The sequence below is a fragment of the Pseudomonas sp. TR47 genome (genome assembly GCF_044143025.1).
Lineage (GTDB): Bacteria > Pseudomonadota > Gammaproteobacteria > Pseudomonadales > Pseudomonadaceae > Aquipseudomonas > Aquipseudomonas putida_E.
Window position 1 is genome coordinate 1 of the sequence record NZ_JBHFCS010000022.1, and the last position, 54,636, is coordinate 54,636.

A 54,636-nucleotide genomic window follows, 5' to 3' on the forward strand; every position below is an offset into this window, starting at 1 on the left:
GGTTGATTTCCTCCACTGCCTCGTCGGCACTGTGTACCAGGCGCACCAGCTTGAGGTCACTGGGCAGGATGTAGCGGTTTTCTTCCAGTTGCCTGCTGATGAAGTCCAGGCAGTCACGCCAGAAGCTGCCACCTGGTGAGTCCAGCAGGACCACCGGCACCAGTGGGCTCTTGCCAGTCTGAATCAGCGTCAGTACTTCCAGTGCCTCATCGAGCGTGCCGAAACCTCCCGGGCAAAGGACCAGGGCGTCGGCTTCCTTGACGAAGAACAGCTTGCGAATGAAGAAAAAGTGGAAGGGCAGCAGCTTGTCAGTGCCATCCACCGTCGGGTTGGCGTGCTGTTCAAAAGGGAGGGTGATGTTGAAGCCCAAGCTATGATCGCTGCCCGCGCCTTCGTGCGCTGCGGCCATGATGCCGCCGCCTGCGCCGGTAATGACCATGAGGTCGGAGCGGGCCAGTGTGGCACCCAGCTCGCGAGCCAAGGCATACATCGGGTGTTCCAGCGGTGTGCGCGCCGAGCCGAAAACAGTGACCTTGCGCCGGTCCTTGTAGCGTTGCAGGCTGCGGAAGGAGTGGTCCAGCTCGCGAAGGGCCTGCAAGGTGATCTTGGCACTCCAGCGATCGGTGTCGTCGTGGGCCATGCGCAAGATGGTCAGCATCATGTCACGGTACAGTGGCAGGTTGGGGCTGTCCGGTGCGACCAGTTGCAGTTGTTCATCGAGTTTACTCAGGTCGATACCACTGTCCCTGAAGTGATTGAACAGATACTCATTGGGTTGGTAAGGCATTCAACGTCTCCTTCTGCAGCAAAACCTCTGACCGAGCTGATGGCTGGGCTCGGCCGCGACACTACGTGCGTCGCTGGCTGCTCTGGCTCGAGTGTGCGTCCCGAGCATTGCAGTAGGCCTTCAAGGCCCTGATGCAGGTGCGTAATTCATCTTGTCGTTTTTGTGCGCTTCGCTATCAATCTAGACCCTCGCGCCACTTCATGCAGGCACTATCACCAAGGCCACTCGTCGGCACGCGGCCATTGATGGCAAGGGTTTGGTTAACTGGAGAAGCGAAACGTGTCGATGCAGGAGGTGGCGGTATGCATCGCTTGGTCATCGAGGTAGACCGGCAGCTCTATCAGCAGCTGGAACATGCGGCACAGGTTCATCATGTGAGCCTGGAGGCGGAGTGCCTGCGGCGGTTGGCTGCGTTGGAATGCCAGTCACCTTACCTGCAGGCGCTTCTGGCAGAGATGCGCGCCGAGGAAGAGCCGCGGCGCGCGGAGGATGAGCGGGTCAGTTGATTACTTCTTCTTGTTTCCGGCAGTGCAGCTGGCAGCGTCAAAGGCCTGGTCCATGACCGGTTGATTGGTCTTGTAGACGGTGAAGCGATAGACCATCACGGCGCCTTTTGACATCAGGTTGCGGTAACCGCTGTTCCGGCAGACGCTGTCACCTAGCTGGCTGCGCACCTGCTCTGCGTTTTGCTGCATGCGTGCGGCGTGCTCGGCGCGCACGCTCAGGTGGTTCACCAGTGCCTTGCCTTCAACGGTATAACCCTGGTCGAGGATATCTTCGTTGATGGCTCGCGGGGTGCCGACGCTGCTTTCCTTGGCGACCTTTTCCAGCATCTTGTTCAGCTCGAACTCCTGCTTGGAGGCCGCCTGGGCTGCCAGTGGCAGGGTGAGCAACAGGCTCAGGGTCGGGACGATAAGACGCAGCATGAATCTCTCCTGGTTCGGTGACTGGCGCTTCGACATGCGCAGACGGCTGGTGTTCCATGAAACCCGCAGAATCGCGGGCAGGCTCGCGGCCACCAAAACGCTGATTATAAAGGACCAGCCGGTCCAGCTGCACGGCAAATGACGCCCGCTCTGGTAGACTGGCGCTTTGTTTTCATCGAGTTATCGCAGTGTCCAGTCACAACCTGTCCCGAGGCTTGCCAGCATGAGCCATGCGGTAGCGCGCCTGCGCGCCGAACGGCTGGCCCGCAGCATCAAGCCGTTCATTGCTCGTGGTTCACGTGCCGAACGCTGCCCTGACTGTCGGGTTATCGCCACCCATTGCCTGTGTGCCTGGAAGCCCAAGGTGCACGCCGACTCTGGCGTATGCCTGTTGATGCATGATACCGAGCCATTGAAACCGACCAACACCGGCTGGTTGATCGCCGACCTCATCGAAGATACCTCTGCCTTCGGCTGGTTGCGAACGTCGGTGGACGAACGCTTGTTGACCTTGCTGGCAGACCCACAGTGGCAGCCCTACATCGTCTTCCCTGGCGAATTCGTCGCCCAGGAGCGGGTGGTCAGCGAGGTCGTGCGTGAGCCGGACAAACGCCCGCTGTTCATCCTGCTGGATGCCACCTGGACCGAAGCCCGCAAGATGTTCCGCAAGAGCCCTTATCTTGACCGTTTCCCAGTGCTGAGCCTGCAAGCTGAGCAGATGTCGCGCTATCGCCTGCGCCGCTCCAAGCGCGATGATCATTTCTGCACTGCGGAAGTTGCTGCCATGTGCCTGGACCTTGCGGGTGACGACCAAGCCTCCCAAGCCCTGGATGCGTATCTGGATGTGTTCAGCCTGCACTACCTCAGTGGCAAGCGTCGCCTGCCTCTGGACGAGCAGGACGCTACCCACCAACGTTTGCATACCTTCCTATAGTCCAAGGGGCACAAGCCCCACTTTGGTTCATAATGACGGGGCTGGCGGCCAGGATGAAGCGAGGCGGCAGGGCGAGTGGTTTGACCTGCCCGGCCGTGCTCGGCACCTTGGCGCCGATTCCCCGCCGGGCGCTATTCCTCCGCCGCTGCGCCTGGCACAGAACAGGATCCTTAGATCGATGGCCATGTACGAAATCCTGATTGCCGATGACCACCCGCTGTTTCGTAGCGCTCTGCGCCAGGCCGTCACCCTCGGCCTGGGCGCGGATGTGCGCCTGGTCGAGGTGGCGAGCATCGCCGAGCTGGAAAGCCGGCTGAGCGAAAAAGCCGACTGGGACCTGGTCCTGCTGGACCTGAACATGCCGGGCGCCTATGGTTTCTCCGGGCTGGTCCTGCTGCGTGGCCAGTACCCTCAGATCCCGGTGGTGATGGTCTCGGCCCAGGAAGAGGCTGCCGTTGTAGTCAAGTCCCGCGAGTTTGGGGCCAGTGGTTTCATTCCAAAGTCCAGTGGGCTGGAAGTGATTCAGGATGCAGTGAGGAAGGTGCTCGATGGCGACGTCTGGTGGCCGCCTCAGGCATTTGAAAGGGTCGATGTCTCGGCCGAGGCCAAAGCCGCCAGCGAAGGCCTGGCCAGCCTCACGCCACAGCAGTTTCGCGTGTTGACCATGGTCTGTGAAGGCTTGCTGAACAAACAGATCGCCTATGAGCTGAATGTGTCGGAAGCGACCATCAAGGCCCATGTGACGGCCATTTTCCGCAAGCTGGGTGTGCGCACTCGGACCCAGGCGGCCTTGTTGCTGCAACAACTTGAATCCGTTGCGAGCAGCTAAATGCTTGCCGCTTCACGCTTTTTTGACTCATTTTGAACTAGTCTGCTGGCCTTTCATCGGTGAAGTGACGCACATGTCGCCATTCAAAGGCCAGACCGGCCTCAAACGTATCTTCAACGCCGCCGGCTATTCGCTGGACGGCCTGCGCGCCGCCTTCAAGGGCGAGGCTGCTTTCCGTCAACTGGTACTGCTCAATGTGCTGCTCATCCCGATTGCCTTTTGGCTGCCGGTAAGCCGCGCCGAGCGGGCCATCATGATCGCCGTGTGCCTGCTCGGGCTGATCGTCGAACTGTTCAACTCGGCGGTGGAGGCGGCCATCGACCGCATTTCGCTGGAGCGTCATCCGCTTTCGAAAAACGCCAAAGACATGGGCAGTGCTGCGCAATTCGTAGCACTGACCATGGTGGCGTTGGTCTGGGGCGTTATCCTGCTCTAAGCGATCGGTGGCAAGACGATCTCGTCACTGCGCGTAAACCCTGCGGTGAAGTTGCGGCACAACTCGAGAAACTCGCGCATGGCCGAGGTCTGGTATTTTTGTTTGTGCCAGATGAAGTAGAACTGGCGCATCAGGTCCAGCTCCGGGGTTTCGACCGGCACCAGGCTGCCACGCCGGAAGGCATCGCGCAGGGCCAGGCGCGATATGCAGCCAATACCCAGGCCTGATTCCACGGCACGCTTGATCGCTTCGGTATGCTCCAGCTCCAGGCGTATGTTCAGGTTGGCGCGATGATGCCGCATGGCCTGATCGAATGTCAGGCGGGTGCCGGAGCCTTGCTCGCGAAGAATCCAGGCTTCCTGGGACAGGCTTTCGATATCTGCGCGGCCCACCTTGGCCAGCGGGTGTTGCGGCGCGCAGAACACTACCAGCTCGTCCTCAACCCAAGGCTGTACCTCCAGGTCCGGATGGTTGCAGTCGCCTTCGATCAGACCCAGATCAATTTCGTATTGTGCAACCTGGTGCACGATATGGGCTGTGTTCTGCACGTGCAGCTTGACCTGGCTTTCCGGGTGTACCTGCATGAAGCTACCGATCAGCAAGGTGGCCAGGTAGTTGCCAATGGTCAGTGTGGCGCCGACTGCCAGTGAGCCAAAACCGGACTTGCCGTTGAGCAGGTCTTCGATCTCCTTGGCCTGGTCGAGCAGCGCAACCGCTTGCGGCAGCAGCTGATGCCCCAAGGCGTTGAGGGCCAGGCGTTTACCTGCACGGTCGAACAACTGGCAGCTCGATTGCCGCTCCAGTTCAGTGATGGACGTGCTGGCAGCCGACTGCGACAGGGCCAGCACACTGGCGGCTCGAGAGACGCTCTGATGCTGGGCCACGGCGACGAATACCTGTAGCTGACGAAGTGTGAATCGCATATCTATATAACCGATAACACATATCTTGATAATTCAGTTAACAGATATTGTCGCTGCCCCTAAACTATCGCGCAACTGTGCGCTGTGCGCGCTGCGTTTTCTTCAGGAGCCCCATCGATGAGCAACATGAACCACGAACGTGTCCTCAGTGTGCATCACTGGAACGACACCCTGTTCAGCTTCAAGTGCACCCGCGACCCGGGCCTGCGCTTCGAGAACGGTCAGTTCGTGATGATCGGCCTGCAGCAGGACAGCGGCCGTCCGCTCATGCGCGCCTACTCCATCGCTTCGCCCAACTGGGAAGAGCACCTGGAATTCTTCAGCATCAAGGTGCCTGACGGCCCGCTGACCTCCCAGCTGCAGCACCTGAAGGAAGGCGACGAGATCATCATCAGCAAGAAGCCTACCGGCACGCTGGTCCTCGACGACCTGAACCCGGGCAAGCACCTGTACCTGCTGAGCACCGGCACTGGCCTGGCGCCGTTCATGAGCGTCATTCAGGACCCGGAAACCTACGAGCGCTTCGAGAAAGTGATCCTGGTGCACGGTGTGCGCTACGTGAACGAAGTGGCCTATCGCGAGTTCATCACCGAGCACCTGCCACAGAACGAGTTCTTCGGTGAGGCGGTGCGTGACAAGCTGATCTACTACCCGACCGTTACCCGCGAGCCGTTCGAAAACCAGGGCCGCCTGACTGACCTGATGCGCAGCGGCAAGCTGTTCAGCGACATCGGCCTGCCACCGATCAACCCGCAGGACGACCGCGCCATGATCTGTGGTAGCCCGAGCATGCTCGACGAGACCAGCGAAGTTCTCGACAGCTTCGGCCTGAAGATCTCCCCGCGCATGCGTGAGCCGGGTGACTACCTGATCGAGCGTGCCTTCGTCGAGAAGTAATCGACCGGGCAATGAAAGCGCAGGCTTGGCCTGATGCCAGTCAGTTAAGCGTTTTGGGGCCGCTTTGCGGCCCATCGCCGGCAAGCCGGCTCCCACAGGTACAGCGCAGACCTCAAGAACTGTGCGGTCCCGGTAGGAGCCGGCTTGCCGGCGATGGGCTGCGTAGCAGCCCTGACAACGCTAACTGACTGGCATTAAGGTAAGGCCTGCGTTTTTTATGCCTGTGCGACTGAGGTTGCCAGTGCTTTCAGTTTTCCGGCACGACCTCAAGCACGCGAATTACATCCGGCTGCGGGTAGTGCCACCTGACCTGCACATCCCAGAACTTCACCCCATACACCCGCTCCGGCGGCGGCACCTGATAGGCCGGTCGTGGGTCCTGTGCCAGGCACTGTTCGATAAGCTCCACCAGTGGTTCGCCCAGGCGCAGGGCGTGTTCGCGGGCCTGGGGCAGGGCGCTATCGCCCCAGTGCACGGCAATCGCGGCAGGCGCGTCGCTGGCCATCAGGTTGCTCGCCCCGGCGATGCTGTCGGCATAGGGAACATACGGCTTGATATCCAGCACCGGCGTGCCATCGAGCAGATCGATGCCGGACAGCAGCAGCCGACCCGGCTCCACAGCCTCCAGGCGTACCACCGACTGGCCGATGCCATTGGGCCGATGGGTCGCTCGCGTAGCGAACACGCCCATGCTTTTGTTGCCGCCCAAGCGTGGTGGGCGCACTTTAAGGCGTGGCTTGTCTTCCAGGGCCTGATGGAACAGGAACAACAGCCACACATGGCTGACCTGCTCCAGGCCCGCCACGGCCTCGCCTTGGTCGAACGGCGGCAGCAACTCAAGTACTCCGCGTGCAGCCGGCGCCAGCTGTGGCTGCCGCGGGATTGCGAACTTCTCCTTGAAACAGGAGCGCACGATGCCGACAGGCGAAACCGTATGTTGCATGGCGAGTCAGCCGCGCACGCGCAGGGTCAGGCCCTTGAGGAAGTTGCGCAGCAACTGGTCGCCGCAAGGCCGATAGTTCTCATGGCCCACCTTGCGGAACAGCGCGCTGAGTTCGGGCTTGGAAACCGGGAAGTTGACCGACTTGAGGATCACATGCAGGTCGTCTTCCTTGAGCTCAAAGGCTACGCGCAGCTTCTTGAGGATGGTGTTGTTGGTCACCGGCAGCTCTACAGGCTGTGGCGGACGGCTATCGTCCTTGCCGCGGCGGTGGAAGACCAGACCGTCGAGAAAGTGCGCCATGACCCGCTCGGGGCAGCGCACAAAACCGGGCTCGTCCTCTTTCTTCAGGTAGGTGGCGAGCACCACCGGACTAACCTCCAGGCCCGAGAGTGCGATGATCTCGGCCATCTTGGCGTCGTTCACCTTGAGCATGTAGCGCAGGCTGCGCAGTACATCGTTGTGGTTCATTGCTGCAAAATCCTGTTCAGATGCCACGCCTGGGCGTGGCGCATCGCTTAGAAACGTTCAGTGCCGGCCAGGTAACGCCAGTTGCCCACAGGCAGCTTGCCCATGGATACACCGCCCAGGCGAATACGGCGCATGCTGAGTATTTCCAGGCGCAGGTAGGCGCAGATCTCGGAGATCTGCCCGGGTTGTGGGTTCTTCAGGGCCAGGCGCAGGTGGGTCTCGTTTTGCCAGCTGGCCTTGGCCTTGGGCAGTTCCCGATCATTGCGCGTCGCGCCGCGCGCCAGGCGCTCCAGCGCCTGTGGCGTGGTCTCGCCGCGCACTTCAATGATGTATTCCTGTTCCAGGCGACGCAGGTCGGCCTCGATCTTGCGGGTAACCTTCCAATCCTGGGTGAACACCTGCAGGCCACTGGCACCGCGCTCCAGGGGCGCCGAACAGGTCAGCCGGGTGAAGTGCCCGTGCAGCGGCCGCACGCCTTCGCGATGTGCTTCGCTGAGGCTGGCCATGTTCATGCTGGCGCGGGCCGTATCGATATCGACACCCGCAGGCTGGTTGAGCAGCAGGGTAACCGGGTCAAGCGCCTCGGCATTGGCGCCCGGCAACAGCTCGACAGCCTGGTGTTCGACCTTGAACTGAGGCTGCTCGACTACAACGCCATCGACCGTGACCCAGCCTCCTTCGATATACAGCTCTGCCTCTCGGCGTGAGCAGCCGAGCTGCTCGATGAGGCGTTTGGACAGGCGGACGGGTTCGGACATGGCAGGCAATTCGCAAGGCAGGGAAAGTCTTACATTGTACCTGCCCATTCGCGGTTGATGACGGGAATCTGTGCCGAATGCACCATTTCGGAAGTATTGCACGGCATCCTGCGACAAAGTCCTAGGACGCTGTACGAATCAGCTTCATATGAAGCAATGGATAGGGCTGCCCCAGGCCATCTGTTTCGGAGCGCCCGATCACTTCGAAGCCCTCGTGCAGGTAGAAGCCCAAGGCTTGGGGGTTCTGTTCGTTGACATCCAGGCATTGCGCGTTCAGTTCGCTGATGGCATAGCGCAGCAAGCGCCTGCCCACGCCTCGGCCACGGTATTGGGGTGCGACGAACAGCATGTCCACACGCCCATTGGCGACACCGGCAAAGCCGCAGATGCGCTGACGGTCCTTGCAGCAGACCAGCATGACGGCGTCCAGGTACTTGCGTAGCACATGGTCGCGCAGTAGCAGGATATAAGCGTCAGGCAGAAAGTCGTGGGTTGCGCGCACCGAGTTCTCCCAGACCTGAACCAGTTCCGGGTAATCACACAGGTGGGGTGTTTGCAGCGTCAATGCCAAATGCATGCCGGTGTTCCTCGGTGGTCATTGAGGAAACCATAGATGCAAAAAGCCCCGCCAGTGGGCGGGGCTCCTTCTACGTGCGCAGCCTCAAACAGGCTCGGCCCACATGTCGTACTCGTCGGCATCGACCACCCGGCAACGGACCTTGTCGCCCGGCTTGAAGCCATGGTCGCCATCGATGAACACGCTGCCATCGATCTCAGGTGCATCGAAGAAGCTGCGGCCGACCGAGCCTTGCTCTTCGACTTCGTCGATCAGCACTTCGATTTCCTTGCCGATGCGCAATTGCAGGCGTGCGCTGCTGATGGCCTGCTGGTGGGCCATGAAGCGATCCCAGCGCTCTTGCTTGACGTCATCCGGCACTTCTTCCAGGCCCAGGTCGTTGGCAGGCGCACCTTCGACCGGCGAGTACTGGAAGCAGCCGACGCGGTCGAGCTGGGCTTCGGTCAGCCAATCCAGCAGGTACTGGAAGTCTTCTTCGGTCTCGCCCGGGAAGCCGACGATGAAGGTCGAGCGGATCACCAGTTCCGGGCACTGCTCGCGCCAGTTCTTGATGCGCGCCAGGGTGCGGTCTTCGAAGGCAGGGCGCTTCATCGACTTGAGCACTTTCGGGCTGGCGTGCTGGAACGGGATGTCCAGGTACGGCAGGATCTTGCCGGCGGCCATCAGCGGGATCACGTCGTCGACGTTCGGGTACGGGTAGACGTAGTGCAGCCGCACCCAGGCGCCCAGGCTGCTCAGCGCTTCGCACAGCTCGAGCATGCGGGTCTTGACCGGGCGGCCGTTCCAGAAATCGGTCTTGTACTTGACGTCCACGCCGTAGGCGCTGGTGTCCTGGGAAATCACCAGGATCTCCTTGACGCCGGCCTTGACCAGGCGTTCGGCTTCGCTCAGCACTTCGCCGACCGGGCGGCTGACCAGCTTGCCGCGCATCGACGGGATAATGCAGAAGCTGCAGCTATGGTTGCAGCCTTCGGAGATCTTCAGGTATGCGTAGTGGCGCGGGGTCAGCTTGACGCCCTGCGGCGGTACCAGGTCGATCAGCGGGTTGTGGTCCTGGCGTGGCGGTACCACTTCGTGCACGGCATTGACTACCTGCTCGTACTGCTGCGGGCCAGTGACCGACAGCACGCTGGGGTGCACGTCACGGATGCTGCCTTCCTCGACACCCATGCAGCCGGTGACGATGACCTTGCCGTTTTCCTTGATCGCTTCGCCGATCACTTCCAGCGACTCGGCCTTGGCGCTGTCGATGAAGCCGCAGGTGTTGACCACCACTACGTCGGCATCCTCGTAGGTGGGCACGACTTCATAACCTTCCATACGCAGCTGGGTCAGAATGCGCTCGGAATCTACCAGGGCTTTTGGGCAACCCAGGCTGACGAACCCTACCTTGGGGGTGGCGGGAGTGGTGGACATGACTAACCTCGGTATTGAATACAGGTCGCCCGGCCGGAAACGGCGGCGATCCTGACGGGCGCTTCTGGGCGCCTCTGATCAAAAAGTGCGCAATTCTAGCGAGCGCAAGGTCGCTTGACCAGCACAAATGCGACGAACGCTGCGCTATGCTTCGCGCCGTTGCGTCGGGGCATGTGCAATCCCCTGGCGCGAGGCAGAATTCTACCGGTCTAGATGGCCGTTTGCGGGAGTGGTCGATGGTTCAGGCAAGCAGTCACGCCGAGGGCGGGCAGGGGGCGACGCGGTCGCTGAGCCTGTTGGTGGCAGCTGTTGGGGTGGTCTACGGCGATATCGGTACCAGCCCGTTGTATACCCTCAAGGAAGTCTTCACCGGCGGTTACGGGGTGCCGGTCAATCATGATGGTGTGCTGGGGATCCTGTCGCTGATCCTCTGGTCGCTGCTGTGGGTGGTGTCGTTCAAGTACGTGATGTTCATCCTGCGCGCCGACAACCAGGGTGAGGGCGGTACCATGGCCCTGACCGCGCTGGCGCGGCGGGCCACGGCGGCCTACCCGCGCCTGCGCACGCTGATGGTCATCTGTGGCCTGATCGGCGCCTCGCTGTTCTACGGCGACAGCATGATCACCCCGGCGGTGTCGGTGCTGTCGGCAGTAGAGGGCATGGGCCTGGCATTCGACGGTATCGACCATTGGGTGGTGCCGATTTCGCTGGTGGTGCTGGTGGCGCTGTTCCTGGTGCAAAAGCATGGCACCGAGAAGATCGGCAAGCTGTTCGGCCCGATCATGGTCACCTGGTTCGTGGTGCTGGCGGCGCTGGGGGTGCATGGCATCTCGCAGAGCCCCGAGGTGCTCAAGGCGTTCAACCCGGGCTGGGCGGTGAACTTCTTCATCGTGCACCCGGGCATGGGCGTGGCCATTCTCGGTGCTGTGGTGCTGGCCCTGACCGGTGCCGAGGCGCTGTACGCCGACATGGGCCATTTCGGTCGCAAGCCGATTGCCCGTGCCTGGTTCGCCCTGGTGCTGCCAGCATTGGTGCTCAACTATTTCGGCCAGGGCGCGATGCTGCTGCAAAACCCTGACGCTGCGCGCAACCCGTTCTACCTGCTGGCGCCGGCGTGGGCGTTGCTGCCGCTGGTGGGGCTGGCGACCATGGCCACGGTAATTGCTTCGCAGGCGGTGATTTCGGGTGCTTTCTCACTGACCCGCCAGGCTATCCAGCTGGGTTATATCCCGCGTATGCATATCCAGCACACCTCCAGCGACGAGCAGGGGCAGATCTACATCGCAGCGGTGAACTGGACGCTGATGGCAGGCGTTGTGCTGCTGGTGATCGGCTTCGAATCATCCGGTGCGCTGGCGGCCGCTTACGGCGTGGCGGTGACCGGTACGATGCTGATGACCACCATCCTGGTGTCGGCGGTGATGCTGTTGTTGTGGAAGTGGCCGCCGGTGCTGGCGGTACCGATTCTGATTGGTTTCCTGCTGGTCGACGGGCTGTTCTTCGCCGCCAACGTGCCGAAGATTGTCCAGGGCGGCGCCTTCCCGTTACTGGCCGGGGGTGTGCTGTTCCTGCTGATGAGCACCTGGAAGCGCGGCAAGCAGATTCTGGTCGAGCGAATTGATGAGGGTGGGCTGCCGTTGCCGGTGTTCATCAGCAGCATTCGCGTACAGCCACCGCACCGCGTCGAAGGTACTGCCGTGTTCCTCACTGCGCGGCCCGATGCCGTCCCGCATGCGCTGTTGCACAACATGTTGCATAACCAGGTGCTGCACAGCCAGGTGGTACTGCTGACGGTTGTGAGTGAAGACCGGCCACGGGTGCCCGAGCAGGAGCGCTTTGAAGTGGAGGCCTATGGTGATGGCTTCTTCCGGGTGCTGTTGCACTTCGGTTTCATGGATGAGCCGGATGTGCCGGCGGCACTGAAGCTATGCCACCTGGACGGCCTGGACTTCAGCCCCATGCGTACGACTTATTTCCTAAGCCGCGAAACGGTGATCGCGTCGCGTCTTGAGGGGATGTCGCGCTGGCGGGGCAACCTGTTTGCGTTTCTGCTCAAGAACGCCAACGGTAACCTGCGTTTCTTCAACCTGCCGCTCAACCGGGTGATCGAGTTGGGTACACAGGTCGAGATCTGATCAAGGCGAGGGGCCGCAACGCGGCCCCTCGCTACGCCTCAGTTCTGTTCTGCCACGCTGGACTTGCCCTGGCGTATTTCAATTTCATCGATCAAGCGCTTGGCCAACGCCGGATAGTTCTCGTCGAAGTGATGCCCACCGGGCAGCTTAATGCGCTCGCCCACTGCAGTCTTGTCGGTGCAACCGCTTTCATCGGCCTCTTCCACACCGTATATGCATACCACTTTGGGCGCCGGCAGTTTGGCCATCTCCGGCCCGGTAGGCGCCTCCTGACCTTCCTTGCCCAACCAGCCCTCGACCTCGATCTCAAAGCTGCCACTGCGGGCGAACGCCAGCAGCATCACCGCATCGATACGTTGCTGGTCCTCGGCAGGCAGGCGGTTGTAGATCGCCGGCAGCACATCGGCACCGAACGAATAGCCGGTCAGCACAAAACGCTTGGTACCCCATTTCTGACGATAGTGCTGCATCAGTTCCGACAGGTCGGCAGCGCTTTGCTCGGGTGTCTTGTGCTGCCAGTAGTAACGCAGGGTGTCTATGCCGACCACCGGGTAACCAAGCTTGGCCATTTCACCGGCCACATCGCGGTCCAGGTCGCGCCAGCCACCATCGCCTGAGAGGAACAGGGTAACGGTGTCGGTGGTTTGCCCGGCAGGCACTTCCACGACCGGGATTGCCAGCGCGTTGCCATCGTGGCCGACCAAGGCCTGGGTCAGTTGCGCCTTGAGTAGTTGTGGCAGGTGGATGTCGTAGTCGCTGATGCTGGTGTCGGCATTGCGCTGGTCGCGCACGAAAGCGGCGCTGGCGTCATCCGGGTTGTCGTTCCAGGCGACGCTCCAGTGACCATGAGGGGCGGACTTGGGCAAGGCTGCAGCGCAGCTGGGCTGTTCCATGTTGAAATTCACGGAGATGGCGCGGGCCTTGTCGTCATTCTGTGTGGCCAGCCAACGCCAGGCCTGGGTTGCACCAGGGCCGATACCGGCTACCAGGGTCGGTTTTTCGGCCAGTAGGGTCATGGCCTTATCCATCGATTGCTGCTGGTTACTGCAGGCCCCTGGCGGCAGGATGACTTGCACCAGCTGAGCCTCACCGGCCTGGCTCAAGTCAAGCAACTGTTTATCGGTCAGCGCCTGGTCCTGGGGCACGCCGATGGCCACCCAGGCTTTGGCATGCACGCCCGGGATGACGCGGGTGATGCGGGTGTCATTGACGGTCAGCTGCTCAAGGCGTGCTTCTGGGGCCGGTCGGGCCCCCAACCAGAAGGCAGTGGCCCCAGCCAATGCGGCCAAGAGCAGGGGTATCAGTAGGTACAGCCAGTAGCGTCGGATCATCAACGTTTCACCAATCCAGTCAGGCCGCCCGCAATCAGGGCGGCAGTGTCGGCCAGTGCCACCAGCGGGTCGAGCCCGGCCGGCACGGCCATGTAGCGGGGTTCCCAGTCCGGTTGGAACTTGTCCTTGAAGCGGCGTAGCCCCTGGAAGTTGTAAAGCTGTTCGCCGCGACGGAACACCATCGAGCCCAGGCGCTGGGCCAACGGGGCGCCGCGCCGTGGCTGCAAGCCGGAAAGCGGTACCATGCCCAGGCTGAAACGGCCGTAACCATGGCTTTTGTAGTGCAGGATCAGGCCGATCATCATGAATTCCATGGTCAGCTTCGGCGCCTGGGGGTGGGCGCGCATCAGATCGAGGCTGGCCAGTTCGTTGCTGTGAGTTTCAAGCAGGTTGGCAAACGCCACTGGCCGGCCCTGGTAGCGAATCAGGGCGATGCGAAAATGCTGCAGGTACTCAGGGCTGAAGCGCCCGAGCGAGAAGCCTTTTTCGCGCACGTTCTTGCCGCCGAGCCAGGCATCCGAGATCTCTTTGAGTTCAACCATGGGGGCCTGGCCCGGTTCATGGATCTCCAGGCTCAGGCCATCGCGGCCGCCGCGGTTCCAGGTGTAGCGCAGGTCTTTCATTTCCTTGCCTTTGGCTTCGATGTCGAAGCGGCGCAAGTCGACTCGGGCTTCTTCGCCGAGCTTGAGCGCGGTCAGGCCGATGTCCATGTAGAACGGCAGATTCTCCGCACGCACCTGGTAGAACACCGGGCGGGCGTGGTGCAGGTCGCACAGATCACGGAATTGCCAGATCATCTCGGCACGTTCCTGGGCCGGGCCGATCGGGTCGTACAGGGCCACCAGGCTGCGGCCCCGGCGCGCGTACATCAAGAAAGCGTTGCCATTGGGGTGGAACAGCAGGGCTTTGTCACCGGTCAGCGCCAGGCCACCGTCAGGTTGGTCGGAAACCTGCAGGATACGGTTGGCGCGCTGTATCTCCTCGTCGTCTGGCAGGTGGATGACTGGCCGGGCAGTGCGCAGCAGCCAGGTCAGGGCCACGACCAGCAACAGTACTGCGCTGCCCATGGCGGCGCGCAGGCCGCGTGGGGCATCGGCGTCAAGGGTGAATTGCCACCACAGCTGATGGCTGTAGGGCACGTCTTGGTAGGCAAACAGCAGTAACCACACTGAAGCACCGACCACGCAGGCACTCGCTGCCAGGTACACCGGGGAAAACGGCAGCTCCAGCAGCCTGCTTGGGCGGTAGAACGAACGGCGGAACAACGCGAGCAGGGCAGCGGTGAAGGTCAGCAGGCAGGCCTCTTCCCAGTCGAAGCCTTTGAGCAGCGACAGCAGCGCGCCAACCAGGAGCAGTACGGTAGTCAGTAGCCAGGCTGCAGACAGGCGTCGGCGCAAGCCCTGGGCCAGCAACAGGCACAGCACGCCAATCAGGCTGGCACCGAAATGCGAGGCATCGATGAGGCGGTGCGGTACCAGAAAGCCCATGTGTTCCAGGCGGGTGTCGATTTCCGGTGTTGCGCCGGAGAACAACAGCACCACACCGGAGAGAAACACGAGTATCGCCAGCACCGGTGCAGCCAGCCCGGAGGCGGCCTTGAGCGCCTGCTGCGCAAACAGCAGGCGCCTGGCTTCATTGGCCAGCAGCAGCACACAGGCCAGCAGCAATGGCAGTACCACATAGATCAAACGGTACAGCAGCAGTGCGGCGGCCAGTGGCGCGGCGCCGAGCTGATTGGCGAAGGCTGCGAGCAGAATCGCCTCGAACACCCCGACGCCGCCAGGCACATGGCTAAGTACACCGGCTGCAAGTGCCAGCAGGTAGACCAGGACGAACGTGCCAAACGGAGGGGCTTGCGGGAGCAGCAGGTAAAGGACGGTCGCGGCGGCGGCTATATCCAGCGCGGTGATTGCCAGTTGCAGTGCAGCCAGCCGTGCACCGGGCAGGCGCAGCGTCCGGCGCCCCAGTTGCACCAGCAGGCTGTCTGGTAGCGGCTGCTCTGCCAGGCGTCGGCGATACAGGCCAGTCACCAGGACGGCGGTCAGCGCAAGCACGCCGATAGCGACTGTGGCCAGTACAGGGGTGGGCAGGTGCAGGGCGGTAGCCGCAGCTGGCAAGTTGCTCAACGTGGCCAGTGCCGCCAGAGGGGGCAGGGCGCAGCCCAAAGAAAGGCTGGCGAACACTGTCATGCGCGCGACTTCGGCAGCGCCCAGGCCTTCTCGAGCATACAGGCGATAGCGCACCGAACCGCCCGAGAGCATCGACAAACCAATGGCGTTACCAATGGCAAATGCGCTGAAACCGCCTAACAGAAGCGTACGCCCAGGCAACTTCACGGCGGCATAACGGCAGGCCGACCATTCATATCCCAGCAGGATCAAGAACCCGATAACCGCAGCGAGTAGCGCGCCGGCCAACGAGCGGGTGGGCACGCTGAGCATCGCATCGTGCAGAGCATGGATATCTAGTTCACTGAGCAAGTGGCGGCAGGCTATCAGTGCCATTGCGAACAGTGCCAAGGTAACTGCCAGGGTGATGGGCTGGCGATAGCGGCTCACCCGCTCCAGCCACGGCAAGCGCTGGGCAGCTGTGGGCAGGGTTGAGGCTATGGGTGCCTGGTGTTCTGGGTTACGGTCGGTCATGAGTTACCCCGGGCAAGCAGCGCGAGGTAGGGGGAGGGGGCGGCCAAGTGAAAGTCCCTATGGAAACGTATCCAGATATTACTCCGGGCAACGTGACTTTCAGTCCTTTGGCAGGGTTAAAGATAGTTCATCCAGAAAGCGGCCTCACAAGGCCGGGGCTTGGCTGAATGAATCCAGGTTTTCAGGCGGGGAAAAACAACAAACCCCGCGCTGCTGTTACACAGGCGGGGTTTGTTCTGACGAATATGGTTGCGGGAGCCGGATTTGAACCGACGACCTTCGGGTTATGAGCCCGACGAGCTACCAGACTGCTCCATCCCGCGTCAGAGGTGCGCATTCTACAGCTTTGAAGAGGGTGGTCAAGCATTACTTTTGATTGACCAGTAATTAACGCGTTGCCCGCTTTTCGAGGGCAAAAGAAAAAGGCCACTGCGTTAACAGTGGCCTTTTCTCGAATCTGGTTGCGGGAGCCGGATTTGAACCGACGACCTTCGGGTTATGAGCCCGACGAGCTACCAGGCTGCTCCATCCCGCGCCTGTGGAAACGAATTCTACAGTGAAAGCGCGGAGTGTCAAGCGTTACTTATTGATTTTCTTGAGTTTTCAATCGCCGACTATTTTTCAGGCAAAAGAAAAAGGCCACTGCGTTAACAGTGGCCTTTTCTCGAATCTGGTTGCGGGAGCCGGATTTGAACCGACGACCTTCGGGTTATGAGCCCGACGAGCTACCAGGCTGCTCCATCCCGCGCCTGTGAGATCGAATTCTACGGATTTAACCGCCCCTGTCAAGCATTTAGTTAAAAAAACCGTTTTCGTTCAAACCCTTAGCCTTTCAATAAGGCAGGCAGCTCAGGAGCACCGGGGCTTTCAGGCCAATTGTCGCGCGCGCTCCTGCGCTGGCTGTCTCGCTGACAGAGCATGCGGTACTATCTGTATGAATTTACAGTACTGACGGTCATCCATGTCTTTGCGCAAGATCATTCACATCGACTGCGATTGTTTCTACGCCGCGATCGAGATGCGTGATGACCCGCGCCTGGTCGGCCGCCCCATGGCTGTGGGTGGTTCGCCGGATCATCGAGGGGTGATTGCCACCTGCAATTATGAAGCGCGTGCCTATGGGGTGCGCTCGGCCATGTCCTCCCGCCATGCACTGAAGCTTTGCCCTGACTTGCTGATCGTCAAACCGCGTTTCGAGGCCTACCGCGAAGCATCGCGCGAGATCCACGGCATCTTCCGCGACTACACCGAACTGATCGAGCCATTGTCACTGGATGAGGCCTATCTGGATGTGAGCGACAGCCAATGGTTCGCCGGCAGCGCCACGCGCATCGCCGAAGATATTCGCAGGCGTGTTGCGCGCACCCTGCACATTACTGTCTCGGCTGGGGTGGCGCCCAACAAGTTCCTGGCCAAGATCGCCAGTGACTGGCGCAAGCCCAACGGTCTTTTCGTGATTACGCCTGATCAGGTGGAGGCCTTTGTCGCCGCATTGCCTGTCGCCAGGCTGCATGGTGTCGGAAAGGTTACCGCAGACAAGCTTGCCCGGCTGGGTATCGACACCTGCCTGGACATGCGTGACTGGTCGCGACTGGCGCTGATGCGTGAATTCGGCAGTTTCGGTGAACGCCTCTGGGGGTTGGCGCGGGGTATCGATGATCGCGCCGTGCACAACGATAGCCGTAGGCAGTCTGTAAGCGTGGAGAATACGTACGATACGGATCTGCCGGATCTGGCCAGTTGTCTGGAGCGCTTGCCTGAACTGCTGAACAGCCTGAATGAGCGGATCGCTCGTATGGACAGTAGCTATCGGCCGGACAAACCTTTCGTCAAGGTCAAATTCCATGACTTCAGCCAGACCACCCTGGAGCAGGCAGGGGCGGGTAGGGATCTGGACAGCTACCGGCAGTTGCTACGGCAAGCATTCGCCCGGGGTGGCAAGCCGGTGAGATTGCTAGGGGTAGGGGTGAGGTTGCGCGACTTGCGTGGGGCTCACGAGCAATTGGAATTGTTCGCGGACAAATGAAAGAGGGGCTGCATTGCAGCCCCTCTTTCATTAATGTGCGCCTGGGTCAGCCACCAACCGGCCGGTAGCCTTGGTCAGTGCCTGCAGAAACTCCTGCTGCAGCTCCGGATCGTTGCGGGTCAGCTCGATCAGGCTCTGCTCCATCTCGCTGGCTTCCTCTTCCAGGCCTAGCTCCGATAGGCGCTTGACCCGGTGAACCCACTGGCCGACATCGTCGTCTTCCAGGTCATCGAAAATCAACTCATGGGCTTCACGCAGCTTGTTGCGCAGGGTGGCGCTGACCAGCAGGCTGGCGTCGCCCCGCACTGCGTTGTCTTCATCGACCACTTGCAGGTGCAGGGTGCCGACGTGGTTCAGGTGCTGCTCCGAGAATGGGCTGTCCAGCAGGTTCAGGCGTAGCACGCCGTTTCTGTCGGTGGTCAGCGCGTGGGTCATCTTGCCGGCCTTTACCTCGACCAGGCGTTCGCTCCAGGGCAGGCTGGTGAACTCCTCGCGCTTGTCCTTTTGCAGCTCACTGATCCCTGCCAGGTTCTGCTGGGCGCGACCGTTGGACTGCACGTTCATGAACGGGTTGAGCCCGGCCACGCCATAACTGAGCCAGTCGTGCGTGATGCTCTGCGGCAGGTTGCCCAATGCAAACACGTTGACCACGTTGGCGCCTACGCCGGCCACCACCGCCACCGCGCCCAGCGGGATTTCGTAGACCTCCCGCCAGGGTTGGTAGGGCGTATACCGGTCATAGCGGCGGGTAACTTCGAACTCGGTGACCTCGAAGCGCCTCTGTTCATTGACGCGTACACGTCGCTGCGGAAGCTCCATCACCTTGGGCTCGCCGACATCAATCTGCAGTGTGTGTTCGAGCAGCTTGCGCTCGACGCGCTCTTCGTGCTCGCTGCGCTGGGACATCTGGTTGGCGCAGCCGCTGAGGAGCAGGGCGCCGCACAGTGCGGCGCCCCCCAGGGTAAAGGTACTTCGCTTGGACATGATCACTCGTGCATTGATTATCAGCGGCGAACGCGGGCCTGCAGGAAGGTCAGCACTTCATTGAGTGGCAGCGCTTGAGCATCCTGTTCGGTGCGGTGCTTGTATTCCAGGTTGCCGTCAGCCAGGCCACGGTCGCTGACGACGATGCGGTGCGGAATACCGATCAGCTCCATATCGGCGAACTTGATGCCTGGGCTGGTCTTCTTGTCACGGTCGTCCAGCAGCACTTCGAAGCCTGCGGCCGTCAGTTCGGCGTACAGCTTGTCGGTGGCCTCGCGAACCACGTCGGTTTCGTAGCGCAGCGGTACCAGGGCGATCTGGAACGGGGCCAGGGCGTCATTCCAGATGATGCCTTTGTCGTCGTAGCTCTGCTCGATGGCGGCGGCGACCACGCGGGATACGCCGATGCCGTAGCAACCCATGGACAGCACCACTGGCTTGCCGTTCTCGCCCAGTACCTGGCACTTGAGTGCCTCGCTGTACTTGGTGCCGAGCTGGAAGATGTGGCCGACTTCGATGCCGCGCTTGATCACCAGGGTACCTTGGCCATCCGGGCTCGGGTCGCCCTCGACGACGTTACGCAGGTCGGCAACCTGTGGGACCGGCAGGTCGCGCTCCCAGTTGACGCCGAAGTAGTGCTTGTCATCGATGTTCGCACCGATGCCGAAGTCGCTCATCAGGGCAACCGAGCGGTCGATGATGCATTCCAGTGGCAGGTTCAGCGGGCCGAGGGAGCCGGCGCCGGCACCAATGGCCTCGCGCAGCTCCGCGTCGGTGGCCATGACCAGCGGGTCGGCGACCTGTTCCAGCTTGGCGGCCTTGATCTCGTTGAGTTCGTGGTCGCCACGGACGATCAGGGCGACCAGCTTGCCTTCCTCGGCACCGCGCACGATCAGGGTCTTGACGGTCTTTTCGATCGGCAGGCCGAAGTTCTCGACCAGTTGGGCGATGGTCTTGGCGTCCGGGGTATCGACCAGGCGCAGTTCTTCGGTTGGGGCCGGGCGCGCGGTTTCGCGCGGGATGGCTTCGGCCTTCTCGATGTTGGCGGCATAATCGGAGCTGTCGCTGAAGATCACGTCGTCTTCGCCAGACTCGGCCAGTACGTGGAATTCGTGCGAGTAGCTGCCGCCGATGGAGCCGGTATCGGCCTGCACTGGGCGGAAGTCCAGGCCCAGGCGGGTGAAGATGTTGCTGTATGCCTGGTGCATGCGGTCGTAGGTTTCCTGCAGGGAAGCCTGGTCGGCATGGAAGGAATAGGCGTCCTTCATGATGAATTCGCGGCCGCGCATCAGGCCGAAACGTGGGCGGATCTCATCACGGAATTTGGTCTGGATCTGGTACATGTTGAGCGGCAGCTGTTTATAGCTGGACAGCTCATTGCGGGCCAGGTCGGTGATGACCTCTTCGTGGGTCGGGCCGACGCAGAAGTCGCGCTGGTGGCGGTCTTTCAGGCGCAGCAGCTCAGGGCCGTACTGTTCCCAGCGGCCGGACTCCTGCCACAGCTCGGCGGGCTGGATGCTGGGCATCAGCACTTCCAGGGCGCCGGCGGCGTTCATTTCCTCGCGCACCACGGCTTCGACCTTGCGCATTACCCGCAAGCCCATCGGCAGCCAGGTGTACAGGCCGGAAGCCAGCTTGCGGATCATGCCGGCACGCAGCATGAGCTGATGGCTGATGACCACTGCGTCGGCAGGGGTTTCTTTCTGGGTGGCGAGCAAATATTGACTGGTGCGCATGGTTAGCCGTGTCGATTGCCTAAGACATTGAAATGACCCCGCATTGTACGGGGGCGAAACGAAGGCGTACAGGATGCCCCAGGGCGTGGCAAATGTCAGCCAAGAAAAAGCCCGGCGAGCGTGCCGGGCTTTTTCAGGTGCGGGGCACTATAAGCGTGGCTTACAGAATGCTCAGCGGGTACTCGACGATCAGGCGCAGTTCGTCCAGCGACGGGGAGCCGTAGTAGACGCCGTCGGAGGAGCGGTAGGTGGCCTGACGGACGCGGAAGCTGAGGTCCTTGGCGGGGCCTTCCTGCATCACGTACTTGATGTCGATGTCGCGTTCCCATTCCTTGCCGTTGGTGGTGCCGGCGACATTGGCGTCGGTACCGCGCACGTAACGGGTCATGAAGGTCAGGCCGGGTACGCCGAACTCAGCGAAGTTCAGGTCGTAGCGAGCTTGCCAGGATTTCTCGTCTTCGGCGTTGAAGTCGGAACGGGCCACGGAGTTGCCGAGGAAGACGGTGCCGCCGCCGTCGACGCCGTAAGCGTAGTCACCGTCACCGTGTACGCGCTGGTGCACGATGGTGAAGGTGTGGGCGCCGATGTTCCAGGCTGCCGACAGGCTGAATGCGGTGTTGTCCAGGGATTCGCCATCGTAAGCTGTAACCAGCTCGGCGCCGTCGCCCTTGGTGTCATAGATGTTGAAGTCGAACACCAGGCCTTGCTTGTCCGAAATCGGCACTGCCCAGTTGATGTTGCCGTAGTACTTGCGCCAGTAGTCTTCGACCTTGGAGTAGTAAAGGCTGGTGCTGAGGCTGTCGGTCAGGGCATAGGTGCCGCCAACGATGTTGGCTTCGGTCAGGTGCAGGCTGTCGCGGAACGTCTGGGCCTGGGCATTCATCCCGGTGAAGTGGCCGGCGTGCAGGGTCAGGCCTTCGATCTCGTCGCTGGTGATCAAGGTACCTTCGGCAACTTCCGGCAGCAGTCGGCTGTCGTCAGTGGCGAATACCGGCAGCGCGGTGAACTGGTTACCGTACTTCAGCACAGTGTTGGAGAAGCGCATTTTTACAGCGCCGCCGCCTTCGGAGTAGTCATCCTGCGAGCGGCCGTCGGAGCCTTCCGGGAACAGGCCGGTGCCGGCACGGCCGCGGCCGCTGTCCAGTTTCAGGCCGAGCATGCCGATGGCATCGACGCCGAAGCCTACGGCGCCTTGGGTGAAGCCCGATTCAAAGGTGCCGAGGAAGCCAAGGCCGGTTTCTTCCACGCGGCTCTGGCTGCCAGGCGCGTTGTTGCGGAAGTCACGGCTGAAGTACAGCATGCGAGTCTTGACGTTCAGCTGGCTGTCTTCGATGAAACCCTTGGATTCGTCCTGTGCAGAGGCAAAGGCCAGCTGCGAGGTCCCTGCCGAAACGGCCAGGGCGATCATGCTCCACTTCATCACGCGCATCGTGATTTGCTCCTTTGGTTTTTAGGAAGAGTACCGCTGCGCCCAAGTCTTTTAGTTATATGGGGCAGCTCTTTCTTGTTATGTCGGCGGAAATGTATAGCACGCAGACTGTTGTTGGCGATATGGGCATATACAACGTTTCGAGAAGTTTACGGCCATGTCGCTTTCAGGTAGTTCCATGTCGCAAATCACGCCCCGATTAATCGGTTCGTACAACGCCAGCGCTGTTCCTGTCACCGTAACGATTCTGTAACTATCGATTTCGGGTGGGGAAACTCCCTGGTGGATCCAAAGCGGCTGTTGTTATTTGTTGCGTCCATCGCTTTATGCAGATGTCGTGCCGACTTGGTGTGGGGAGAATGCAACAAGCGTGCTCAAAATTAACAACGGTTCATGAAATTTTCACAAATTCCGCCGGCGCAGCTCGAAAGTGCCCGTAAATACAGGCCGGCCCCCGTCTGGCGGTGTGCCGGGCCGCAGTCCGGTTGCAAACTAAAAAGCTGCCTTGCAAGTCAAGGTGTTACCGCCCACTGTTCAAGTTGAGTCATTTATGTGTGTCGAAGCGTAGTGGTGTACTCGTTTGCGGCCTCATTTTGGTGCGAAAAGTAGCGATGTGTTACCGCGCCTGTGCAGCCTGGATCAATTACTGAGCTATAAGGGTGCAGCCAGAGGGCGTGCAGCATGCTTGCGCAGACGAAGCAGGGTATCCTTGCGGCATTGACCCGCACGCCGGGGCCCTTTCGTTGGTGGAGGTTTTCAGTGTTTGAGATGGATTCGCGTTTGCAGCAGGACTCTTTGATTCTTGGGGATTTTCCGCTGTGCCGTCTGCTGCTTAGCAAGGATGCCAATTACCCTTGGTTCATCCTGGTGCCCAAGCGTGCCGGCGTGAGCGAACTGTTCGACCTGAGCCAGGACGATCAGGCGCAGCTGTGGAAAGAAACAACCTGCCTGGCCGAAGCGCTCAAGGGCGAGTTCGCGGCGGATAAGATGAACGTTGCTACGCTGGGGAATGTGGTCGGCCAGCTGCACATGCACGTGATTGTCCGTCGCCATGGGGATGCCGCCTGGCCGGCGCCGGTCTGGGGCAAGGTGCCCCCTGTCGAATACGGGCCGGGGCAGGTCGATGCCATTCGCCAGCGCCTGCGCGCCCTGCTCAATGATGCATATGAGGAGGCCTGACATGTCGCCGGAATCGCGCATTGTCGAACTGGAAACCCGTCAGGCGTTTCAGGACGATACTATTCAAGAGTTGAACGACGTGGTGGTCGAGCAGGGGCGGGTGATTCAGCGTCTGCAGTTGCAGATGGCCGAGTTGATCAAGCGTTACGAGGAAATGGTCGGCCAGTATGGCAGTGAGGGTGAGGAAGCGCCGCCACCTCATTACTGATTGGTGCCAGCCCTGGGCTTGCCCCAGGGCTGCAAAGGGTCAGCGGCGGGTTACCGCGACCACATCTTCGGCCTGCAGGCCCTTGTCGCGGTGCATTACCGAAAACTCCACGCGCTGGCCTTCGACCAGGATGCGATGGCCTTCGCCGCGAATGGCGCGAAAGTGGACGAAGATATCGTCACCCGAATCGCGGGAAATGAATCCAAAGCCTTTAGAGGTGTTGAACCACTTCACAGTGCCGGTATCGCGCATGCCGGTCTCCAGCGGCGCGCCCTGGCTTGGCCGGTTTTTTCTGGGGCTGCGGGCCAAGCCTGCGGCCAGGTGCAGAATGACGGCGAGGCCTGCGCAGACCAATGCCGCCAGGTTGCCCATTTCGGGGCGGGCCAGCAAGGTCAGGGTTTGCAGGACCACGGCCACCACCAGCAAGGCGCAGGCCAGGTGCTGCAATTGCTGGCGGGCGCCGCGGTAGTACAGCGGCACGACAGGTGCCAGCAGCAGGTTGAGCAGGCCGAGCAGGGCCAGGTAGACCGCCTCCGGTTGCTGCAGGAAGGGTGTTGCGTCGTATTTCAGGCTGGGTATGAGCGATAGCAGCAAAGCTGCAGCGCCCGTCAACAGATGGACGATCTTGAACATGGGTTGGCTCGCAATTGATAAGGCCGATCACAGGAAGAGCTGGCGACACGGTGCGCATGAGGTGTAGGGCGCGAACACATGTTGGGCCAGCCTATGCACCCGGCAATGACAGCACGCACGGGTGGCACGGTGCCTATTTAACAGCAAACGCGGGGCCTTCTCAAACCGCAGGTGGCTGTCGGCGATGAGTTGCCCTGCGTCATGGTCGCGTGGCGCCAAGTATTGATACAGTGTGTGGGGCCCGCTTGATCATCATCAAGCCATATGAAAAAGGGGAGCTTCATGGCAATCGATATCGGTATCAGTGAAGAAGATCGCAAGTCCATCGTCGAAGGGCTGTCCCGCCTGTTGTCGGATACCTACGTGCTGTATCTGAAAACCCACAACTTTCACTGGAACGTCACCGGTCCTTCGTTCCGTACCCTGCACCTGATGTTCGAAGAGCAATACAATGAACTGGCGCTGGCGGTCGATTCCATCGCCGAGCGGATTCGCGCCCTGGGCTTCCCCGCGCCGGGTTCCTATGCTTTTTATGCGCGGCATTCGTCCATCAAGGAAGAGGAAGGGGTGCCCGCAGCGGACGAGATGATCCATCAGCTTGTCCAGGGGCAGGAGGCGGTCGTGCGTACCGCCCGCAGTATTTTTCCGGTAGTGGACAAGGTCAGTGACGAGCCGACTGCAGACCTGCTGACCCAGCGTATGCAGGTACACGAGAAGACTGCCTGGATGCTGCGAGTGCTGCTTGACGGTAAATGATCGGTCGCTTGTATAAATAGCGGCCTGCCAAGCCCGGTCGAGTGACGCTCACCGGGCTTTTCCGTTTGTGCGGGAAGGCTTTGCCGCTGCTTTGCGTCCGGCTGTACGCGCTTCATTGAGCCTCTGGTTCCTGCGCCCGTGCCTGTCTTGCGGTGCAGGGAAAAATACCTGTGGCGAGGATGTGGGCGCATGATGCAAGCGAGCAAGCGTGTAGTAGGCAAAGGGCGCTGCCTGGGCAAGCAGTGCATTGACCCGTTCAAGGCGGATTTCGACATGATGCAGATTCAGCCGGTATCGCGCTCGGTCCGGCTCAACGGTTTTTCCACCTGTTTGCGCCTGGAAGCGGTCTATTGGCGCATCCTCGAGCGCATCGCCGAGGCCAATGAGTGCTCCGTCAGTGCCGTGCTTTCCTATGTGGATCGCGAGGTGCACCTGCGCCAGGGTGGGGTGCGCAACTTCAGCGGCCTGATCCGGGTGATCTGTGTTGCCTGGCTGCAGGAGCCGCCCAGTGTGCGCTGATCGCCAGGCGGGCTGCGCAGTGCCTGTTAACCATATATAATCCCGCTTTTTGCTGCCCCGGGCAGCCTGCGTAATGGTTGACGAGAGACACCCATGCCCCTTTATGACTATCAATGTGCATCCTGCGATCACCGGATGGAAGCGTTGCAGAAGATCAGCGCAGCGCCGCTGACCGACTGTCCGGCCTGCCAGGCGCCGGCATTGAAGAAGCTGTTGTCGGTCCCTGGCTTTCGCCTGAGCGGTAGCGGCTGGTACGAAACCGACTTCAAGACCGAGGCGAAAAAGAATCTGGCAGGCGGCGACAAGGCCGACTGAGTTGAATTGCAGTAGCCGGGTCTTGCAGTATTAGCCCCCTGGGGCGGCCAAGGCCTCCATCGAATACACGAATCACGAGAAGCGAAACCACCATCATGATGCGCAGCCATTATTGCGGCCAACTGAACGAGAGCCTGGACGGCCAGGAAGTCACCCTTTGCGGCTGGGTCCATCGTCGCCGCGACCACGGCGGGGTGATCTTCCTCGACATCCGTGACCGCGAGGGCATGGCCCAGGTCGTCTTCGATCCCGATCGCGCCGAAACCTTCGCAGCGGCCGACCGCGTGCGCAGCGAGTACGTGGTGCAGATCACCGGCAAGGTGCGCAAGCGCCCAGACGGTGCGGTGAACGCCAACATGGCTTCCGGTGCCATCGAAATTCTCGGTTACCAGCTGAACGTGCTCAACGAAGCGGAAACCCCGCCGTTCCCGCTGAACGAATACTCTGACGTCGGCGAGGAAACCCGCCTGCGCTACCGCTTCATCGACCTGCGTCGCCCGGAAATGGCCGACAAGCTGCGCCTGCGTTCGCGCATCACCAGCAGCATCCGTCGCTTCCTGGACGAGAACGGCTTCCTCGACGTCGAAACGCCGATCCTTACCCGTGCCACGCCAGAAGGCGCGCGCGACTACCTGGTGCCCAGCCGTACCCACGCCGGTAGCTTCTTCGCCCTGCCGCAGTCGCCTCAGCTGTTCAAGCAGCTGCTGATGGTCGCCGGCTTCGACCGCTACTACCAGATCGCCAAATGCTTCCGTGACGAAGACCTGCGTGCTGACCGTCAGCCGGAGTTCACCCAGATCGACATCGAGACCAGTTTCCTCGATGAGTCCGAGATCATGGGCCTGACCGAAAGCATGATCCGCAAGCTGTTCAAGGAAGTCCTGGACCTGGAATTCGGCGAATTCCCGCACATGACCTTCGAAGAAGCCATGCGCCGCTACGGTTCCGACAAGCCAGACCTGCGTAACCCGCTGGAACTGATAGACGTTGCCGACCAGCTCAAAGATGTCGACTTCAAGGTCTTCGCAGGCCCGGCCAACGATCCGAAGTGCCGCGTCACCGCGCTGCGCCTGCCAGGTGGCGCCAGCATGCCGCGCAGCAAGATCGACGAGTACACCAAGTTCGTCGGCATCTATGGCGCCCGCGGCCTGGCGTACATCAAGGTCAACGAGCGCGCCAAGGGCGTTGAAGGCCTGCAGTCGCCGATCGTCAAGAACATCCCTGAAGCCAACCTCAACGTGATTCTCGATCGCGTAGGTGCGGTAGACGGCGACATCGTGTTCTTCGGCGCTGACAAGTTCAAAGTCGTCAGCGAGGCCCTGGGCGCGCTGCGTATCCGTCTGGGCCACGACTTCGAGCTGCTGACCTGCGAGTGGGCGCCGATGTGGGTCGTCGACTTCCCGATGTTCGAAGAGAACGAAGACGGCAGCTTCACTGCCCTGCACCACCCGTTCACCGCGCCCAAGTGCACCCCCGAAGAGCTCGAGGCCAACCCGGCCACCGCGCTGTCGCGTGCCTACGACATGGTCCTGAACGGCACCGAGCTGGGTGGCGGTTCGATCCGTATCCACCGCAAAGAGATGCAACAGGCGGTGTTCCGCCTGCTGGGTATCGAAGCGGCAGAACAGGAAGAGAAGTTCGGCTTCCTGCTCGACGCCCTGAAGTTCGGCGCACCGCCTCACGGTGGCCTGGCCTTCGGTCTGGACCGCCTGGTCATGCTGATGACCGGCGCCCAGTCGATCCGTGAAGTGATTGCCTTCCCGAAAACCCAGAGCGCCGCGTGCGTCATGACTCAGGCTCCGGGCTTGGTCGATGCCAAGGCCCTGCGCGAGCTGCATATCCGCCTGCGCGAACAGACCAAGGTCGAGTAAGCGGGCCCCGGGCGCATCCAGATGGATGCGCCTTTGCGTTTCGGCGCAGGAATTTGTCGTTGCGCCCCTCTCGGGGCGCAATTGTTTGTGTTTCAAGAGTTTGGAGTCGTTATGGCTGGTCATTCCAAGTGGGCGAACATCAAGCACCGCAAAGAGCGCCAGGATGCCAAGAGAGGCAAGATCTTCACCAAGTGGATCCGTGAGCTGACCGTCGCTGCCAAGCAGGGTGGTGGCGATCCGGCCTCCAATCCGCGCTTGCGCCTGGCGCTGGACAAGGCCCTGGGTGCCAACATGAGCCGCGATATCATCGATCGCGCCGTGGCCCGTGGTGCCGGCACCAACGAAAGCGATAACGTTGAAGAGCTGAGTTACGAGGGCTACGGCCCGGGCGGCGTGGCGATCATGGTCGAGGCCATGACCGACAACCGCAACCGTACCGCAGCCGCCGTGCGGCATGCCTTCACCAAGTGTGGCGGCAACCTCGGTACCGATGGCTCGGTGGCCTACCTGTTCGAGCGCAAGGGGCAGATCAGCTTCGCCCCGGGTGTGGACGAAGATGCCCTGATGGAAGCCGCCATGGAAGCCGACGCCGACGATGTCGTGGCCAACGAAGACGGTTCGTTCGAGGTGTTCACCTCGTTCAACAGCTTCTATGCCGTGCGTAATGCCCTGGAGGAGGCCGGCTTCAAGGCTGCGGATGCGGAAATCGTCATGCAGCCGACCACCAGTGCCGAGCTGGATCAGGAGGGGGCGGAGAAAGTGCTCAAGCTGATCGACATGCTCGAAGACCTGGATGACGTGCAGAACGTCTATTCCAATGCGCAGATTTCCGACGAGATCATGGAAAAACTCGGCTAAGGTGTCGCCAGCAAGGTTGTAATTGGGGCCGCTGCGCGGCCCATCGCCGGCAAGCCGGCTCCCACAGGTAAGCGCACCCGCCGAGAGTTGCGCTGTGCCTGCGGGAGCCGGCTTGCCGGCGATGGGTTGCGCAGCGGCCCCAATAGCCTTGAATTGAGCTCAGGCTTTCAAGCATCCCCCCTACACGACAGGCGTTATGACTCTGATTCTTGGTATCGACCCCGGCTCGCGCATCACCGGTTATGGCGTTGTGCGCCAGACTGCCCGTGGTTGCGAGTACGTGGCGTCGGGTTGTATCCGTACCGGCAGCGGCGAGCTGCACGAGCGCTTGCAGATCGTTTTTCGCGGTGTCAGTGAAATCATTGCCCAGCATGGCCCTGTGACCATGGGCATCGAGCGCGTGTTCATGGCGCGCAACCCCGACTCGGCGCTCAAGCTCGGCCAGGCTCGCGGCGCGGCCATCGTCGCCGCCGCCGAGGCCGGCCTGGAAATCGCCGAATACAGTGCGACTCAGGTCAAGCAGGCCGTGGCCGGCACCGGTGGGGCTAACAAGGAGCAGGTGATGCTGATGGTCATGCACCTGCTCAAGCTGACCCAGAAGCCACAGATCGATGCCTCTGATGCCCTGGCGATTGCCTTGTGCCATGCCCATACCCGTTCCAGCCTGGTGCCGCACGGCCTGGCCACGGCGCGGCGGCGCGGTGGGCGCTTGCGTCTGTAGCTGCTTCATGAGCTGATACACATTTTGTCCGGGTGGCACGTTCACCCGACGTATTTGCTGATAGGGTTGAGCGGTCTTTGATCGGCTCCCCGAGAGGAAGGATCGAAACGTGATTGGACGTTTGCGCGGCACCCTGGCGGAAAAGCAACCGCCGCATCTGATTATCGACGTCAACGGCGTGGGCTATGAGCTTGAAGTGCCCATGACCACCCTGTACCGCCTGCCGAAAGTTGGCGAAACGGTAATCGTGCATACCCATCTGGTGGTTCGCGAAGATGCCCACCTGCTGTATGGCTTCCATGAGAAGCGCGAGCGCGAGCTGTTCCGCGAGCTTATCCGCCTCAATGGCGTGGGCCCGAAGCTGGCGCTGGCCTTGATGTCGAGCCTTGAGGCCGACGAATTGGTGCGTTGCGTACAGGCGCAGGACACATCGGCGCTGGTGCGTGTGCCTGGCGTCGGCAAGAAGACTGCCGAGCGCCTGCTGGTCGAGCTCAAGGACCGCTTCAAGGCCTGGGAAACCTCGCCCGCCATGTTCACGCTTGTATCGGATGGTCCGGTACCGGTCAGCAGCGCCTCCACAGCCGAGGCCGATGCCGTCAGTGCCCTGGTTTCCCTGGGCTACAAGCCGCAGGAAGCCAGCAAGGCAGTATCCGCGATCAAGGACAAGGCGGGCCTTGGCAGTGAGGAGCTGATCCGTCGCAGCCTCAAAGGGATGATTACCAAGTGATCGAAGCCGACCGCCTGATTGCCGCCAGTGGCCGCGACCGCGAAGAAGTCCAGGACCGTGCCATCCGCCCGCTGCGCCTGGACGAATACATCGGCCAGCCGGTGGTGCGCGAGCAGATGGCGCTGTTCATCCAGGCTGCGCGGGGGCGTAATGAATCGCTCGACCACACCCTGATCTTCGGCCCGCCAGGGTTGGGCAAAACCACCCTGGCCAATATCATCGCCCAGGAAATGGGCGTATCGGTCAAGAGTACATCGGGGCCGATTCTCGAGCGCCCGGGCGACCTGGCAGCCATGCTGACCAACCTCGAACCGCATGACGTGCTGTTCATCGACGAGATTCACCGGTTGTCTCCGGTTGTCGAGGAGGTGCTGTACCCGGCCATGGAGGACTTCCAGCTCGACATCATGATTGGCGAAGGCCCGGCTGCCCGCTCGATCAAGCTCGACCTGCCGCCCTTCACCCTGGTGGGGGCCACAACCCGCGCCGGTATGCTCACCAACCCGCTGCGCGACCGCTTCGGTATCGTCCAGCGCCTTGAGTTCTACAGCGACAAGGACCTGGCGACCATCGTCAGCCGGTCGGCCAACATTCTGGGGCTGGTCATCGAGGACCAGGGGGCTTACGAAATCGCCCGCCGTGCCCGCGGCACGCCGCGTATCGCCAACCGCTTGCTGCGCCGCGTGCGTGACTACGCCGAGGTGCGCGGCAAAGGGCAGATCACCAAGGCAGTGGCTGATTTGGCGCTCAACCTGCTGGACGTCGATGAGCGTGGTTTCGACCATTCCGACCGCCGCCTGCTGCTGACCATGATCGAGAAGTTCGATGGTGGCCCGGTGGGGGTGGATAACCTGGCGGCAGCGATCAGCGAGGAGCGCCATACCATTGAGGATGTGCTCGAACCCTACCTGATTCAGCAGGGCTATATCATGCGTACGCCCCGTGGTCGTGTGGTCACTCGGCACGCCTACCTGCACTTTGGCCTGAATGTTCCCGGGCGCCTGGGTGAGGGGGCAGATTTTTCCGAAGCAGGCGATGAATGACAGATCGAAACCCGCTTTTCGTGGTCCTACCGCTGGCATGCCTCAGGTGCGCTGGCAATACGACATTAATGAAGAAAAAACAGTTGCCGCAGCGGATTGGCAAGCTGAGGAGTAAGCACTAGAGTATGCGCGCGCAAAATGGCCTGGAACCTTTCGCACACCGTTGTCGCGTCTATTACGAAGATACCGATGCCGGTGGCGTGGTGTATTACGTCAACTACCTGAAATTCATGGAGCGCGCGCGGACCGAGCGCCTGCGGCACCTGGGGTTTTCCCAGCAGCAACTGGCCGGGGAGAACCTGTTGTTCGTGGTCCACTCGAGCGAAGCGCGCTATCACGCGCCGGCGCGCCTGGACGACGAACTTCGGGTGACCGCGCAAGTACTTGAACTCAATCGCGCCAGCCTGCGTTTCGTGCAGCAGGTCTGGCGGGAAAAGGATGAAACGCTGCTCTGCGAAGGGCAGTTCCTGGTGGCCGCCGTACGCGCCGACACTTTCAAACCCCGAGCCATACCCCCCAAGCTGCGCGACGCCTTTGTGGCGGACGGCTCGGGTACTCAATCGAATGCAGGAGAATAAGCGTGGAAGCTAACGTCGTCGACCATACCTCCATGTGGAGTCTGGTCAGCAATGCCAGCGTGGTGGTACAGCTGGTAATGCTGACCCTGGTGGCCGCCTCGGTCACCTCATGGATCATGATCTTCCAGCGCAGCACCATGCTGCGCGCCGGTCGTCGTGCGCTGGATGCCTTCGAGGAACGCTTCTGGTCGGGTATCGACCTGTCCAAGCTGTACCGTCAGGCAGGCAGCAACCCGGACCCGGATTCGGGCGTGGAGCAGGTCTTCCGGGCCGGTTTCAAGGAGTTCTCGCGTCTGCGCCAGCAGCCGGGTGTGGACCCCGACGCGGTCATGGAAGGCGTTGGCCGGGCCATGCGCGTAGCCATCTCGCGTGAGGAAGAAAAACTCGAGCAGAGCCTGCCGTTCCTCGCCACCGTCGGTTCGACCAGCCCGTACATCGGCCTGTTCGGTACCGTGTGGGGCATCATGAACTCCTTCCGCGGCCTGGCCAGCGCCCAGCAGGCGACCCTGGCCACCGTGGCCCCGGGTATCGCCGAAGCGCTGATCGCCACCGCCATCGGCCTGTTCGCGGCAATCCCGGCGGTTATCGCCTACAACCGTTTCGCCGCGCGCAGCGAAGTGCTGATCGGTCGTTACTACACCTTCGCCGACGAGTTCCAGGCGATCCTGCACCGCAAAGTGCACACCAGCGAAGAGTAATCAGGTACAAACCCATGGCCCGAGTTCGCCACAAACGCAAGCCGGTCGCCGAGATGAACGTGGTGCCCTACATCGACGTGATGCTGGTGCTGCTGGTCATCTTCATGGTGACCGCTCCCATGCTCAATCAGGGCGTGAAGGTCGACCTGCCCAAGGTTTCCAGCGAAGCCTTGCCGCAGGACAACAATGTCCAGATCCTCACCATCTCCATCAAGGCCGACAAGACCTATTACTGGAACCTGGGCAGCGAAGTCGACACCGACAAGCAGATGGACAAGGCCATGACCTTGCCCGAAATGACCGGTGCAGTGACCAAGATCATTGCCGCCGGTCGCGACCAGGGCAAGCAGACCCAGGTCTTCATTCGTGGCGACAAGGCTGTCGACTACGGCGCGGTCATGGGTGCCATGGGCGGGTTGCAGAAGGCCGGTGTCGGTAACGTTGGCCTGATTACCGAGGCGCCCTGATGCAACAGCGAGAGCCATCCGCCTCGGAAAGCTACTTCTGGCCCAGTGTCTGGGCCATCGGCCTGCATGTGCTTGTGTTCGCATTGCTGTTCGTCAGTTTTGCCATGACGCCAGAATTGCCGCCTTCCAAGCCGATCGTTCAGGCTACGCTGTATCAGCTCAAGTCCAAGAGTCAGGCGACCACCCAGACCAATCAGAAGATTGCCGGGGAAGCGAAAAAAACCGCGTCGCGTCAGACCGAAGTCGAGCAGCTGGAACAGAAGAAGGTCGAGCAGGAGGCCGTAAAGGCTGCGGAACAAAAGAAAGCCGATGCCGCTCAAAAGGCCGAGGAGGCTCGCGAAGCCGCCGAGGCGAAGAAGGCAGAAGACGCTGCCAAGGCCGCCGAGGCCAAGAAAGCCGCTGAAGCCAAGAAGGCCGACGAGGCGAAGAAAGCCGCTGAAAAGCAGCAGGCCGACATTGCCAAGAAAAAGGCTGAGGAAGAGGCCAAGAAGCAGGCGGCCGAAGAGGCCAAGAAACAAGCCGCCGAGGATGCCAAGAAGAAGGCAGCCGAGGAGGCCAAGAAGAAAGCGGCCGAGGACGCCAAGAAGAAAGCGGCGGCCGAGGACGCGAAGAAGAAGGCAGCTGAAGAGGCCAAGAAAAAGGCCGCTGCAGATGCCCAGAAGAAAAAGGCACAGGAGGCGGCCCGCAAGGCGGCAGAAGACAAGAAAGCCCAGGCCCTGGCCGAGCTGTTGTCCGATACCACCGAGCGGCAGCAGGCGCTGGCCGACGAGCAGGGTGACCAGGTGGCCGGCGACTTCGACGACCTGATCCGCATGCGCGCGGCCGAAGGCTGGGCGCGTCCACCTTCTGCGCGCAAGGGCATGACGGTAGTCCTGCAGATCAACATGCTGCCCGATGGCACCATCACCAGTGTCAGCGTGTCGCGCTCCAGTGGCGACGGTCCGTTCGACAGTTCTGCGGTGGCAGCAGTGAAGAACATCGGTCGTCTGACCGAAATGCAGGGCTTGAAGCCGAACGAGTTCAATCCGTACCGTTCGTTCAAGATGACATTTACACCTGAGGATCTAGCGTTGTGATTAAACTCCTTCGAGGACTGCTGGTCATGCTGTGCTGCGTGGCAGGCATGGCCATGGCAGAGGAAAAGAACATCCTGGTCACCAGCGGCAGCGATCGGGCAACGCCCATCGCGGTAGTGCCGTTCGGTCTGCAGGGTGGCAGTGTGCTGCCGGAAGACATGGCCGATATCATCGGCAATGACCTGCGCAACTCCGGCTACTACGCGCCTATCCCACGGCAGAACATGATCAGCCAGCCTACCCAGGCCAGCGAAGTGATCTTCCGTGACTGGAAAGCCCTGGGCGCCCAGTACGTGATGGTCGGCAGCATCGTGCCGTCGGGCGCTCGCCTGCAGGTGCAGTACGCACTGTTCAACGTCGCCACCGAGCAGCAAGTGCTGACCGGCAGCGTTGCCGGCAGCGTCGACCAGCTGCGCGACATGTCGCACTACATCGCCGACCAGTCGTTCGAGAAGCTCACCGGCATCAAGGGAGCGTTTTCCACCCGCATGCTGTACGTGACCGCCGAGCGCTTCTCGACCAACAATACCCGCTACACCCTGCAGCGTTCGGACTACGACGGTGCGCGTGCAGTGACCTTGCTGCAGTCGCGTGAGCCTATCCTGTCGCCGCGTTTCGCGCCGGACGGCAAGCGTATCGCCTATGTCTCGTTCGAGCAGAAGCGGCCGCGCATTTTCATCCAGCACATCGACACCGGCCGCCGCGAACAGGTCACCAACTTCGAAGGCCTCAATGGTGCTCCGGCCTGGTCGCCGGATGGTTCGCGCCTGGCATTCGTGCTGTCCAAGGACGGTAACCCGGACATCTACGTGATGAATGTGGCTTCGCGCCAGATCAGCCGTGTCACTGCCGGCCCGGGTATCAATACCGAGCCGTTCTGGGGCAAGGATGGCAACACCCTGTACTTCACCTCCGACCGTGGCGGCAAGCCGCAGATCTACAAACAGTCGGTCAGTGGTGGTAGCGCCGAGCGTGTGACGTTCGTAGGTAACTACAACGCCAACCCGAAACTTTCGGCGGACGAAAAGACGCTGGTAATGATCCATCGTCAGCAGGGTTTCACCAACTTCAAAGTGGCGGCACAGGACTTGCAAAGAGGAAGTGTAAAGATTCTCTCGGAAACAAGTCTTGATGAGTCTCCCACTGTTGCGCCAAACGGCACCATGCTAATCTACGCCACCCGCCAGCAGGGCCGGGGAGTCTTGATGCTCGTGTCGCTTAATGGCCGCGTGAGGCTCCCACTTCCTACCGCTCAAGGCGAAGTCAGAGAACCGTCCTGGTCCCCTTACCTGAACTGATTGCGGCGTAATACGTTTTGCTTAACACACTGGGGTTTCATTAGGAGTTTCACGATGGAAATGCTGAAGTTTGGTAAATTTGCTGCGCTGGCTCTGGCCATGGCTGTAGCTGTAGGTTGCTCCTCGAAGGGCGGTGACAACGCTGGCGAAGGCGCTGTTGACCCTAACGCTGGCTACGGTGCCAACACTGGCGCTGTTGACGGTTCCCTGAGCGAAGAGGCCGCCCTGCGCGCAATCACCACCTTCTACTTCGAATACGACAGCTCGGACCTGAAGCCAGAAGCCATGCGCGCTCTGGACGTTCACGCCAAGGACCTGAAGTCCAACGGCAACCGTGTTGTTCTGGAAGGCAACACCGACGAGCGCGGTACTCGCGAGTACAACATGGCTCTGGGCGAGCGTCGTGCCAAAGCCGTTCAGCGCTACCTGGTTCTGCAGGGTGTTTCCCCTGCTCAGCTGGAACTGGTCTCCTACGGCGAAGAGCGTCCAGTTGCCACCGGCAACGACGAGCAGTCCTGGGCTCAGAACCGCCGCGTAGAACTGCGTAAGTAAGTTCTTATGCGAATGTGCCGTCGTGCTGTAACCGTCCTCGCACTCAGCCTTCCGCTTTCGGCGTGGGCTGCGGTTCCTGTAGTAGATGACAACGCAGGTGCTTACCCACCTTCGGGTTATGGCACGAGCGGCGCCTATGCCGGGGCAGGGGCTTCGACCCCTGCCTCAGCACAGGGCCAGCTGTTCATGCAGCTGCAACAGATGCAGGACCAGATATCCCGCCAGCAAGGCATCATCGAAGAGCTGCAAAACGATGTCGCCCGCATGAAGCAGGAAAGCCTGGAGCGTTACCAGGATCTGGATCGCCGCATCAACAGTGGTGGCGCGCCTGCCGCGACCCCCGATAATTCCTCCACCGGTGGTGCACCCGATGCCGCCGCCGGTGCAGCAGCAGGCGCCGCTGGCGCTGCTGCACAGCAACCGGCCGCCAACAGCGAGCCGGCTGATCCTGCGAAAGAGAAGCTCTATTACGATGCGGCTTTCGACCTGATCAAGCAGAAGGACTTCGACAAGGCCAGCCAGGCGTTCGGCGCCTTCCTGCGCAAGTACCCGAACAGCCAGTACGCAGGCAACGCCCAGTACTGGCTGGGTGAGGTGAACCTGGCCAAGGGTGACCTGCAAAGTGCCAGCCAGGCTTTTGCCCAGGTCAGCCAGAAGTACCCCAAGCACAGCAAGGTACCGGACTCCCTGTACAAGCTGGCCGACGTCGAGCGCCGCATGGGCCATACCGACAAGGTCAAGGGCATCCTGCAGCAAGTCATCACCCAGTACCCCGGCACATCCGCCGCTCAGCTGGCGCAGCGTGACCTGCAGAAGCTCTAAGTAGCACCGTTCAAAAGAAACCCGCGCCAGGCGCGGGTTTTTTCGTTAGAATCATTGCCCTTTTTCTTAAACACGCTGCTGCGGATAACGCCATGTCGAGTCCGCGACAGTGCCTGACGGAGGCGGACAGCCTGTTTAGCTGTCACGCCCGTGGCGATCATGCAAGACACATTACGTATCACCGAAGTCTTTTACTCTTTGCAGGGTGAAACACGCACGGCTGGGCTGCCCACGGTATTCGTGCGCCTCACCGGTTGCCCCCTGCGCTGCCAATACTGCGACAGTGCCTACGCCTTCAGTGGCGGTACTGTGCGTAGCCTGGATTCGATCATGGAACAGGTGGCCGGCTTCAAGCCACGCTATGTGTGCGTGACTGGCGGCGAGCCACTGGCTCAGCCGAATGCCTTGCCACTGTTGCAGCGCCTGTGCGATGCCGGCTATGAGGTTTCGCTAGAAACCAGTGGTGCCCTGGATATCTCGGCTACCGATATTCGCGTCAGCCGCGTGGTCGACCTCAAGACCCCGGGCTCTGAAGAGTCCCACCGCAACCTCTACGAGAACATTGAGCACTTGACCGGCAATGATCAGGTCAAGTTCGTCATCTGTTCACGCGAGGACTATGACTGGGCGGTTTCCAAGCTGATTCAGTACAACCTTGCCGAGCGCGCCGGTGAAGTGCTGTTTTCGCCAAGCCATCACCAGGTGAAGGCCAGTGACCTGGCCGACTGGATCGTTGCCGACAACTTGCCTGTGCGTTTCCAGCTGCAGCTGCACAAGCTGCTGTGGAACGACGAGCCCGGACGTTGATTAGGAGCAAAAGTACATGACTGAGAAACGCGCAGTAATCCTGCTGTCCGGCGGCCTCGACTCGGCCACTGTCGTCGCCATGGCCAAGGCCGAAGGCTACAGTTGCTACACCATGAGCTTCGACTATGGCCAGCGCCATCGTGCTGAATTGAACGCTGCTGCGCGGGTCGCTCGTGACCTGGGCGTCGTGGAGCACAAGGTCATTGGCTTGAACCTTGATGGCATCGGTGGTTCGGCACTGACCGACAGCAGCATCGATGTGCCGGAAACCCCGGGCGAGGGTATTCCGGTGACCTATGTGCCGGCACGCAATACCGTATTCCTGTCGTTGGCTCTGGGCTGGGCAGAAGTGCTGCAGGCGCGCGACATCTTCATCGGCGTCAATGCCGTGGACTACTCGGGCTACCCCGATTGCCGCCCTGAGTTCGTCGAAGCGTTCGAACGCATGGCCAACCTCGCGACCAAGGCCGGTGTCGAGGGGCAGGGCTTCCGGATCCAGGCGCCACTGCAGAACATGAGCAAGGCGCAGATCGTACAGGCCGGTATGGCCCGTGGTGTGGACTACAGCCTGACAGTGTCCTGCTACCAGGCCGACGATGAGGGCCGCGCCTGTGGCAAGTGCGACAGCTGCCGCCTGCGCGCCGACGGCTTCAAGGCCGCCGGGGTAGACGACCCAACCCGTTATTTTTGAAAAAAGTTTTGATGGGGTGTTGATTTCCCGTTAGAAATCAGTATTATACGCGCCATCCAACGGGTCGTTAGCTCAGTTGGTAGAGCAGTTGGCTTTTAACCAATTGGTCGTAGGTTCGAATCCTACACGACCCACCATACGCTGTAAGTCAAAGCCCGCTACCGGAAACGGTGGCGGGCTTTGTCGTTCTTGCCCCTCCTTATTCAGCCCACTCAGGGTCTGCGGTAAACACTACCGTCAGCCAGCGATCCGGTCCCTCACCGCCAATCGCATCACCGACTTCACAGCGCAGCGCATCCCACTCTTCAATGCTTTTGGCTGGAAGGTGCTTGGGCACGATGAAATACAGCTCGATTTCCCGAGAGCGGCCGACCTTGGCCACGTAAGCCCGATAGGATTCCAGTCCGTGGCGTGCCACGAACGCACCGGCCACCTCATCCACGTGCAGCATCAGGTCGCCAGGTGTCACCAAAAAGATATCCGCCATGGCCTGGCGCACCACCGACAGCGGCAAGGGGATGATGACCAGGCACACCAGCGCCAGCACCGCCGGGTCGATGTACGGCGATACCCACTCCCACTGCGTGCCCTGCACGGCAAAGCCAAAGCAGAAGGCGATGAGCAACGCTGCGGTGATGCTGGCCGACATCACCCAACCCTTGACGTCCATGCGCACGAAATCCGAGTTCAGCTCGCGGTTGGCCCGCGCTTCGACTGCAGCGATGGTCGCGCAGGCGATCACGGTCAGCGCCGCATAAACCATGGCGATGCCGAACTCCAGGTGGCGTCCGCCTTCGAGCAGGCTGCTGACGGCGTTGATCAGGGCGTAGAGCGCCACACCGCTGAGCAGGATGCCATTGAGCGCCAGCACCATCGGCTCCAGGTGCCAGAAGCCCATGGTGAAGCGCTCGCGCAGCTTGCGTGACACGTGCCGGCTGGTGGCGTGCGTAGTGATCAGCTTGACCACCACCAGCGACAGGCCGCTCATGCCTGCGTCGGCCAGCGAGTAGACACCGTCGAAAATGATCGAGAACGAGCCGGACGCCAGGCCGAAGGCAATGCCGATGGTGGCGATGAACAGGGTGACGGCGATCGAAGTGCGTAGCAGGCCCTGTTCGCTGGCAAGGTCGAAGAAGGGGGATTTGTTGGGTGTTTCCATGGGTAAAACTCTTTCAAAAGGTGGGTGCCTGTACGGGCCCAATCGCCGGTAGCCGGTAATTGGGCCCGTACAGGCTAAACGCGAAACTGCTCCATCAAAGCCTGCTGCTGATTGGCCAGGCGGTTCAGCGCTTGGCTGATGCGCGCCGACTCATCAGCCCGGCCCGATAGCGATTCAGTCACATCGCGGATACCGGCCACGTTACGGTTCACTTCCTCGGCCACCGCGCTCTGTTCTTCAGCCGCCGAAGCGATCTGCAGGTTCATGTCGCTGATCACCGCCACCGCTTCACCGATCCGCTGCAGCGTAGGCAGTGCCTGTTCCATCTGCAAGGCGCTGGCCTGCGCCTGTTTCTGGCCATCATGCATGGCGCCGACCACATCCTGGGTGCCTTGCTGCAGCCCTTCGATGACCTGGCGGATTTCTTCCACCGACACCTGGGTGCGCTGCGCCAGGCTGCGTACCTCGTCGGCCACCACGGCAAAACCCCGCCCGGCCTCGCCAGCGCGGGCCGCTTCGATGGCGGCGTTGAGGGCCAAGAGGTTGGTCTGCTCGGCAATGGCGCGGATCACCTCCAGTACCGAGCCGATCTGCTCGCTGCGCTGTTCCAGTGCGCGGGCCTCGTCCATGGCGGCATCCATCCCGACTGCCAGGTTGTCAATCGCCTGGCGGGTGCTGGCTATCAGTTGCAGGCCTTCGCGGCTCGCCTGGTCGGCGCCACGTGCTGCATGGGCGGCTTGCGCCGCGTTGTGGGCGACATCCTGGGCAGTTGCGCTCATCTCGTTGGCGGCGGTAGCCACCTGCTCGATCTCGCGCTGTTGCTGCTGCATGCCGCTGCTGGTCTGGCTGGCGATGGCAGCGGACTGATCGGCGGTGCCGCGGGCTTCGAGCAGCGAGCCTTTGACCTGGGCAATCACCGGTTGCAGCTTGTCGAGAAAGCGGTTGAACCAGCCGCTCAACTGGCCCAGCTCGTCCTGGCGCGCGTAGTCCAGGCGCCGGGTCAGGTCGCCCTCACCGCTGGCGATATCCTCGAGGCGTGCGGCTACGGCCAGAATCGGCCGGGTCACGCCACGTGCGGTCAGCCAAACCAGCAGCAGGCCGACGATCGCGGCACCCAGGCCGATCAGCAGGCTGGTCAGATTGGCGCTTTGGTTGTGTTCGCTCAGCCTCTGATTGAGAGCGGCGGCGGGTGCTTGAAGCACAGCTTCGGGCAGCTCCAGCAGTACCTGCCAGGGAGCGTCGCCGGGGATCGGGGCGAACGGGCGGCCGACGCGCAACAGGCCCTGCGCCACGTCGTTGTCCAGGAGAGTGCCCAGCTTGCTGGCGTCGCGGCTGTGCCCGGCCAGCAAGCCGGTATTGCTGACGATGCTCACCTGGCCCTGGCCATCGAACAGCTCCTGGCGGCCGTCCAGGCTCAACTGCTGCAGGTTGTCCAGGCCGATGTCCAGGCCCACTACGCCTACTACCTTGCCGCCCTCCAGCAGGGGCAGGGCGATGCTCGTCATCAGTACCTGGCGGCCATTGACCTCGTCGAGGTAGGGCTCGACCACACAGGCCTTGGCCGTTTCCTGCGGGCAGGTCAACCAGCGGTTCTGTGCCGCCCCGTTGGCGCCAACCGTGCTGTCGGCCAGCATCGCTTCAGGCATGGCCTCCCGCTCAAGGTTGCCCGGGCTGGGCTGCGACCAGTACAGCGAAAAGCGCCCGCTGTCGTTGCTGCCGACCGCCTCCTGGGCGACGAACTGGCTGTCCTGGTGGTCCAGGGCGTTGGGCTGGAACACCACATAAAGCCCGATCAGGTCCGGGTTGCCCGCCAGGCTGGCGCGTGCCTGGTGGGTCAGTTCGGCGCGCAGGTCGCTGCCACCGTGGGCTTTGAGTACCTGAACCAGGCGTGTAAAACCGTTCGCGTACTGGTAGGCGTCCATGAAGTAGCGCTGAATGCGCAGGGTCTGGGTTTCGGCGAGGGCCTGCAGGCGCAGGCGCGCGCTGTGGTCGAGCATTTCACTGTTGGCCTGGCTGACCAAGGCTGCACTGCGCTGTGCCTGGGTCAGCGAGGTGGCCACCAGCAGTGCGACGATGGCCAGCAGGCACAGGCCGGCGAGCAAGGTGATCTTCCACTGGATAGAAAGGCGACGCAGCGGCATGAGAGCTTTCCTTTTCGTGCAAGGACAACGCCCGCGTTCAGGCGCGGGCGGTGTAGAGGGCAAGTGTCATTCGGCAACGTAGTTCGGGGGTGCGGCAGTGAAGGCCTTGGTCAGCCAGGCCAGGTATACCAGGCCAAGTAGCGCCCATACCCCGCCGAACATCAGCGAGTGTTCGTTAAGGTCTAGCCACAGCGACACGATGATGCAGAAACCGATGGTCGGCAGTACCAGGTACATGAGCTTGTTCGCCAGGCCTTGGCGATTGCCTTCACGCACATAGCAGTGGTTGATCACCGACAGGTTGACGAAGCTGAACGCCACCAGTGCTCCGAAGTTGATGATCGAGGTGGCGGTAACCAGATCGAAGAAGATCGCCGACAGGGAAATCAGCCCGACCACTGCGATGTTCAGCACCGGTGTTTTGTAGCGTGGGTGCAGGCGAGCAAAGATGCCGGCCGGGATCACCTTGTCACGCCCCATCACGTACAACAGGCGCGAGACGCTGGTCTGCGAGGCCAGGCCCGAAGCGATGGTGTTGATCACCGTGCAGGCGATGAAGATCGACTGGAACAGCTTGCCACCCACGTACAGGGCAATTTCCGGCAGGGCCGCTTCCTGGTCATGGAAGCGTGCCATGGTCGGGAAGTAGGCCTGGATGAAGTACGACACGGTTATGAACACCAGGCCGCCGATCAGTGCGGTCAGGAAGATCGCCCGTGGGATGGTCTTGGCCGGGTCGCGGGTTTCCTCGGACAGGCACGTCACGGCGTCGAAGCCCAGGAACGAGAAGCACAAGATGGTCGCACCGGCCGCCAGGGCGCTGAACTGGGTCTGGCTGTCGGCGAACGGCAGCAGGCTCCACGCGGTACCCAGGCCTTCACCCTGGTCCAGGCCACGCACGCACAGGTAGATGAACACAGCGATGATCGCCACCTGCACGGCCACGAACAGCAGGTTGAAGTGTGCCACCAGGTTGACGCTGCGCATGTTGATCAGGCTGATCAGGGTGACGAAGCCCGCTACCCAGATCCACTCCGGCACCTCGGGGAACATGGCCGACAGGTAAAGCTTGGCCAACAAGGCATTGACCATCGGCAGCAGCAGGTAGTCGAGCAGCGACGACCAGCCGACCAGAAAGCCCACATGCGGGTTGATGGCGCGTTGTGTGTAGGTGTAGGCCGAACCCGATTGAGGGAAGCGGCGCACCAGGGTGCCGTAGCTCACGGCAGTGAACAGGATGCCGGTCAGCGCCAGGATGTAGGCGCTAGGCACATGCCCTGCGGTAATCCCCGAGACAATGCCGAAAGTGTCGAACACGGTCATCGGCGTCAGGTAAGCCAGGCCGATGATGATCACGTGCCAGAGGCGCAGGGTTTTGCGGAGTTGGCCGTTGCCGGTGGCGCTGTGGTCAGGCTGCATGCTGGCGTGGCTCCTGCGGCTGGGCGTGAACGGCTGGCGGGTTGTATTGCGCATGCGGCAATGGCGAGCGGGTGGGCTCCATGTTGTTCACCTTTATTGTCGGAGCAGAGGTAGGCGCAGGCGATGCGCCGGGGGCGAGCTGGCAGAGCCTGGGCTAGGAAGGTGGGGCGTGCGGGCAGGGGCGGTGAGGCATCATGACGGCGCGTCTGTTCTTCTTCGTGGGTGGCGCTGGGCAAGGCGGTGAAAATAAAAAACGATGGGTAGGTGGCTGTCAAGTTAAACATGACAAGATGTTACTAAATTGAAATATTTATCGATTTATTAGCCGAAATGTTCGGTTTTTGCGCGCTTTTTTGCGGTTTTGATCGATGCGGATGTTCGTAAAATTTAACGAGTGGGAAGTTTCCCACGCTAGCGTCAGGTAGGTCTCGATTGCCCATTTCGTCCGCGTGTCGACCGTCGTCCAAGGGGTGGGAGTGATACTATTCTGCTCCCCCCGCAGCTCATGGCTGCGAACACGCCAATATGGACATCAATCGGTTCTATTCATGAAGAAATCAGTAGGCATCCTTTCCGGCCTGGCCATCGCCATTGCCGTCGTAACCACCGCTGGCGCCTGGTACACCGGCAAGCAGTTGCCTGCGCAGCTGGAGCAAGCCGTCAATCAGGGCAATGCCCAGTTGAAGAAGGCCCTTGTCGGGGTTGGCGGCAGCATGACCATCGAAGTGGCCTCGCTGGAGCAGCACTTCTTCACCAGTACCGCACGCTATCGCCTCAAGGTCCGTGACATTCACCTGTCTGACGGTGAGCCGATCAGTTTCGATGTGGGTGTAACCGATCAGGTCGAGCACGGCCCGTTCCCTTGGTCGCGGGTCAAGGCGTTCAAGCTGATGCCGGTGCTGGCAGCCAGCAACAGTGCGCTGGACAAGGACGACTTCACCGCGCCCTGGTTCGTCGCCGCCGGCGACAAGGTCCCGGTCAGCTCGCAAACCAGCCTGGGCTTTGACGGCAGTGTCGATGGCAGCATCCTCCTGGCGCCGGTCAAGCTGGCCGAAGACAACGGCACGACCCTCGATTTTTCGGGTATGCAGCTGCAGATCAGTGGCGACAGTGAAGGCAAGGCGTCGAAATTCCATGGCGCTGCCGATCGCTTCGAAATGAAGCTGGTCGGGGATGATCACCCGCCTGCCACGTTCGAGCTCAAGGGCCTGAAAATCGGCGGTAACCTGGCCGCTACCCAGCATGACGCGATCTATGTCGGTAACGTCGATGTGCTGCTGGCCGAAGCCAAGGCGACGCTGGGGCCCAAGCAGCAGGTACTGTTGCTCAAAGGCCTGGAGCAGCACGTCCTGCAAACCCTCGATGGCCCCGATACCGTCGGTGGCCGCGTGGATTACAAGGTCGCGGACATCAGCTGGGATGGCCGCGCAGTCGGCAGCGGGCAGATGGCGGTCAGCATCAAGTCGCTCAACGCCCCGGCCTTGCAGTCGCTGTCGCAGTGGTACCAGGCCCATCTGCCGGAGTTCGAGCAGGCCGCCGCGGCAGGCCAGCCGATGCCGCAAATCCAGATGGGTGAACAGGAGAAGGCCAAGTTTCAGGGCGACCTGAAGCAACTGTTGGCATCCAAACCGCAGGTGGCGGTGGAGAACCTTTCGTTCAAGACGGCCAACGGCGAGAGCCGGTTCAACCTGTCGATGGACTTCGCCAGCCCCACCTCCTTCGACCTGCCGCCTGACCAGTTGAGCAAGCAGTTGATCACTCAGGTGAAGAGCAAGCTGTCGCTGTCCAAACCGATGATGGGTGACCTGGCGACCTTGCAGGCGTTGCTGGAAGGGCAGACCGATGCCCAGGCGATTGCCATGCAATCCAGTCAGGCGGGTGAGATGGTCGGGATGATGGCGCTGCAGAGTGGCATGGCCACCGTGCAGGGCAATGACGTGGTGGCTAGCCTGCACTACGTCGATGGCATGGTCGACTTCAATGGCAAGAAGATGACCGTTGAAGAGTTCGCCATGATCCTCGCGGCGCACTTTGCGGCGATGCAGCCGCAGGGCTGATTGATTGAGCCTGTACCGGCCTCATCGCCGGCAAGCCGGCTTCTGCAGGATGACTACAGCCTCATGGCCTGTGCACACCTGTGGGGGCAACTGTCTTGCCGGCGATGAGGCCAGTACTGGCCACACAAAAACCGCTTTAGAAATCCCTTGATTGTCTGTAGCCTTCGGCGTCCGATAATAATCCGCGCCCGCAGAGGGCCGTGGCGGCTTGCCTGCCGTCCGGCGCCCTTAGCCGATCTGTCAGGGCCGGGTGATACACTCGATTTGACGCGCATGCGCGCCTGCAGGTCCAGCGATCATGACCCAGATATCCGAACGCCTGTTGGTTCAGGCCCACCTCGACGCCAAGCAGCCCAACCCGCTGACAGCCGAGCAGGAGGCCGAATACCGTGCGGCCATTGCTGCCGAGCTCAAGGCGCAGAATGCCGTGCTGGTTGCCCATTACTACTGTGACCCGGTTATCCAGGCGCTTGCCGAAGAGACCGGCGGTTGCGTGTCCGACTCGCTGGAAATGGCCCGTTTCGGCAAGAACCACCCTGCCCAGACGGTGATCGTCGCCGGTGTGCGCTTCATGGGCGAGACCGCGAAGATCCTCACCCCGGAAAAGCGCGTGCTGATGCCGACCCTGGAGGCTACCTGCTCGCTCGACCTCGGTTGCCCGGTCGAAGAGTTCTCGGCCTTCTGCGACCAGCACCCCGAGCGTACCGTGGTGGTGTATGCCAATACCTCTGCCGCCGTTAAAGCGCGTGCCGACTGGGTCGTGACCTCGAGCTGCGCGCTGGAGATCGTCGAAAGCCTGATGGACAACGGCGAGACCATCATCTGGGGCCCGGACCAGCACCTGGGCCGTTACATCCAGAAGCAGACCGGTGCCGACATGCTGCTGTGGGACGGTGCCTGCATCGTCCACGAAGAGTTCAAGTCGCGCCAGCTGGCGGACATGAAGGCGCTGTATCCGGATGCGGCGATCCTGGTGCACCCGGAGTCGCCAGAGGCAGTGATCGACCTGGCCGATGCGGTGGGTTCCACCAGCCAACTGATCAAGGCCGCGCAGACACTGCCCAACAAAACCTTCATCGTCGCCACAGACCGCGGCATCTTCTACAAGATGCAGCAGCTGTGCCCGGACAAGGAATTCGTCGAAGCCCCCACCGCCGGTAACGGCGCGGCCTGCCGCAGCTGCGCGCACTGCCCGTGGATGGCCATGAACACCCTGGAGCGGGTGCTGGATTGCTTGCGCAAAGGCAGCAACGAGATTTTCGTTGACCCGGCGCTGGTGCCTAAGGCGATCAAGCCTTTGAACCGCATGCTGGACTTCACCCAGGCTGCTCGGCTCAAGCTGTCGGGTAACGCCTGAGGGCCAATCGCCGGCAAGCCGGCTCCCACAATATCTGCAGCGCTGCAGAACCTGTGAGAGCCGGCTCGCCGGCGATTGGGCCGCAAAGCAGCCCCCTTACCGCCCCATCATCTCCTGCACCATGCGCCGCTGCTCCATGATCTCGCGCTGGCGCTGGTCGATCTGTGACGCCAGCGGGAAGTTGCTACCGGCACGACGCTTGGCGTAATCCAGCTGCTGGATCGCCTGGTCGAAGTCACCCACCAGGGTAAAGTACTCTGCCCGTGCCCGGTGCAGGCCTATGGTGTTGCCCGACAAACCACGCACTTCGGCCATGTCGTACCAAACATCCGGGTCATCCGGGCGGTTCTTGAGCAGGTCGTTCAGTACCTTTTCGGCCTCGGCGGGCTTGTTCTGCTTGATCAGCAGGTCGGCACGCACCTGCTTGAGCGGGTAGTTGCCCGGATACAAACCTTGCATGCGCTCCGCCCGCTGCTGCGCATCGGCCAAGCGGTTGTTGGTGATGTCCAGGTCGATCTGCGCCAGGTTGTAGGTGATGTCGTTGGGCGCCTTGGCCAGCAATGGCTTCAGGTTCTCACGCGCTTCGTTGAGCTGGCCGCCTTTGATCTGCGCCAAGGCAAGACCATAGCGGGCGGCGTCCAGCTTGGGGTCTTCGTCCAGCTGCGCACGGAAGCGTTTGGCTGCAAGGCCCGGCGTGCCTTCGTAGATGAGGGCCACGCGGGCGCGGATCAACTGATAACGCTGGCTGTCCTCGACGCCGCCCGGGGGGGCCTGTTCGGCCCGGTTGCGGGTGTCGGCGATACGCGATTCGGTCACCGGGTGAGTCAGCAGGAATTCTGGTGGTTTGGCGTCGTAGCGGTACTGGCGCGCCAGGCGCTCGAACATGGTCGGCATGTTGCGCGGGTCGTAACCGGCCTTTTCCAGGTTCTGGATACCGACGCGGTCGGCTTCCTGCTCGTTCTGCCGCGAGAAGCGCCGCTGCTCCTGGATCGCCGCCGCCTGGGTGCCGGCAATCATGCCGATGCCGGCATCGCCGGCGCCCCCTGCCGCCAGTACGATACCGGCCAGCAGCGCCGCCATCATTGGCAGTTGCATGCGTTGCTGGGCCTCGACGCCACGGGCGAAGTGGCGTTGCGACAAGTGCGCCAGTTCGTGGGCCAGTACCGAGGCGTATTCGCCCTCGGTCTGGGCGTTGAGGAACAGACCACCGTTAACCCCGACGATGCCACCGGGGGCGGCGAAGGCGTTCAGCTCACGGCTGTCGATGAGGATGAATTCCAGGCGCCGGTCCTGCAGCTGGCTGGTTTCGGCCAGGCGGTACACGGTGGTTTCGACGTAGTCCTTGAGCTGCGGGTCGTTCAGCTGGTTGACCTGGCCGCGCAGCAGGCTGAGCCAGGCGCGCCCGAGCTGGTGCTCCTGCTGCGGCGAGACGATCGCGGAACTGGCGTCGCCCAGTGAAGGCAGGTCGCTAGCATGGCCGGGTAGGGCCATCAGGCAGGCCAGCGTCAACAGGGTAGGGCGCAGTAGATTCATGCACGAAGCTCGCGTCGGGTCAAAGCCCCTACTGTAGCCCGCTCACACGTTGGCGACCAGTGGCGGTATGCTAGCCAGCCTGTTACCAAAGACGTCTGCCCCACGTTTGGAGACCCCTGATGACTAGCACCCCGACCTGCGACGCCGAACTCGACGCCAGCGGGCTGAACTGCCCCCTGCCTCTGCTCAAGGCGAAGATGGAGCTCAACCGTCTGGCCAGTGGCGCGGTGCTGAAGGTGATTGCGACCGACGCAGGCTCACAGCGCGACTTCCGCACTTTTGCCCAGCTGGCCGGTCATACGCTGCTGCATGAAATGGCCGAGGCCGGCACCTATACCTACTGGCTGCGCAAGGCCTGAGCCCCAATCAAGGATCGTCAATGTTCAAAGTGCTTCGCGACTGGATAGAGCGCTACTTCTCCGATGAGGAAGCGGTGGTGCTGGCGGTCCTGCTGTTTCTTGCCTTTACCGCGGTCCTTACCTTGGGCGGCATGCTCGCGCCGGTGCTGGCGGGCATGGTGCTGGCTTTTCTGATGCAGGGGCTGGTCAATGCCCTGGAGCGCCTTCGGGTGCCGACGCGGCTGGCGGTGATGGTGGTGTTCGCCCTGTTCATGGGCGCGCTGGCGGTGTTCCTGCTGGTGCTGGTGCCGTTGCTGTGGCACCAGTTGATCACCTTGTTCAACGAGTTGCCGGGCATGCTCGGCAAATGGCAGTCGCTGCTGTTGCTGCTGCCCGAGCGCTACCCGCACCTGGTGTCTGATGAGCAGGTGCTGCATGCCATCGAGTCGGTGCGCGGCGAGATCGGCAAGTTCGGCCAATGGGCACTGACCTTCTCGCTGTCGAGCCTGCCGCTGCTGGTCAGTGCCATGATCTATCTGGTGCTGGTGCCGATTCTGGTGTTCTTCTTTCTCAAGGACCGTGAGCAGATCGGCCGCTGGGTCAGTGGCTACCTGCCGCGCCAGCGGACCTTGCTGAACCGGGTAGGCACTGAAATGAACCGGCAGATCGCCAACTACATCCGCGGCAAGGGCATCGAGATCCTGATCTGCGGTATTGCCACGTACATCGCGTTCATCAGCCTGGGGCTCAATTACGCCGCGCTGCTGGCGCTGCTGGTAGGCCTGTCGGTGGTGGTGCCGTATGTAGGGGCGGTGGTGGTGACTGTGCCGGTGACGCTGATCGCGCTGTTCCAATGGGGCTGGGGTGATCAGTTCATCTACCTGATGACGGTGTACGCCATCATTCAGGCGCTCGATGGCAACGTGCTGGTGCCGCTGCTGTTCTCAGAGGCGGTGAGCCTGCACCCGGTGGCGATCATCTGCGCGGTGTTGTTGTTTGGCGGGTTGTGGGGCTTTTGGGGGATCTTCTTCGCGATCCCGCTGGCGACGCTGATCAAGGCAGTGCTCGATGCCTGGCCGCGGCAGGAACCTGCTGTGGCGCCGATGTTGTGATGCATGGGGCCGCTTTGCGGCCCTTTCGCGACACAAGGCCGCGCCTACAGACGAACGCAACCCCCTGTAGCGGGCTTGTGCCGCGAAAGGGCTGCGCAGCAGCCCCAGTCAATCTCAAGCCTTGTTCAGCGCCTGGGCCGCCGCGAGTACGGCATCCACATGGCCCGGCACCTTCACGCCACGCCATTCCTGGCGCAGCACACCGTCCTTGTCGATCAGGAAGGTGCTGCGGTCTACGCCCATGTACTCCTTGCCATACAGCTTCTTCAGCTTGATCACATCGAACAGCTGGCACAGGGCCTCGTCCTTGTCGCTGATCAGCTCGAACGGGAAGCCCTGCTTGGCCTTGAAGTTCTCATGCGACTTGATGCCGTCGCGCGACACACCGAACACCACGGTGTTGGCCGCTTCGAACGCTGCATGCTGGTCGCGGAAGCCCTGGCCTTCGGTGGTGCAGCCTGGGGTGCTGTCCTTGGGGTAGAAGTACACCACTACCTGACGGCCCTTGAGCTCGGCCAGGCTGACGGTCTGGCCGCCGGTGGCCTGGGCCTGGAAATCGGCGACGGGTTGGTCGAGTGCTACTGCCATGGATGCATTCCTTAAACGGGGTTCTGTGGGCGCCAAGGCTCGATCAGCGCGTCCAGGTTGAGGGCGTCGGCAAAGTCGAGGAACTGGTCGCGCAACCAGCTGATCTGGGTGCCGGCCGGCAGGATCACGGTGAACTGGGCGTTGAGCATGCTGCTGCCAGTCTGCGGCGCCAGGTAGGTGTCGCAGGTCATGGCTTCGAGCTCGACACGGTGGTCGAGGAAGAACTGGCACAGCTCGTTGATGATGTCCGGGCGGTAGGCCGCACTGACATAGGCCACATAAGGCAGGGCCTGCGGGCGCACTTCCTGGTCGGCGCTGCGCACCACGTCGAGGGTCAGGCCGTGCTTCTTGCCCAGGCCGGGGAGGGTGGACTCCAGGCGCGCCAGGGCGTCCCAGCTGCCACCGACCTGCAATACCAGGGCGCTGGTCTCGCCATGGCGGCTCAGGCGCGAGGTGACGACCGCGCAGCGGTTCTCGAAGGCAGCGCGGCTGAGGACGTTGGCCAGCTCCATGGGGTTGGGGCCCAGGGCACTGATGACAAGGAATTGTTCGCGGACGGTGGGGGTGGACATGCAGCATTCCTAAAGCGATGAGCGGTCGGCACAGGACGGGCGAAAGCCTCCTGTCGGCAGGGCCCGGGGCTCGCATGCGAGGACGTGGACGCTGGCCGGGGAGCAAGGTCGACGGCCCGGCGGGCCGCGCTGCACCGATCAAAGGATCAAGGGTAGCGAAATAAGGCGCCGAGGGGAATGCTCCACCCGCCTGCTTCGCTTGTGCAAGGCCGATGCCCCCAGTACCATTACCGCTCTCTTTTTCCGGCAGGAGCAGTTACATGATTGCGGGCAGTATGGTGGCATTGGTCACACCCATGGATGCACAAGGGCGTCTTGATTGGGGCAGCCTCGGCAAACTTGTAGACTTCCACCTGGAAAACGGCACCCATGCGATCGTCGCCGTCGGCACCACCGGCGAGTCGGCCACCCTGAGCGTCGAAGAACACATCGAGGTCATCGAATTCGTGGTCAAGCGGGTCGCTGGCCGCATTCCGGTCATCGCCGGCACCGGAGCCAACTCCACGTCCGAAGCCGTGCACCTGACCCAGAACGCCAAGGACGCCGGCGCCGACGCCTGCCTGCTGGTGGTGCCGTACTACAACAAGCCGACCCAGGAAGGCCTGTACCTGCACTTCAAGCACATCGCCGAAGCCGTCGACATCCCGCAGATCCTCTACAACGTACCCGGCCGCACCTCCTGCGACATGCAGGCCGAGACCGTGATCCGCCTGTCGACCGTGCCCAACATCATCGGCATCAAGGAAGCCACCGGCGACCTGGCCCGTGCCAAGGCCATCCTCGATGGCGTCAGCAAGGAATTCATCGTCATGTCCGGCGACGACCCGACTGCCGTCGAGCTGATCCTGCTGGGTGGCAAAGGCAACATTTCGGTCACCGCCAACGTCGCCCCGCGCGAAATGGCCGACCTGTGCGAGGCCGCCCTTGAGGGCAACGCCGAGAAGGCCCGCGCAATCAACGAAAAACTCATGCCGCTGCACAAAGACCTGTTCTGCGAAGCCAACCCGATTCCGGTGAAATACGCGCTCGTCGAAATGGGCCTGATGCAAAAAGGCATTCGCCTGCCACTGACCTGGCTGAGCGAAGGCTGTCACGAAAAAGTCCGTACTGCCTTGCGCCAGTCCGGCGTACTGGTTTAATCGAGGAAGTACACCGCATGAAGCGACTGGCTGGTCTTTCCGCGCTTGCCCTGATCATTTCCAGCACCAGTGGGTGTGGCTGGCTGTGGGGCGAGGATGGCTATTTCCGCGACCGCGGCAGCGATTACCTGCAGGCGCACCCGACTGCACCGATGCAGCTCCCGCAGGACGCCAGCAACGTCAAGCGCCTTGACCCGCTGCTGCCGATCCCGCGCAACGTCGCCGACGATACCGCCAAGGGCGAGTTCGAAGTGCCGCGTCCGCAACCGCTGTCGGCTGGCGCCGACGTCAGCGATTTCAGCCTGCAGCGCAGCGGCAGCAGCCGTTGGGTGCTGGCCCAGCGTTCGCCGGCCGAAGTCTGGCCGGTAGCGCATCAGTTCTTCGAAGACAACGGCTTCCGTATTGCCGAAGAGCGCCCGCAGACGGGCGAATTCACCACCACCTGGCAGCGTTTTGACGAGCTGTCGGCATCGCTCGGCCAGCGCCTGGCGAGCACCGCCAGCAATGGTGACAGCGAAGTGCGCGTGCGTGTGCGCATGGAGCCTGGCGTACAACGCAACACCTCCGAGGTGTATGTGGTCAGTGTCGAGCGCCCGGCTGGCAGCACCGCCGAGCCTGCGTTCCCGTCCGCGTCCAGCAACACGGCCGCCGATGCGCTGCTGGTCGACGAAATGCTCGCCAGCATGAACCGCAGCGCCGAGAAGGGCGGTTCGGTGTCCTTGCTGGCTGCGCGCGACTTCGATGCGCCGAGCCGCGTCAGCCTGAGCGAAGACGGCAGCGGTAACCCCGTGCTGTTCCTCGGCGCCGACCTGGACCGTGCCTGGTCCGGCGTGGGCCGTGCCCTGGAGCAGGGTGGCGAATGGCGTGTGGAAGACATCAACCGCAGCCTGGGCCTGTACTACATCAACCTGTCGGAAAAGCCCGACGACAAGCAGAACCAGCCTGGCTTCTTCAGCCGCATGTTTGGCAGCGAGCCAACCAAGGAAGAGCTTGAAGCCCGCGCCGAGCGTTACCAGGTGCGCCTGAGCAAGGTTGGCGAAAGCGTGCAGGTTACCGTCGAGAAGAACATCAACACCGTGGCCCCGGCCGATGTCGCTCGCCGCGTGCTGAGTGCCATTCAGGACCACCTGGGTTAAGTGCGCTTCGCGGTACTGGGAAGCGGCAGCCAGGGAAATGGCACGCTGATCGCCAGTGGTGACACGTTCGTCCTGGTCGATTGCGGGTTTTCCCTGCGTGAAACCGAGCGGCGCCTGGCGCTGCTCGGGGTGCAGGCTGCACAACTGAGCGCCGTGCTGGTGACCCACGAACATGCCGACCATGTGCATGGGGTGGGATTGCTGTCGCGGCGCTACAATGTACCGGTCTACCTCAGCCAGGGCACATTGCGCGGCATGCGCAAGCCGGTGGAGGCGGCCGGTTTTCTTGCCTGTGGCGACAGCCTGAGTATCGGCTGCCTGCAAGTGAGTGCGGCGCGGGTCGAGCACGACGCCTACGAGCCGCTGCAGTACGTCATCAGCGACGGTCGCCGACGCTTTGGCATGCTCACTGACCTGGGTTCGTACGACGCGCTGTTGCTTGAGCGCTATCAGGGCCTGGATGCACTGCTGATCGAGGCCAATCATTGCCGCGACATGCTGGCCCGCGGGCACTACCCGTACTTCCTCAAGCAGCGGGTTGGCGGCATGCAAGGACATTTGAACAACCACCAGGCCGCGCGCCTGGTGGACGAGTTGGGGTGGAGCAACCTGCAGCACCTGGTGCTGGCCCACCTCAGCAGCAAGAACAACCTGCCACATCTGGCCCGCCAGTGCTTCGTCGACACCCTTGGGTGCGACCCGGACTGGCTCCAGGTGGCGAATCAGGAACACGGGCTCGACTGGCGCGAAATCGCCTAGCCCAACCACTCAAGCAAGCGGAGCCCAATCATGGAAAAACGCGAAGAACTCTACCGCGGCAAGGCCAAATCGGTTTACAAGACCGACGACGCCGACCGCTTGATCCTGCTGTTCCGCAACGACACCTCGGCGTTCGACGGCAAGCGCATCGAACAACTGGACCGCAAAGGCATGGTGAACAACAAGTTCAATGCCTTCATCATGCAGAAGCTCGAAGAAGCCGGCGTGCCGACCCAGTTGGACAAGCTGCTGGGCGACAACGAGTGCCTGGTCAAGAAGCTGGACATGATCCCGGTCGAGTGCGTGGTGCGTAACTATGCCGCCGGCAGCCTGGTCAAGCGCCTGGGCGTGGAAGAGGGCATCAAGCTCGAGCCGTCCACCTTCGAACTGTTCCTGAAGAACGACGAGAAGGGCGACCCGTTCATCAACGAATCCCACGTTGTCGCTTTCGGCTGGGGCACCGCCGAGCAGCTGGCAGAGATGAAGAAGCTGTCGCTGAAGGTCAACGAGGTGCTGAACAAGCTGTTCGATGACGCCGGCCTGCTGCTGGTCGACTTCAAGCTGGAGTTCGGTGTATTCCACGGCCAGATCGTCCTGGGTGACGAGTTCAGCCCGGACGGCTGCCGCCTGTGGGACAAAGAAACCCGCAAGAAGATGGACAAGGACCGCTTCCGCCAGGGCCTGGGCGATGTGATCGAAGCCTACGAAGAAGTTGCCAAGCGCCTGGGCGTGCCGCTGTAAGCGGCGCATTCACGCAAGCGCCTGATACCACGCGGTTTTTTTGAAAATAAAGGTTTGCGTTTTCAGAATTCGCTGGTATGATGCGCGGCATTGGAGAGATGCCGGAGTGGTCGAACGGGACGGATTCGAAATCCGTTGTACTGGCAACAGTACCTAGGGTTCAAATCCCTATCTCTCCGCCATACATGTGGTAGATAAAGCCCCTGAAAACGATAAGTTTTCAGGGGCTTTTTCGTTGTGCCCGAGTTAAACCTCAAAGCATCGCCGTGCGCATGGCCGGGCCCTGTCGCCGCTAGCGACGGGGCCTGCCGGATCGGATCAGAGCGCCATGCCGACCTTTGCGGCACTCCCGGATTTTTCGTTGCTCGGCCCTAGTGCAATGTCTGAGGCTCTGTGGGCGAATCCGCTTGCCTGTGCAGCTGCATCAGCGCCGATTCCAGCAGCGCATGCGCAACTTCCATTTCATGGATGACCGCCCTCATCACGATCGAGTTGTGCGAGGTCGGTGTCAGTCGCACGGACTGGCGGGCTACGGACAAGGCGCAGATCACGTATTCCGAGGTCTGGACCAGGGTGTCCTGAAGCATGT

General features: G+C 61.6%; 56 protein-coding genes, 5 tRNA genes and 1 pseudogene (1 of these 62 only partly in view). 37 read left to right on the forward strand and 25 right to left on the reverse strand.

Going from position 1 to position 54,636, the window contains the following annotated elements:
• Positions 1-787: LOG family protein (locus ACEWE8_RS20265; protein WP_395589359.1), on the reverse strand; the 787-nt coding region annotated here is incomplete at its 3' end.
• A 302-nt stretch (positions 788-1,089) separates the two neighbouring features.
• On the opposite strand from ACEWE8_RS20265, the gene ACEWE8_RS20270 reads away from it, so the two are divergent.
• Entirely contained in the window at positions 1,090-1,293 is a 204-nt protein-coding gene (locus tag ACEWE8_RS20270) for a hypothetical protein (RefSeq protein ID WP_046787958.1), read from the forward strand.
• Here ACEWE8_RS20270 and ACEWE8_RS20275 read toward each other — a convergent pair whose 3' ends face one another.
• Positions 1,294-1,713, reverse strand: a complete 420-nt coding sequence (locus ACEWE8_RS20275) for a quorum-sensing-regulated virulence factor family protein (RefSeq protein WP_012315846.1) — start codon at positions 1,711-1,713, stop codon at positions 1,294-1,296. It lies immediately after the preceding gene.
• On the opposite strand from ACEWE8_RS20275, the gene ACEWE8_RS20280 reads away from it, so the two are divergent.
• The 4 genes from ACEWE8_RS20280 (at position 1,712) to ACEWE8_RS20295 (ending at position 3,912) form a co-directional block, all read left to right on the forward strand.
• Positions 1,712-1,855: a hypothetical protein gene (locus ACEWE8_RS20280; protein WP_158621143.1), complete on the forward strand. Its 144-nt coding sequence runs from the start codon at positions 1,712-1,714 to the stop codon at positions 1,853-1,855. The genes ACEWE8_RS20275 and ACEWE8_RS20280 overlap by 2 nt on opposite strands.
• 81 nt (positions 1,856-1,936) lie before the next feature.
• Entirely contained in the window at positions 1,937-2,647 is a 711-nt protein-coding gene (locus ACEWE8_RS20285; RefSeq protein ID WP_046787959.1) for a tRNA-uridine aminocarboxypropyltransferase, read from the forward strand.
• Positions 2,648-2,825: 178 nt separating this feature from the next.
• A complete protein-coding gene (gene erdR / locus ACEWE8_RS20290; protein ID WP_012315844.1) occupies positions 2,826-3,476 on the forward strand; it encodes a response regulator transcription factor ErdR in 651 nt (216 codons plus the stop codon).
• A gap of 73 nt (positions 3,477-3,549) precedes the next feature.
• The gene (locus tag ACEWE8_RS20295; protein WP_046787960.1) at positions 3,550-3,912 is read left to right on the forward strand and encodes a diacylglycerol kinase; all 363 of its coding nucleotides are present in this window, start codon (positions 3,550-3,552) and stop codon (positions 3,910-3,912) included.
• Here ACEWE8_RS20295 and finR read toward each other — a convergent pair.
• Positions 3,909-4,835, reverse strand: a complete 927-nt coding sequence (gene finR / locus ACEWE8_RS20300; RefSeq protein WP_046787961.1) for a LysR family transcriptional regulator FinR — start codon at positions 4,833-4,835, stop codon at positions 3,909-3,911. The genes ACEWE8_RS20295 and finR overlap by 4 nt on opposite strands.
• A 117-nt stretch (positions 4,836-4,952) precedes the next feature.
• On the opposite strand from finR, the gene fpr reads away from it, so the two are divergent.
• Entirely contained in the window at positions 4,953-5,732 is a 780-nt protein-coding gene (gene fpr / locus ACEWE8_RS20305) for a ferredoxin-NADP reductase (protein WP_012315841.1), read from the forward strand.
• A gap of 247 nt (positions 5,733-5,979) precedes the next feature.
• On the opposite strand, the gene tsaA is transcribed toward fpr, so the two are convergent.
• The 5 genes from tsaA to rimO all read right to left on the reverse strand — a co-directional run bounded on the left by tsaA (position 5,980) and on the right by rimO (position 9,894).
• Positions 5,980-6,675 carry a tRNA (N6-threonylcarbamoyladenosine(37)-N6)-methyltransferase TrmO gene (tsaA, locus tag ACEWE8_RS20310; protein ID WP_046787962.1) on the reverse strand — a complete coding sequence of 232 codons (696 nt, stop codon included), beginning with the start codon at positions 6,673-6,675 and terminating at the stop codon, positions 5,980-5,982.
• A 6-nt stretch (positions 6,676-6,681) separates the two neighbouring features.
• Entirely contained in the window at positions 6,682-7,143 is a 462-nt protein-coding gene (locus ACEWE8_RS20315; RefSeq protein ID WP_046787963.1) for a DUF1456 family protein, read from the reverse strand.
• A gap of 47 nt (positions 7,144-7,190) precedes the next feature.
• On the reverse strand, positions 7,191-7,901 hold the full coding sequence (locus tag ACEWE8_RS20320; RefSeq protein WP_046787964.1) for an rRNA pseudouridine synthase: 711 nt from the start codon (positions 7,899-7,901) through the stop codon (positions 7,191-7,193).
• A 121-nt stretch (positions 7,902-8,022) separates the two neighbouring features.
• Positions 8,023-8,478 (reverse strand): GNAT family N-acetyltransferase, encoded by a 456-nt coding sequence (locus ACEWE8_RS20325; protein ID WP_046787965.1) that lies wholly within the window; start codon positions 8,476-8,478, stop codon positions 8,023-8,025.
• Positions 8,479-8,562: 84 nt separating this feature from the next.
• Complete coding sequence (gene rimO / locus ACEWE8_RS20330) at positions 8,563-9,894, reverse strand: 30S ribosomal protein S12 methylthiotransferase RimO (RefSeq protein WP_046787966.1); 1,332 nt, start codon at positions 9,892-9,894, stop codon at positions 8,563-8,565.
• 236 nt (positions 9,895-10,130) lie between these two features.
• Here rimO and ACEWE8_RS20335 point away from each other — a divergent pair, with 236 nt between their 5' ends.
• A complete protein-coding gene (locus ACEWE8_RS20335) occupies positions 10,131-12,029 on the forward strand; it encodes a potassium transporter Kup (protein WP_046787967.1) in 1,899 nt (632 codons plus the stop codon).
• A gap of 38 nt (positions 12,030-12,067) precedes the next feature.
• On the opposite strand, the gene ACEWE8_RS20340 is transcribed toward ACEWE8_RS20335, so the two are convergent.
• From ACEWE8_RS20340 to ACEWE8_RS20360, 5 genes are all read right to left on the reverse strand, one after another.
• Positions 12,068-13,360: a virulence factor family protein gene (locus ACEWE8_RS20340; RefSeq protein WP_046787968.1), complete on the reverse strand. Its 1,293-nt coding sequence runs from the start codon at positions 13,358-13,360 to the stop codon at positions 12,068-12,070.
• Positions 13,360-16,002, reverse strand: coding sequence for a bifunctional lysylphosphatidylglycerol flippase/synthetase MprF (gene mprF, locus ACEWE8_RS20345; protein ID WP_046787969.1), 2,643 nt, complete (start codon positions 16,000-16,002; stop codon positions 13,360-13,362). The genes ACEWE8_RS20340 and mprF overlap by 1 nt, the downstream gene beginning before the upstream one ends.
• 246 nt (positions 16,003-16,248) lie before the next feature.
• A tRNA-Met gene (locus ACEWE8_RS20350) sits at positions 16,249-16,325 on the reverse strand.
• 135 nt (positions 16,326-16,460) lie between these two features.
• Positions 16,461-16,537, reverse strand: a tRNA-Met gene (locus tag ACEWE8_RS20355).
• Positions 16,538-16,673: 136 nt separating this feature from the next.
• A tRNA-Met gene (locus ACEWE8_RS20360) sits at positions 16,674-16,750 on the reverse strand.
• A gap of 219 nt (positions 16,751-16,969) precedes the next feature.
• Between ACEWE8_RS20360 and dinB the strand changes: the two genes are divergently transcribed.
• Positions 16,970-18,028 carry a DNA polymerase IV gene (gene dinB / locus ACEWE8_RS20365; protein WP_161872653.1) on the forward strand — a complete coding sequence of 353 codons (1,059 nt, stop codon included), beginning with the start codon at positions 16,970-16,972 and terminating at the stop codon, positions 18,026-18,028.
• 30 nt (positions 18,029-18,058) lie between these two features.
• Here dinB and ACEWE8_RS20370 read toward each other — a convergent pair whose 3' ends face one another.
• The 3 genes from ACEWE8_RS20370 to ACEWE8_RS20380 all read right to left on the reverse strand — a co-directional run bounded on the left by ACEWE8_RS20370 (position 18,059) and on the right by ACEWE8_RS20380 (position 22,177).
• Positions 18,059-19,012 (reverse strand): hypothetical protein, encoded by a 954-nt coding sequence (locus ACEWE8_RS20370; protein ID WP_115274059.1) that lies wholly within the window; start codon positions 19,010-19,012, stop codon positions 18,059-18,061.
• Positions 19,013-19,032: 20 nt separating this feature from the next.
• Positions 19,033-20,748 (reverse strand): proline--tRNA ligase, encoded by a 1,716-nt coding sequence (locus ACEWE8_RS20375; protein ID WP_046787972.1) that lies wholly within the window; start codon positions 20,746-20,748, stop codon positions 19,033-19,035.
• A 160-nt stretch (positions 20,749-20,908) separates the two neighbouring features.
• Positions 20,909-22,177, reverse strand: coding sequence for an OprD family porin (locus tag ACEWE8_RS20380; protein WP_012315829.1), 1,269 nt, complete (start codon positions 22,175-22,177; stop codon positions 20,909-20,911).
• Positions 22,178-22,936: 759 nt separating this feature from the next.
• On the opposite strand from ACEWE8_RS20380, the gene ACEWE8_RS20385 reads away from it, so the two are divergent.
• Both ACEWE8_RS20385 and ACEWE8_RS20390 read left to right on the forward strand, forming a co-directional pair.
• A complete protein-coding gene (locus tag ACEWE8_RS20385) occupies positions 22,937-23,356 on the forward strand; it encodes an HIT domain-containing protein (protein ID WP_046787973.1) in 420 nt (139 codons plus the stop codon).
• 1 nt (position 23,357) lies between these two features.
• On the forward strand, positions 23,358-23,564 hold the full coding sequence (locus ACEWE8_RS20390) for a SlyX family protein (protein WP_039602955.1): 207 nt from the start codon (positions 23,358-23,360) through the stop codon (positions 23,562-23,564).
• Positions 23,565-23,603: 39 nt separating this feature from the next.
• Here the strand turns inward: ACEWE8_RS20390 and ACEWE8_RS20395 are convergent, their stop codons facing one another.
• On the reverse strand, positions 23,604-24,197 hold the full coding sequence (locus ACEWE8_RS20395) for a cold-shock protein (protein ID WP_012315826.1): 594 nt from the start codon (positions 24,195-24,197) through the stop codon (positions 23,604-23,606).
• Positions 24,198-24,479: 282 nt separating this feature from the next.
• On the opposite strand from ACEWE8_RS20395, the gene ACEWE8_RS20400 reads away from it, so the two are divergent.
• The 18 genes from ACEWE8_RS20400 to ACEWE8_RS20485 all read left to right on the forward strand — a co-directional run bounded on the left by ACEWE8_RS20400 (position 24,480) and on the right by ACEWE8_RS20485 (position 38,133).
• Positions 24,480-24,953 carry a Dps family protein gene (locus ACEWE8_RS20400; protein ID WP_012315825.1) on the forward strand — a complete coding sequence of 158 codons (474 nt, stop codon included), beginning with the start codon at positions 24,480-24,482 and terminating at the stop codon, positions 24,951-24,953.
• A gap of 189 nt (positions 24,954-25,142) precedes the next feature.
• The gene (locus tag ACEWE8_RS20405) at positions 25,143-25,472 is read left to right on the forward strand and encodes a ribbon-helix-helix domain-containing protein (protein WP_046787974.1); all 330 of its coding nucleotides are present in this window, start codon (positions 25,143-25,145) and stop codon (positions 25,470-25,472) included.
• 93 nt (positions 25,473-25,565) lie between these two features.
• Entirely contained in the window at positions 25,566-25,787 is a 222-nt protein-coding gene (locus tag ACEWE8_RS20410; protein WP_395589360.1) for an FmdB family zinc ribbon protein, read from the forward strand.
• Between the two features lie 95 nt (positions 25,788-25,882).
• Positions 25,883-27,658, forward strand: a complete 1,776-nt coding sequence (gene aspS / locus ACEWE8_RS20415) for an aspartate--tRNA ligase (RefSeq protein WP_046787976.1) — start codon at positions 25,883-25,885, stop codon at positions 27,656-27,658.
• Positions 27,659-27,769: 111 nt separating this feature from the next.
• Complete coding sequence (locus ACEWE8_RS20420) at positions 27,770-28,516, forward strand: YebC/PmpR family DNA-binding transcriptional regulator (protein ID WP_012315821.1); 747 nt, start codon at positions 27,770-27,772, stop codon at positions 28,514-28,516.
• Positions 28,517-28,712: 196 nt separating this feature from the next.
• Positions 28,713-29,237: a crossover junction endodeoxyribonuclease RuvC gene (gene ruvC / locus ACEWE8_RS20425; protein ID WP_012315820.1), complete on the forward strand. Its 525-nt coding sequence runs from the start codon at positions 28,713-28,715 to the stop codon at positions 29,235-29,237.
• Positions 29,238-29,346: 109 nt separating this feature from the next.
• A complete protein-coding gene (gene ruvA / locus ACEWE8_RS20430) occupies positions 29,347-29,964 on the forward strand; it encodes a Holliday junction branch migration protein RuvA (RefSeq protein WP_046787977.1) in 618 nt (205 codons plus the stop codon).
• Complete coding sequence (gene ruvB / locus ACEWE8_RS20435) at positions 29,961-31,007, forward strand: Holliday junction branch migration DNA helicase RuvB (RefSeq protein ID WP_012315818.1); 1,047 nt, start codon at positions 29,961-29,963, stop codon at positions 31,005-31,007. The genes ruvA and ruvB overlap by 4 nt, the downstream gene beginning before the upstream one ends.
• A gap of 125 nt (positions 31,008-31,132) precedes the next feature.
• Positions 31,133-31,585 (forward strand): tol-pal system-associated acyl-CoA thioesterase, encoded by a 453-nt coding sequence (ybgC, locus tag ACEWE8_RS20440; RefSeq protein ID WP_012315817.1) that lies wholly within the window; start codon positions 31,133-31,135, stop codon positions 31,583-31,585.
• A 2-nt stretch (positions 31,586-31,587) separates the two neighbouring features.
• Positions 31,588-32,283: a protein TolQ gene (gene tolQ / locus ACEWE8_RS20445; RefSeq protein WP_010952367.1), complete on the forward strand. Its 696-nt coding sequence runs from the start codon at positions 31,588-31,590 to the stop codon at positions 32,281-32,283.
• A gap of 14 nt (positions 32,284-32,297) precedes the next feature.
• Complete coding sequence (gene tolR, locus ACEWE8_RS20450) at positions 32,298-32,750, forward strand: protein TolR (protein WP_039603824.1); 453 nt, start codon at positions 32,298-32,300, stop codon at positions 32,748-32,750.
• On the forward strand, positions 32,750-33,826 hold the full coding sequence (gene tolA / locus ACEWE8_RS20455; protein ID WP_012315815.1) for a cell envelope integrity protein TolA: 1,077 nt from the start codon (positions 32,750-32,752) through the stop codon (positions 33,824-33,826). Before tolR ends, tolA begins: the two co-directional genes overlap by 1 nt.
• Before the next feature lie 26 nt (positions 33,827-33,852).
• On the forward strand, positions 33,853-35,124 hold the full coding sequence (gene tolB, locus ACEWE8_RS20460; protein ID WP_046787978.1) for a Tol-Pal system beta propeller repeat protein TolB: 1,272 nt from the start codon (positions 33,853-33,855) through the stop codon (positions 35,122-35,124).
• Positions 35,125-35,178: 54 nt separating this feature from the next.
• Complete coding sequence (pal, locus tag ACEWE8_RS20465; RefSeq protein ID WP_008090230.1) at positions 35,179-35,676, forward strand: peptidoglycan-associated lipoprotein Pal; 498 nt, start codon at positions 35,179-35,181, stop codon at positions 35,674-35,676.
• Between the two features lie 6 nt (positions 35,677-35,682).
• Positions 35,683-36,498 (forward strand): tol-pal system protein YbgF, encoded by an 816-nt coding sequence (gene ybgF / locus ACEWE8_RS20470; protein WP_046787979.1) that lies wholly within the window; start codon positions 35,683-35,685, stop codon positions 36,496-36,498.
• Positions 36,499-36,657: 159 nt separating this feature from the next.
• On the forward strand, positions 36,658-37,305 hold the full coding sequence (queE, locus tag ACEWE8_RS20475) for a 7-carboxy-7-deazaguanine synthase QueE (RefSeq protein WP_046788079.1): 648 nt from the start codon (positions 36,658-36,660) through the stop codon (positions 37,303-37,305).
• 16 nt (positions 37,306-37,321) lie between these two features.
• Complete coding sequence (gene queC, locus ACEWE8_RS20480) at positions 37,322-37,996, forward strand: 7-cyano-7-deazaguanine synthase QueC (RefSeq protein WP_046787980.1); 675 nt, start codon at positions 37,322-37,324, stop codon at positions 37,994-37,996.
• 61 nt (positions 37,997-38,057) lie between these two features.
• Positions 38,058-38,133 (forward strand) — tRNA-Lys (locus ACEWE8_RS20485).
• A gap of 62 nt (positions 38,134-38,195) precedes the next feature.
• On the opposite strand, the gene ACEWE8_RS20490 is transcribed toward ACEWE8_RS20485, so the two are convergent.
• The 4 genes and pseudogenes from ACEWE8_RS20490 to ACEWE8_RS20505 all read right to left on the reverse strand — a co-directional run bounded on the left by ACEWE8_RS20490 (position 38,196) and on the right by ACEWE8_RS20505 (position 42,715).
• Positions 38,196-39,155, reverse strand: a complete 960-nt coding sequence (locus ACEWE8_RS20490; protein ID WP_046787981.1) for a cation diffusion facilitator family transporter — start codon at positions 39,153-39,155, stop codon at positions 38,196-38,198.
• A 74-nt stretch (positions 39,156-39,229) separates the two neighbouring features.
• Positions 39,230-39,985: a methyl-accepting chemotaxis protein gene (locus ACEWE8_RS20495; protein WP_395589362.1), complete on the reverse strand. Its 756-nt coding sequence runs from the start codon at positions 39,983-39,985 to the stop codon at positions 39,230-39,232.
• 102 nt (positions 39,986-40,087) lie between these two features.
• Positions 40,088-41,296, reverse strand: a pseudogene (locus ACEWE8_RS20500) (HAMP domain-containing protein); the annotation flags it as partial.
• Positions 41,297-41,362: 66 nt separating this feature from the next.
• A complete protein-coding gene (locus ACEWE8_RS20505) occupies positions 41,363-42,715 on the reverse strand; it encodes an APC family permease (RefSeq protein WP_046787983.1) in 1,353 nt (450 codons plus the stop codon).
• Between the two features lie 548 nt (positions 42,716-43,263).
• Here ACEWE8_RS20505 and ACEWE8_RS20510 point away from each other — a divergent pair.
• Positions 43,264-44,772, forward strand: coding sequence for a YdgA family protein (locus ACEWE8_RS20510; RefSeq protein ID WP_046787984.1), 1,509 nt, complete (start codon positions 43,264-43,266; stop codon positions 44,770-44,772).
• 298 nt (positions 44,773-45,070) lie between these two features.
• On the forward strand, positions 45,071-46,129 hold the full coding sequence (gene nadA / locus ACEWE8_RS20515; RefSeq protein WP_012315803.1) for a quinolinate synthase NadA: 1,059 nt from the start codon (positions 45,071-45,073) through the stop codon (positions 46,127-46,129).
• A 96-nt stretch (positions 46,130-46,225) separates the two neighbouring features.
• Here nadA and ACEWE8_RS20520 read toward each other — a convergent pair whose 3' ends face one another.
• On the reverse strand, positions 46,226-47,662 hold the full coding sequence (locus ACEWE8_RS20520) for a M48 family metalloprotease (RefSeq protein ID WP_012315802.1): 1,437 nt from the start codon (positions 47,660-47,662) through the stop codon (positions 46,226-46,228).
• A 119-nt stretch (positions 47,663-47,781) separates the two neighbouring features.
• On the opposite strand from ACEWE8_RS20520, the gene ACEWE8_RS20525 reads away from it, so the two are divergent.
• Positions 47,782-48,021 carry a sulfurtransferase TusA family protein gene (locus ACEWE8_RS20525; protein WP_012315801.1) on the forward strand — a complete coding sequence of 80 codons (240 nt, stop codon included), beginning with the start codon at positions 47,782-47,784 and terminating at the stop codon, positions 48,019-48,021.
• Positions 48,022-48,041: 20 nt separating this feature from the next.
• The gene (locus ACEWE8_RS20530) at positions 48,042-49,112 is read left to right on the forward strand and encodes an AI-2E family transporter (protein ID WP_046787985.1); all 1,071 of its coding nucleotides are present in this window, start codon (positions 48,042-48,044) and stop codon (positions 49,110-49,112) included.
• Between the two features lie 114 nt (positions 49,113-49,226).
• Here ACEWE8_RS20530 and ACEWE8_RS20535 read toward each other — a convergent pair whose 3' ends face one another.
• Both ACEWE8_RS20535 and ACEWE8_RS20540 read right to left on the reverse strand, forming a co-directional pair.
• On the reverse strand, positions 49,227-49,700 hold the full coding sequence (locus ACEWE8_RS20535) for a peroxiredoxin (protein WP_039605383.1): 474 nt from the start codon (positions 49,698-49,700) through the stop codon (positions 49,227-49,229).
• A gap of 11 nt (positions 49,701-49,711) precedes the next feature.
• Positions 49,712-50,272: a glycine cleavage system protein R gene (locus ACEWE8_RS20540; RefSeq protein ID WP_008097509.1), complete on the reverse strand. Its 561-nt coding sequence runs from the start codon at positions 50,270-50,272 to the stop codon at positions 49,712-49,714.
• Positions 50,273-50,532: 260 nt separating this feature from the next.
• Here ACEWE8_RS20540 and dapA point away from each other — a divergent pair, with 260 nt between their 5' ends.
• The 5 genes from dapA (at position 50,533) to ACEWE8_RS20565 (ending at position 54,229) form a co-directional block, all read left to right on the forward strand.
• On the forward strand, positions 50,533-51,411 hold the full coding sequence (gene dapA, locus ACEWE8_RS20545; protein WP_046787986.1) for a 4-hydroxy-tetrahydrodipicolinate synthase: 879 nt from the start codon (positions 50,533-50,535) through the stop codon (positions 51,409-51,411).
• A 17-nt stretch (positions 51,412-51,428) separates the two neighbouring features.
• A complete protein-coding gene (gene bamC, locus ACEWE8_RS20550) occupies positions 51,429-52,547 on the forward strand; it encodes an outer membrane protein assembly factor BamC (RefSeq protein WP_046787987.1) in 1,119 nt (372 codons plus the stop codon).
• A complete protein-coding gene (locus tag ACEWE8_RS20555; RefSeq protein WP_046787988.1) occupies positions 52,548-53,306 on the forward strand; it encodes an MBL fold metallo-hydrolase in 759 nt (252 codons plus the stop codon).
• Positions 53,307-53,336: 30 nt separating this feature from the next.
• Entirely contained in the window at positions 53,337-54,047 is a 711-nt protein-coding gene (gene purC, locus ACEWE8_RS20560) for a phosphoribosylaminoimidazolesuccinocarboxamide synthase (protein WP_046787989.1), read from the forward strand.
• A gap of 92 nt (positions 54,048-54,139) precedes the next feature.
• Positions 54,140-54,229 (forward strand) — tRNA-Ser (locus ACEWE8_RS20565).
• 189 nt (positions 54,230-54,418) lie between these two features.
• On the opposite strand, the gene ACEWE8_RS20570 is transcribed toward ACEWE8_RS20565, so the two are convergent.
• Positions 54,419-54,636, reverse strand: partial view of a hypothetical protein gene (locus tag ACEWE8_RS20570; RefSeq protein WP_012315739.1) — the 3' portion only. Its footprint extends 46 nt past the window's final position; the window shows 218 of its 264 coding nt (coding positions 47-264); its start codon lies off the right edge, out of view; it ends in the stop codon at positions 54,419-54,421.

Excerpts from the sequence above, each read along its gene's own strand:
- ACEWE8_RS20270 (WP_046787958.1), top strand. The coding sequence starts at position 1,090 with ATGCATCGCTTGGTCATCGAGGTAGACCGGCAGCTCTATCAGCAGCTG.
- ACEWE8_RS20280 (WP_158621143.1), top strand. The coding sequence starts at position 1,712 with ATGAATCTCTCCTGGTTCGGTGACTGGCGCTTCGACATGCGCAGACGG.
- ACEWE8_RS20275 (WP_012315846.1), bottom strand. The coding sequence starts at position 1,713 with ATGCTGCGTCTTATCGTCCCGACCCTGAGCCTGTTGCTCACCCTGCCA.
- ACEWE8_RS20285 (WP_046787959.1), top strand. The coding sequence starts at position 1,937 with ATGAGCCATGCGGTAGCGCGCCTGCGCGCCGAACGGCTGGCCCGCAGC.
- erdR (WP_012315844.1), top strand. The coding sequence starts at position 2,826 with ATGGCCATGTACGAAATCCTGATTGCCGATGACCACCCGCTGTTTCGT.
- ACEWE8_RS20295 (WP_046787960.1), top strand. The coding sequence starts at position 3,550 with ATGTCGCCATTCAAAGGCCAGACCGGCCTCAAACGTATCTTCAACGCC.
- finR (WP_046787961.1), bottom strand. The coding sequence starts at position 4,835 with ATGCGATTCACACTTCGTCAGCTACAGGTATTCGTCGCCGTGGCCCAG.
- fpr (WP_012315841.1), top strand. The coding sequence starts at position 4,953 with ATGAGCAACATGAACCACGAACGTGTCCTCAGTGTGCATCACTGGAAC.
- tsaA (WP_046787962.1), bottom strand. The coding sequence starts at position 6,675 with ATGCAACATACGGTTTCGCCTGTCGGCATCGTGCGCTCCTGTTTCAAG.
- ACEWE8_RS20315 (WP_046787963.1), bottom strand. The coding sequence starts at position 7,143 with ATGAACCACAACGATGTACTGCGCAGCCTGCGCTACATGCTCAAGGTG.
- ACEWE8_RS20320 (WP_046787964.1), bottom strand. The coding sequence starts at position 7,901 with ATGTCCGAACCCGTCCGCCTGTCCAAACGCCTCATCGAGCAGCTCGGC.
- ACEWE8_RS20325 (WP_046787965.1), bottom strand. The coding sequence starts at position 8,478 with ATGCATTTGGCATTGACGCTGCAAACACCCCACCTGTGTGATTACCCG.
- rimO (WP_046787966.1), bottom strand. The coding sequence starts at position 9,894 with ATGTCCACCACTCCCGCCACCCCCAAGGTAGGGTTCGTCAGCCTGGGT.
- ACEWE8_RS20335 (WP_046787967.1), top strand. The coding sequence starts at position 10,131 with ATGGTTCAGGCAAGCAGTCACGCCGAGGGCGGGCAGGGGGCGACGCGG.
- ACEWE8_RS20340 (WP_046787968.1), bottom strand. The coding sequence starts at position 13,360 with ATGATCCGACGCTACTGGCTGTACCTACTGATACCCCTGCTCTTGGCC.
- mprF (WP_046787969.1), bottom strand. The coding sequence starts at position 16,002 with ATGACCGACCGTAACCCAGAACACCAGGCACCCATAGCCTCAACCCTG.
- ACEWE8_RS20370 (WP_115274059.1), bottom strand. The coding sequence starts at position 19,012 with ATGTCCAAGCGAAGTACCTTTACCCTGGGGGGCGCCGCACTGTGCGGC.
- ACEWE8_RS20375 (WP_046787972.1), bottom strand. The coding sequence starts at position 20,748 with ATGCGCACCAGTCAATATTTGCTCGCCACCCAGAAAGAAACCCCTGCC.
- ACEWE8_RS20380 (WP_012315829.1), bottom strand. The coding sequence starts at position 22,177 with ATGCGCGTGATGAAGTGGAGCATGATCGCCCTGGCCGTTTCGGCAGGG.
- ACEWE8_RS20390 (WP_039602955.1), top strand. The coding sequence starts at position 23,358 with ATGTCGCCGGAATCGCGCATTGTCGAACTGGAAACCCGTCAGGCGTTT.
- ACEWE8_RS20395 (WP_012315826.1), bottom strand. The coding sequence starts at position 24,197 with ATGTTCAAGATCGTCCATCTGTTGACGGGCGCTGCAGCTTTGCTGCTA.
- ACEWE8_RS20400 (WP_012315825.1), top strand. The coding sequence starts at position 24,480 with ATGGCAATCGATATCGGTATCAGTGAAGAAGATCGCAAGTCCATCGTC.
- ACEWE8_RS20405 (WP_046787974.1), top strand. The coding sequence starts at position 25,143 with ATGATGCAAGCGAGCAAGCGTGTAGTAGGCAAAGGGCGCTGCCTGGGC.
- ACEWE8_RS20410 (WP_395589360.1), top strand. The coding sequence starts at position 25,566 with ATGCCCCTTTATGACTATCAATGTGCATCCTGCGATCACCGGATGGAA.
- aspS (WP_046787976.1), top strand. The coding sequence starts at position 25,883 with ATGATGCGCAGCCATTATTGCGGCCAACTGAACGAGAGCCTGGACGGC.
- ACEWE8_RS20420 (WP_012315821.1), top strand. The coding sequence starts at position 27,770 with ATGGCTGGTCATTCCAAGTGGGCGAACATCAAGCACCGCAAAGAGCGC.
- ruvC (WP_012315820.1), top strand. The coding sequence starts at position 28,713 with ATGACTCTGATTCTTGGTATCGACCCCGGCTCGCGCATCACCGGTTAT.
- ybgC (WP_012315817.1), top strand. The coding sequence starts at position 31,133 with ATGCGCGCGCAAAATGGCCTGGAACCTTTCGCACACCGTTGTCGCGTC.
- tolR (WP_039603824.1), top strand. The coding sequence starts at position 32,298 with ATGGCCCGAGTTCGCCACAAACGCAAGCCGGTCGCCGAGATGAACGTG.
- tolA (WP_012315815.1), top strand. The coding sequence starts at position 32,750 with ATGCAACAGCGAGAGCCATCCGCCTCGGAAAGCTACTTCTGGCCCAGT.
- tolB (WP_046787978.1), top strand. The coding sequence starts at position 33,853 with ATGCTGTGCTGCGTGGCAGGCATGGCCATGGCAGAGGAAAAGAACATC.
- pal (WP_008090230.1), top strand. The coding sequence starts at position 35,179 with ATGGAAATGCTGAAGTTTGGTAAATTTGCTGCGCTGGCTCTGGCCATG.
- ybgF (WP_046787979.1), top strand. The coding sequence starts at position 35,683 with ATGCGAATGTGCCGTCGTGCTGTAACCGTCCTCGCACTCAGCCTTCCG.
- queE (WP_046788079.1), top strand. The coding sequence starts at position 36,658 with ATGCAAGACACATTACGTATCACCGAAGTCTTTTACTCTTTGCAGGGT.
- queC (WP_046787980.1), top strand. The coding sequence starts at position 37,322 with ATGACTGAGAAACGCGCAGTAATCCTGCTGTCCGGCGGCCTCGACTCG.
- ACEWE8_RS20490 (WP_046787981.1), bottom strand. The coding sequence starts at position 39,155 with ATGGAAACACCCAACAAATCCCCCTTCTTCGACCTTGCCAGCGAACAG.
- ACEWE8_RS20495 (WP_395589362.1), bottom strand. The coding sequence starts at position 39,985 with ATGCAGCAGCAACAGCGCGAGATCGAGCAGGTGGCTACCGCCGCCAAC.
- ACEWE8_RS20505 (WP_046787983.1), bottom strand. The coding sequence starts at position 42,715 with ATGCAGCCTGACCACAGCGCCACCGGCAACGGCCAACTCCGCAAAACC.
- ACEWE8_RS20510 (WP_046787984.1), top strand. The coding sequence starts at position 43,264 with ATGAAGAAATCAGTAGGCATCCTTTCCGGCCTGGCCATCGCCATTGCC.
- nadA (WP_012315803.1), top strand. The coding sequence starts at position 45,071 with ATGACCCAGATATCCGAACGCCTGTTGGTTCAGGCCCACCTCGACGCC.
- ACEWE8_RS20520 (WP_012315802.1), bottom strand. The coding sequence starts at position 47,662 with ATGAATCTACTGCGCCCTACCCTGTTGACGCTGGCCTGCCTGATGGCC.
- ACEWE8_RS20525 (WP_012315801.1), top strand. The coding sequence starts at position 47,782 with ATGACTAGCACCCCGACCTGCGACGCCGAACTCGACGCCAGCGGGCTG.
- ACEWE8_RS20530 (WP_046787985.1), top strand. The coding sequence starts at position 48,042 with ATGTTCAAAGTGCTTCGCGACTGGATAGAGCGCTACTTCTCCGATGAG.
- ACEWE8_RS20535 (WP_039605383.1), bottom strand. The coding sequence starts at position 49,700 with ATGGCAGTAGCACTCGACCAACCCGTCGCCGATTTCCAGGCCCAGGCC.
- ACEWE8_RS20540 (WP_008097509.1), bottom strand. The coding sequence starts at position 50,272 with ATGTCCACCCCCACCGTCCGCGAACAATTCCTTGTCATCAGTGCCCTG.
- dapA (WP_046787986.1), top strand. The coding sequence starts at position 50,533 with ATGATTGCGGGCAGTATGGTGGCATTGGTCACACCCATGGATGCACAA.
- bamC (WP_046787987.1), top strand. The coding sequence starts at position 51,429 with ATGAAGCGACTGGCTGGTCTTTCCGCGCTTGCCCTGATCATTTCCAGC.
- purC (WP_046787989.1), top strand. The coding sequence starts at position 53,337 with ATGGAAAAACGCGAAGAACTCTACCGCGGCAAGGCCAAATCGGTTTAC.